The sequence below is a fragment of the Mesobacillus sp. LC4 genome, from assembly GCF_053543455.1.
The window spans coordinates 919,618-977,288 of record NZ_JBGCUB010000001.1 but is presented as its reverse complement, the minus strand read 5'-3'; the positions used below and the strand labels follow the sequence as shown (position 1 = coordinate 977,288).

Sequence of the window (57,671 nt, the reverse complement as noted above, 5' to 3'; positions counted from 1 at the left end):
AAAGACCATTCAGTAATAAGGAATTCGTCAAAGGCGCGGCGGTTATATATTTCAGTCAATCCATCAAGAGACGATAGCTTCCTCAGGAGAGAATTGCTTTCTCTTAATTGATTTTCAATGGTCCTCCTTGCCGTCACGTCTCTTGTGGCGAACATCATACCTGAAGACTTGCCTGACTTGTCCTTTACCGGTCTTGCAGTAGTCTCAGCCCATATATAACTGCCATTTTTATGACGCATCCTGTAACTGGATGTTACGATGCCACTTAATTCATTAGGGTTTCCGTATTGATCAAGCAGTTGCTGACCATCTTCTGGATGGATTTTCCCGTAAAGATTTGTTCCAATCAACTCATCGTTTTTATAGCCCAGAATCCTCTTGCTTGAGGGAGATATATAAATGATCTTTCCTTCACGTGAAAGCCTTCCGATCATATCAGATGAATTTTCAGCAATGAAGCGATACTGTTCTTCACTTTCCCGAAGAGCTCTTTCCATGCTTTTACGCTTAGTGATTTCTTTTATAACAGTCAATACAGCTTTTTCTCCCTGGTAGGTAATTAAGGAAGATGATACTTCAATATCAATATATGAGTCTTCCTTTTTAAACTGATCCTCAAAACTGATCACTGTCTTATCATTAAAATCAAGTCTGGAAACCAGATTCGGATGGTTGATGAAAAAAGACCCAACCGGTTTGCCGATTATCTCTTTCAAGTTGGACCCAAATAAGGCTTCAGTGTGCGGGTTAGCGTAAACTATTTGATCATATTGAGTCAGAATAATGGCATTAGGCGAAAGTTCTACAAGTGTCCTGTATTGTTCCTCGCGTTCTTTGAGCTGCTGGGAAAGCCTTTCCACTTCGGAAAGGTCAGTATAGACAGCGAGGTAATTTACCAGTTCTCGTTCTTCATTCAAGATCGAGAAGATGTTCACCTTCATTAAATAATGGCTGCCATCTTTTCGTTTATTCCATAACTCTCCTTCCCAACATCCCCTTGTCATAATAGAGTCCCACATTCTCTTATAAAAAATCGGTGTATAGCTGTGCGACTTCCATAACCTCGGGTTTTTACCAATCACACTTTCCTTAAGATAGCCTGTCAATCGAGTGAATGAATCACTGACAGCCCGTATCTTGCCTTCTGGTGTGGTGATGACAATGCCTTTGTTTGCACTTAGTATAAGTGAACCTGCCTCTTCCGAGTAATCTTGAGCAATGGAATTGGGTGTTATAAAGCGAAGAAAGGATTTAATAGCTGGTTCCCCATTAAAAATCGTACATTCAGAATCGACCTGGAGGTCCATTGGAATTCCGTTTATCAAGAAACTCATTATCATACCATCCAGAATTGTTCCTTCTTCTATTGCTGCGATTCTGTCAGTGATTGTTTCTTGCCTAGTATCAGCCAAAAAGGAAAATATCGATTTACCTATTAATTCACCTGGATACTTGTATCCGAGCAACTGGGTGCCGCCTTCATCTATGGAAAGAATCACGGAGTTTTTATGTATACACACAAAATAGGGTGATTGATTATTGACAGCTACTGCATCTGCGATATTAGACCCTGTCGTGCTTTCCTTTACCTTCATTTAACTTCTCCTTGCAAAATCAAAATGGATATCATCATTATTTTAATTGTGTTGATTTTTTTAATCAACAATAGAATGGAATCATGACCTGTTAGAATACAAAAATACCAGGTATTAAATTGCTAGCAGCTGATATCAATCTGTTATCAGAAACTATCACTTATGGTCGATTGGAGTCGAAAGACCTGTTATAAAGCTGTTTATGTGCTTCCCAATCTGCTGAATTGTCGATTTTCCGGATTGTGGATCTGATAGTTCATCAATTAGTACAACAATAATTGCTTCATTCTCACCATAGGCAATTATACCGCAATCATGTTCGACTCCGGGAAGTTCTCCTGTCTTATTTCCGATTTTAAGTAATGTATCATCCATATATAATGGCAGCTTTTCCTTGAATTGTTGTTGCAGTAAAAACGCATGGAAGATAGATTTTGAGTCTTGGTTGAGTAGATCTCCATTAACTCCTTCTTTCAAGCATAGCCCGATATCAGCAGCAGATGTATAATTATCGAGACCGGATTGAATAGCTGAGAAATCCAGCATTTTACGCTGCAATATAGAATGACTCATTCCTAGCCTGGATAAAGTGGCATTAATAGAGTCTTTGCCAAGCAAATCAATCATCAGGTTAGTTGCCGAGTTATCTGACACGATGATCATAAGGGACATTAAATCCACAACTGGCAGTTGTTTGACCTTCATAGCCTGAAGAACACCGGTGTCACCAATTTTGTCTCCTTCTTCAATAGGCAATTGACTTTCTTTTTGCAGCTGGCCTGTCTCCATTTGCCTCAAAGCCTCGAATAAGATCGGCAATTTTATCAAGCTGGCAGACTGGTAAACCTCATTACTGTTAAATTCAATAATTTCTCCTTCAATCTCCAAAAACAAACTCGCCCGGCCATTACACCCAGCGAGTTCTTGCAACAGTATTGTTCTTAATTCTTCTAATGTCATAGTTTTTATTCCTTACCTGATATTGACAAGCATCTCTTTTTTTCTTTTTTCGTCTAAATGCTCATCATATAGGTGACAGGCGACATAGTGATTCTTGTCGATTTCCTGCCACACAGGTTTCTTTTGAGCACAGATATCCATGGCATGCTGGCACCTTGTCCTGAAAACACAGCCGCTAGGCGGATCCATCGGACTTGGGAGTTCTCCTTGCAGGATGATTCGTTCGCGCTGATCCTCCACATCCGGATCTGGGATAGGGATGGCTGACAGTAATGCTTGAGTGTAAGGATGGAGCGGTTTATTGTATAACTGGTTACTAGCTGTAAGCTCGACGATATGGCCGAGGTACATAACTCCGATCCGGTTGCTGATTTGCTTCACCATTGAAAGATCGTGAGCAATGAATAGATAAGTCAAACCCTTTTCTTCTTGCAGTCGCTTCAGCAGGTTTACCACCTGGGCCTGAACGGATACATCAAGGGCTGAAATTGGTTCATCTGCTATGATAAAATCAGGATCCAGCGCAAGTGCCCTGGCAATGCCAATCCTTTGCCGCTGACCGCCGCTGAATTCATGGGGATAACGGTTGGCATGGTCGCGATTTAAACCGACATCCTCAAGCAGCTGATAGATCCTTTCAAGACGTTCTTTTTTGTTCGGGAACATTCCATGGACTTCCATCGGTTCTGAGATAATTTCTTTTACTGTAGAACGAGGATTCAGTGAAGCATACGGATCCTGAAAGATCATCTGCATCTGCTTATGGAACTGGAATTTTTCTATCTCTGAAAGTGAGTGCACGTCTTTGCCGTTGAAAACAACTTCTCCATCTGTCCTGTCATAGAGTCCAATCATGGTTCTTCCGGCAGTGGATTTACCGCAGCCTGATTCACCAACAAGGCCAAATGTTTCTCCTTTATATATATCAAAGGAGATGCCATCCACTGCTTTTAGGATTTCATTTTTTCCCATAGTGAAATGCTTCTTAAGATCTTTTACACTTAATAAAACTTCATTTTCCATCATTATTCCTCCGTATCAATCCAGTAGCGTCTTGCTGCACAGAGTTCTTTCTCGTAGATCGTTCCTTCCAAGGAAATGATTTCAATATTCTTTCCTGTATTCGGTGAATGAAGAAGCTTGCCATCTCCATAATAGATACCAACATGATGGATGCTTCCTTTTCCCTCCTCGTAGGCGAAGAAAAGTAAGTCCCCTGGCATGATGTATGATAGCGGAACTTGTTCACCAGCTGCCGCTTGTTCATGAGCATCCCTCGGAATGGTATAGCCATTCGCCAGGCACATATTGTAACTGAAACCAGAGCAGTCATAGCCATAGCTGCTCATTCCTCCCCAAAGGTACGGCAGACCAAGGAACTGCTCGCCCGCAGCCACGATCGCAGCACCATTACCTTTAGGAATCTTCTCCTCTGTTGGAAAAACCGCTACATCCTCAGCTCTCAAGATGCCGATACCGGTTGGTGTTTTAACGCGAATTCGATCGACTATATCCTCTACTACTGGCAATTTTGTTTGATAGCTCAATTCCAACAGCTTTTCGTTCTTTTCGGAATATAGGAGGGTTTTCTTAGCAGTAATGACAGCCACTGAACCTTTTTTGATATACCAGTCTGATTGCTGGATAAGCTGATTTTTCGGTATCCACCCAGGATAACCACGCCCATCTTTTCCTGACGGCTGGTCTGGAACAACAACATTTGCCCACTCATTTTTTTCTCCGATGATCATGACTTCCTGGCCAAATAAAACCTGTGATTGTACAAGGTTGTCATCGCATAGTTGCAATCGTGGCTCATATGTAAGCTTTTCAAGCCATTTTTCTATATTCAAGTTTCCAGAAGTTGCATCCATGTCTATTTCCCTTGCTGAATCATGGGAAGTCCACAATGTCGCTACGGGGACATTGACGAGCCAGATATTATTGCTTTCCATGGGAATTTCCTCCTTCTAAAAGGATTTCTTTTATACCGAGACCAGGTTGGTCCGGAAGGGTGATATTTCTGCCATTATACATTATTCCGCCTGAAATTACGTCATTCGCCAGCATTAATGGCGCATCAAAATCAAAACGGGTGATGTTTTTCTTGCTTGCCGCGAAATGGGCAGCAGCTGTAATTCCCAGCCTGGTTTCAATCATACTGCCAACCATACATTCAATCCCTGCGGTTTCAGCCATTTGGTTAATCATTTGAGCCTGATAAATTCCTCCTGACTTCATTAACTTTATGTTAATCAAGTCAGCGCTTCTCCTCTTGATCACCTCGAATGCCTGTTTAGGTGAAAAAACACTTTCGTCAGCCATTATTAAAGTATCGACTGAATCAGTAACCTGCTTTAAACCTTCCAGGTCATCTGCTTTAACTGGCTGTTCAACTAGCTCGATATCAAGGCCAAGATCCTCCATTTTTCGGATGGCCCTGACTGCATCCTTCGGTTTCCACCCCTGGTTCGCATCAAGACGAATCTTGATGTCATTGCCTATCCTTTTACGGATTTCATGGATCCTGGCAATGTCGGTCGAGATTTCACCTATCCCTACCTTTACCTTTAGCACATTGAATCCATTATTAACATAATGAACGGCATCTTCACCCATTTCATCAGGGCTGTTGACGCTGACGGTAAAATCAGTTTCTATCTCGTTTCTGTAACCGCCAAGGAATTGATATAACGGAAGTCTGCAATTTTGCGAGATACAGTCATAAAGTGCCATATCAATGGCTGCCTTTGCACTTGAATTATTTACAAGGGCGGTTTTTAACCCCTGAAAGATAGCTTCATAGTTAATAAGGTTCTTTTTCAACAAAATTGGCTTGATGACCTCATTTATTACTGCCTCGATACTTGCGAGACTGTCCCCTGTTATGACCAAAGTTGGCGGTGCTTCTCCCCAGCCAGTGATTCCGTTATCACAGGAAATTTTAACGAAAATCGCTTCAGCGACCGTAACTGTACGGAGTGCGGTTTTAAATGGCTTGTTCAAAGGGACAGCAATGCGCATAGTATCGACTTTTTCAATAATCATAACTCTACCTCCCTTTTAGTTCTAGTTGATTCCGCTCTCTACATAAAGCGTTTTTTCTTTCGTATTCATGGTAGCAGGCGCACCGAGCGGAACTCCAATATGCGGGGAACAATGCCCCATTTTGAAGCCTTTTAGTGCCGGCCTGCCCGCAAGTTGAATGTAATGGTCAATAACTTCTTCCAGAGATAAAGAGAGCTCTCTTTCCGGTACGCAGTTATTAAAGTCACCAATAATGATCCCGGCTGATTCCTGAAGTTTACCAGCCATATAAAGCTGGTTCAACATGCGGTCAACTGCCCTCGGTTCTTCATTTATATCTTCTATAAGCAGGATCTTTCCTTCTGTATTAATTTCAAAAGGAGTGCCCATCGAACTTGATAGAAGTGAGAGATTTCCTCCAACCAGAGGACCTTCAGCGGATCCTGGAACCAATTCTTCAATTTGGGAAATAGTAGAATCATAATTCAGCTCAGCTGGTGCAAACAATTGCTTGAAAGTATCCTTGGATATTTGATCAGCCTCTTCTTTTCCAATATCCGAAGCAAGCATCGGACCGTGAAAAGTAATCAGCCCTGTCTGCTGCCTGATGGCAGTATGCAAGAATGTAATATCGCTGTAGCCCCAGAAAATTTTCGGGTTATTTTTAATAGCATCATAGTCTAATGCGGAGGCAATCCGGGCTGTTCCATATCCTCCTCCAGCACAGATGATCGCTTTGATTTCATCATCAAGGAACATTTCATTTAAGTCGGCCAATCTCGCTTCATCATTTCCGGCAAGATAACCATATTCTGAATACAAGGATTTTCCTAATTTATAATTGAGCCCTAAATCCTCGACGAATTTTAAGCCGCGCTTCAGGTTTTCCTTGTTAGGCGGACTCGCTGGCGCAATAACAGCCACCGTATCACCTTTTTTCAAGCGTGTGGGCTTAATTGACATGTCAATCAACTCCCTTAGTGAAATTTTAGTTTTTTAAAAAAATTGAATTATTAACCTTAATTATCAGGATAAAAAATTCCCCTGCTTTTACCCATAATCTGCGCTCCGACTCTTTTCGGTAAATGCAGCGGCTCTGCTTTTACCAATAATCTGTTCTCCGACACTTTTCGGTAAATGCAACGGCTCTGCTTTTACCCAATATCTACTCTCTGGTTCTGTTCCGTAAATGCCCATGGCTTGCTTTGCGGCAAAATAAATTTCATATGTTATAAGACATTATGGAAGAGTATGTACTAGTAAAAAAGAGGTGTTCCAAGATGAACACCTCTTTCTTAGAAAAAATTACTTCTTATCTGCCCACTTTAATTCAAGATATCCAACCGGATGGCGGACAACACCGCTAACTGCTTCATTTTGCAGATATACCTGGTTATAGAAGTGGACCGTGAAGATTGGTGCTTCTTCAAACAGGATTTTTTCTGCCTGATACATCAAGTCAAAACGCTTTGCCTCGTCAGATTCATTCTTTGCTTGCTGAATCAGTTCATCATACTTAGGATTTCCCCAGCCAGTACGGTTCATGGAGTGTCCAGTCTGGAAGTTTTCCAGGAAGTTGATTGGATCAGCATAGTCAGCAAGGAATGAGCTTCGGGAAAGCTGGTGCTTCAATGCTTTCTGTTCTTCTGCGAAAACATTCCATTCCATGTTGGCAAGCTTGACTTCAACACCTAAGTTTTCTTTGAACATTTGCTGTAATGCTTCAGCAATCTTCTTGTGCACATCGCTTGTGCTGTATGTCAGAGTCACTTCAGGAAGCTCGGTGTAACCCTCTTCTTCCATTCCTTTTTCAAGTAATGCTTTCGCTTCTTCTACATCAGTCTTATTGAAATCTCCATTCACTTCACGGAAATCCTTACCTGATGGATCCTGGAATCCAGGAGATACAAAGCCATAAGCAGCTTTTTCTTTGTTCTTCGTGACATAGTCAACGATCTTCTGCTGGTCAACCGCAAGTGCAAATGCTTTACGGATGTTCACGTTCTGGAATGGTTCCTTCGTGACATTGAAACGGTAGAAATAGTCGCCAGCTTGATCGTCTACATTTACCTTTCCTTCGTCGAACAACTTTTCACTTAATTCAGCAGGAACGTCGGAAACATCCAAATCTCCAGCCTCATACATTTGATACTCAGTGTTTGTGTCGTCTACGATTGCCCATTCAACACGATCAAGTTTTACGTTTTCTGCATCCCAGTACTGGTCATTCTTTTCCATGACGAATTTTGTGTCATGCTCCCAGCTAGCAAGGTTAAATGGTCCATTGCCGACGAAAGAGTCTGCTTCAGAAAACCATTCAGGGTTTTCCTTGGCAACCTTTTCATTGATCGGGAAGAAAGCCGGATTGGCAATGACACTTAAGAAATAGGCCTGTGGACTTGTTAATGTAACTTCAAATGTCTTATCATCCACTGCTTTTACTTTTACATTGTCAGCAGAACCTTCTCCGCTATTGAATTCCTCTCCACCTTCAATGAAGTATCCAAGGAATGCCGCAGCAGAACCAGTTGCTGGATCAAGGAGGCGCTTCCAAGCGAATTCGAAATCATTTGCTGTTACAGAGTCTCCATTGGACCATTTTGCATCTTCACGAATGTGGAATGTGTATGTCTTTCCATCTTCAGATACATCCCATTTTTCTGCAGTAGCTTCTTCTGGCTGATGATCTTTACCAAGACGTGTCAGACCTTCCATCAAATTGTTCAATGCGTTCCAAGAAGCTGAATCAAAGCCGATTGGCGGGTCAAAAGATGTTGGTTCCTGGCCGTTGTTCAGGTAAAGAACCTTTTCCTCTCCTCCATCACCACTGTCTTTCCCCTCTTTTTCTTTTCCTGCGTTGTCGTTCGCGGTACATGCTGCCATCGTGAATACGAGCAGTGCCGCCATGAGTATGGTTAAAAACTTCTTCACTCTGTTTCCCCCTTATGTTGATCCAAATATATATCAAAAAGGCAAATGCCTGATTGAACGCTAGTTACTTGCGATTAATTTTTTTGCACGCTCATCCTGCAGCCAGCAGTCCACCCCGTGGCTGTTGGAAAGTTTTGTTTCTGCAGGATAGACTTTGTCACAAACCTGCATTGCATATGGGCAGCGGGCTGTAAAAGGACAACCCACTGGCGGTGAGAACAAATCAGGCGGTGTCCCGCCGATTGGGACTAACTCCGCCCCGTCAACATCCAAACGCGGAACTGAGTTCAATAACCCTTTCGTATACGGATGCTGAGGATTGTAAAAAATCTCTCTCCTTGTTCCTGTCTCAACAATCTTGCCTGCATACATGACCGCGATCCGATCTGCGACTTGTGCTACAACACCAAGATCATGGGTGATCAGGATGATGGAGACGCCAGTTTTTTTCTGGATATCACGGAACAACTCTAAAATCTGGGCTTGGATTGTCACATCCAGTGCTGTTGTCGGCTCATCGGCAATCAACACTTCCGGCTGGCAGACCAGCGCCATGGCAATGACGATCCTCTGCCTCATCCCTCCGCTGAATTGATGCGGATATTGTTTCAGCCGAGCCTGTGGACTAGGAATTCCCACTAGGTCAAGCATTTGTACTGCAACCTTCTTTGCCTGCTCCTTTGATAGCTTCATATGCTGCAGAATTCCTTCTGTCAGCTGATCACCAATTGTCAAAGTCGGATTCAGTGCAGTCATCGGATCCTGAAAGATCATTGATATATCTGATCCGCGAATTTTCCGCATTTCTGGGTCCTTCAGTTTCGTCAAATCTTTTCCTTTAAAAAGGATGGAACCGCCGTCAAACTTGCCAGGGGGTTCCGGAATCAATCTCATGATACTTTGGGAGGTCACGCTTTTCCCGCAGCCAGACTCTCCGACAATTGCTAATGTTTCGCCTTTATGCAAATCAAAAGTGACTCCGCGGACAGCTTTTACCTCTCCGCCGTATGTCTTAAATGAAACATGAAGGTCTTTTACTTCCAGTACTTTTTCCATGTTGCTTACCTCCTTAGCTTCGGGTCAAGTGCGTCCTGAAGCCCGTCACCTAAAACGTTAAACGAGAACATCGTCAATGAAATGAAGAATGCCGGGAAAAACAATCTCCACCAGTCACCGGACAAGATAACCGGCAAAGCATCACTAGCCATCGATCCCCAGCTCGCTAGCGGTGCCTGGATGCCCAAACCAAGGAAGCTAAGGAATGCTTCGGCAAAGATTGCTGATGGAACGGATAGTGTAATCTGCACAATGATTGGCCCCATCGTATTTGGAAGCAGATTTTTACGGATGATCCGTGCTGTTTTCGTTCCAAAAGTTTTCGATGCTAAAACGTATTCGTAGTTTTTGATCTGGAGGACCTGGCCGCGCACAATCCGTGCCATACCTATCCATCCAGTAACGGTCAGTGCGAATATAATCGTAGCCAGGCTTGGCCCCATTACTACACTAATTAAAATGACGACAAGCAAATATGGAAGTCCGTAAAGAACTTCGATGATTCTCATCATGAAATGATCTGTTCTTCCACCCTTATAGCCTGCAATCCCTCCATAAATCACTCCGATCAGAAAATCAATCAAAGCTGCAGCAATGCCGACGAATAAAGAAATACGGGCACCATACCACGTCCGTGTGAATACATCACGACCGAGTTCATCAGTTCCAAACCAATGTTCGCTTGATGGCGGCAGATTCTGATTGACCAAATCCTGATGGTCCACTGTGTGAGGCGAGATGATCGGACCGAAAATGGCCATGAATGTCAATACAGATAAGAAAAACAACCCAAGCATTGCCAGCTTATTCTTAAGGAGGCGTCTCCAGGCATCCTGCCAGTACGATAGACTTGGCCTGACAACAGCTTCTGCTTCTGAGTCATTTTTTTCTATTGGAACAAACCAATCGTCTGGAACGGACGAGGCTGCTTGTGGTTCCTGATGTTTGCGCAGAGCCATCATTTCCCCTCCTTTTTATGAAGCTTGATCCTTGGGTCAAGTATTCCGTAGGCGAGATCTACAAGGAAAAGCATGACGATCAATACTGTACTGTAAAAAATCGTTGTTCCCATTATGACTGGATAATCACGTTGGTTAATGCTCTCGACAAAATACTTACCCATGCCCGGAATGGCAAAAATCTTTTCGATGACGAAAGTTCCTGTAAGTATGCTGGCTGCCAATGACCCAAGAATGGTGACAACCGGCAGCAATGCATTTTTCAATGCGTGTTTAAAGACGATTTTAACTGGTGACAGCCCTTTTGCCTTTGCTGTCCGTATGTAGTCTTGCGTCAAGACCTCAAGCATGCTCGATCTCGTCAAGCGGGCGATGATGGCCATAGGTCCTGTAGCGAGTGCCAGAGTCGGCAGAATCATGTGCTTAGGACTTGTCCAGGTGGCGACCGGAAGTATTTCCCAGGTTACAGCCAACTGCTGGATTAAAAGTGTCGCCATAACAAAGTTTGGTACTGATATGCCGACAACCGCTACTGTCATCGCAAGATAATCGATCAAGCCATTATGGCGGAGAGCCGCAATGATCCCTAGAAGGATGCCGGAAAATATCGCGACAATCAAGGTGATCATTCCAAGCTCGAATGAGACAGGGAATCCCCTTCCAAGCATCTCGTTTACAGTCTGGGAGGACTTTTTAATAGAAGGTCCGAAATCAAATGTCGCGACCGACTTTAAATAAATAAAGTATTGGACGTATAAAGGTTCATCCAAATGATAGAAACTTTCAAGGTTCTTTTGGACCGCTTCGCTCGTTGCCCGTTCTTCATTAAAAGGAGAACCAGGAATAGAGTGCATCAAGAAGAAGGTCAGCGTAATGATGACCAGCAGCGTGACCGCCATCGAACCGAGTCGTTTGAGTAAATAACGGAGCATTGATTCACATCCTTATCATGTCTTAGTGTCAGTTCTTGAGGTAGTTGAGCACATTCTATGAGAATGTCGTCCTCATGGCCAGCTCTGTCATCACAAGCATAGCTTGATAGGCTTCTAGAATGTCCTTGGCCTGGAACTTTACAATAGTCGTTCCCTCTTCGATATCTGTACCAGGCATCAAATTTGCCCACTCTGCCTGGCCATAGTTGGCAAATTCAATTCTTAATACAGGATTCTCAGGCGGAGTAAGCGGTTTCACTTTTTCCAGGTTCTTGATAGCCGCCTCTGTCTTTTCAGCAAGCAGTTCACCAGCTTTGACCGGAGTCAGAGACTTTGCAGCAGACCGTGAAATAGACTGCTTGACTACAGCTGTTGTAATGCCAGGGATCAACGCCTCAGCTTCGCGTGCAGCACCATCGTCCCCTGCTACCATGATGACAGGTACTCCAAAATAACCAGCCACATAGGCATTGAATCCAAGTTCTCCTATTTGAACATCATTGATCCACATATGGCGGACACCGAAGATCATCGAATGAGACATTACACCGCTCATAGAAGCCCTTGCGTGGTAGCCGACAAAAACGGCTCCTTCAAAGCTATCATCAAGCCCTTGGACCATTGAGAAAGGCTTCACATCGCCAGTAATCAACTGTGTATCTGGATGAAGGTCCTCTATTAGGAGATTGTTCATTTTAGAGTGGCTATCATTGACGATGACTTCACGGCAGCCAGTTTCAAATGCTTTTGCAATGACATAGTTTGCTTCCTGGGTCATGATTTTTCGACCACGTTCGTAATTATGCTTAGAAGAATCCACATGGGTATGGTCGACCAGACCAGTGATTCCTTCCATGTCCACAGATATGTATAATTTCATAATTTGCCCAACTTTCTATGAATAATTATCTTAAAATTATAAATAATAAATCTACCAATCGCAACCTTTTTTGCTATTAAATTCAGCTCTTACAAGGAAATAGTAGATTTGTCACTGATTTTAATGTTGCAAAAACGTTATTGATTGAATAATATTTTTGCGTATTTTTTAAAGAAAGATGTAGGAAATGAATTTCCAAATTCTCTTTTATATACCTGCAGGAGTTTTTGAAACAGTTTTTTCAAGATAATGGTTTCCACAAAAAAAAAGAGCAGTATGAGCTCCTACTCTTTAGAATCATGGTTTTCCATCAGTTCTATAAAATGGGTCAGCACTCTGGCTGTAAGACCCCATATCACCTTTCCGTTAGCTCGATAGAAATATTCATCCATTTTCCGTGTTTGCCAATTGTAATTCTCGCCGCCGATAATCAAATCGAAAGGAAAGCCATCTTCTGGCTCCACCTGGAAATTGATTTTATAACTGTCAGGCTGGTTCTTTTTAAAAAATGACAAAGGTACTGTGAATACCTCACCCACTTCTGCTTCATTCGGAATGATTTTACTTGGATCACTGATTCTCCCGACAAAAGGATAAATGATTGTACCGAATGCCGATACCATATAATCCAGAGGAAACACATCGACAATCTCACTTTCATTTATGCCAAGCTCTTCCGAGGTTTCCCTGACCGCTGCTTTTTGAGGTCCTTCTCCCTTCTCTATCCTGCCGCCCGGAAAGCATACTTCTCCAGGCTGCCTTCTCATTGTAAGGGATCGCACCTCAAATAAAATATGGACCTCGTTATTGACTTCCACTAATGGAAGTAATACTGCGAACTTGATGAATTGTTCATTGCCCAAAATTGTAGGTGTACGCCCCAATAAAGTTTTTGTAATCTGATTAATGTTCATTATTGGACATCCACTCTCCCCGTAAAGTATGTATTGTCATTGTATTATGAAAAAGCATAGAAAATAAAGGAAATGGATTTTATTAATCAAGGTTCACATTCGGGCAAATTGAATGAACAGCGCATGCCATGCTGGTTTTCTGTATTGAGCCTCTGGTTTCAAACAACATTGCTATAAGAGCGCGATTGGTGAAGTGAACTTCCTAATATGAGAAAAACAGAGCACCAACAAGCCCGTTTGGTTACCTAAAATCCCTAAAATTTCGAAAATAGGTCACCAATAAGCCCTGTCCATCAAAAAACAATCCAACTGTATCAAAAACCAATTTAAAAGGCAGCGACTATTTGCCGCTGCCCAAACTCCTATCAACCAGAAGCCCGTCCTTTGATCGCCTTATATGCAATCAAGATAATCCCGATGACCAGGAGGATATGAATGATTCCGCCGGCGATTTCAAAAATCAGACCCAGAAGCCAAAGTACCAGCAATATTCCTGCTATTGTCCATAACATTAGCAACATCTCCTTTCCTTATTGTTTTCTTGGTTAAAGTTTACCCTTTTGTAAATTCTATTAAACAAGATCCGTCATACCACATTATTTGATAACTTCAGGGTCATTGTGTAACACTTAAACTATCCTTTTAAGTCAGGAGTATTTGCCATGGGACATTATAAGATTTTATTTTTGGATATAGACGGAACGATTTTAAGACCAGATGATACGATCGAAGACTCTACTAAGACAGCTATTAATAATATGAAGAGTCAAAACATTGAGGTGGTTTTAGCTACAGGACGTCCGCTCCATGAGATATCGGTTCTTGCAAAGGAACTTCAGATTACTTCATTTATTGGATATAACGGCGCACTGGGGATTTATGAAGGCGAAACGATTTTCGCTGAACCAATGCATCCTGATGATGTCAAATACATTTTGGATGTGGCAGCAGCAAATGGCCATGAAGTTGTTAGTTATTCACATGAAAAAAATTACTTAACCAATCCGGAATCCGAATCGGTACAAGCCTTTCTCAAACAATTTCATTTACGCCAGAATGCAGTTTTCACTGATAATACGATCGAAAAAATACTTGGCATGACGATCATCACCGCTGGAAATAATGGTGAGTCGCTTTACAGATTCAAGAATGGAATCCATTTGTCCCAGGTGAATGTCGAGGGTATGCAGCATTGCTATGATGTCATTCGTGATCGTGTAAATAAAGGGATTGGCGTCGAATTTCTTCTGAAAAAACTGGGGATTAAACGTGAAGAGTCGATTGCCTTTGGAGACGGCATGAATGACAAGGAAATGCTGGCATGTGCTGGTGAAGGATTCGCGATGGGCAATGCGCATCCTGACCTGATTCAATATGCAAAACATAAGACAACTGCTGTTACTAACTCGGGGATTTACAATGGTTTAAAATCCCTTGGGTTATTGTGAAATAAGCCAGTGACAAAAAAATGGAACCTCCGCCCCAGAGGTTCCATTTTTATTTGCTTGCTGCCCGTTTTTTTGCACTCGCCTTTAAAAATTGATCCTCAGGCTTTGCAGCTGACTTTTTAATGCTGTCTTTATAGCTCATCCAATAGATCAAAGCTACGAAGACTCCACCGCCAACTGCATTACCTAAGTAAACGGGGACAAAATTAGTGATGTACTCCCCCCAGCTATAATAGCCAGCAAAAATCGCTGCAGGGATGACGAACATGTTTGCGACCACGTGCTGGAATCCGATTGCCACAAAGCCCATGATCGGGAACCAGATGGCCAACACTTTCCCCGTCATGTCGGATGCCCCATATGAGAGCCACACCGCTAAACCAACAAGCCAGTTACAACCTATCCCTGAGAAAAAAGCAGCCCAGAAACCAGCATCCAGTTTTGCGCCTGCTACTGCGACTGTTTTTTCAAGATAAGGTCCCGTTTCTGTCAGGCCGACAATATGGCCAAAAAAATAGGCTACAAAAAGAGCACCTACAAAATTACTCAGAGTAATCCATAACCAATTTTTCAATAGCATCTTTACTGTTACCTTCTTCGCAAGGCTGGCCATTGATATGGCGGTCATATTACCCGTCAACAGTTCTCCACCAGCAAGAAGAATCAAAATCAGCCCGAGAGGAAATACCGATGCACCAAGGAATGTTCCGAAAGTTCCCCACTCGTGCGGCAGGTTCGCGATTACCCTGATGTCCAAAAGATACCCTATAGCAATGAAAGCACCGCCCAGGAATCCCAGTGCCAGCATGTTCTTTACGGGCATAGCAGCCTTGTATGTGCCGGAATCTATGGTCACTTGAGCAATTTCCTGAGGTTTACGAAATGCCAATTCAAATTCCTCCTGTTCTAAAGATGCAATTTTTAATTTGGTTATTGAAAATTTCTTTAATGGCTTAATTCCCCTTTGGCCAAATAAAAAACAGTGTATTATTTCTTTTTAGCATTTTTTCAAAATAAACATATTAAGATGACCGTTGGAAAAATAAAAAAAGGAAGCCAAAAAGATTGTACTTTTTCGGCCACCCTATTTGTAATCAATCTTTATTTAATAACTCTTCCCCTGCAATGCCCGGGTTTGTCATTTCGTATGGATTCAGGATCAAATCAAGCTCTTCTTCTGTCAGGACGTCATATGCAAGGCATAGTTCCCTTACCGACTTTCCTGTCAGGATTGCTTCTCTCGCAATCCTCGACACTGCTTCATAACCTAAGTGCGGATTGACAGCAGTGATGATGCCTACGCTCCGCTCGACATCCTTTTCGGTCTTTTCTTTATTTGCTTCAATTCCGACAAGACAATGATCTGTGAAAACTTTAAATCCATTATTCATGATGCTGATCGATTGAATCAGGTTAAATATAAGCACTGGTTCCATTACATTCAGCTCCAGCTGACCTGCTTCGGAAGCAAGGCATATCGTATGATCGTTCCCAATTACCTGGAAGGCTACCTGATTGATGACCTCAGGCATGACCGGATTCACCTTGCCAGGCATTATGGAAGAGCCCGGTTGTCTCGATGGAAGAAAAATCTCGTTAAAGCCTACCCGAGGACCGGAAGCCATCAGGCGTAAATCATTGGCTATTTTTGACATATTCATCATACAAACCTTCAAAGCAGCCGAAACTGTTGTATAGGCATCTGTATTTTGAGTGGCATCAACTAAATGGTCCGCATTTTTTAATGGATAACCACTGATTTCAGAAAGGTGCCGTACAACATTTTTGATGTACTTCGGATTGGCATTTAGCCCGGTCCCAACGGCAGTTGCTCCCATATTCACTTCAAATAAGTGGCCCCGGGTATGCTTGATTCTTTCAATATCCCTTTCGATCACCCGCGTATATGCTTCGAATTCCTGGCCGAGTCGGATTGGAACAGCATCCTGCAAGTGTGTCCTGCCCATTTTGATGACAGCATCGAATTCCCTTGCTTTTTGGGAAAAGACATCTCGCATGATTTCCATCGTATCGAGGAGCTTGTCGAGAAGCGCCAGCACGGACAGATGCATCGCTGTTGGGAATGCATCGTTTGTCGATTGCGCCATGTTTACATGGGAATTAGGACTAAGGGTGAAATAATCCCCTTTCTTCTCACCTAGCAATTCCAGAGCACGGTTGGCTATCACTTCGTTCGTATTCATATTAATGGATGTCCCTGCTCCACCTTGTATCGGATCCACAATGAACTGGTCGTGCCATTGTCCCTGGATAATTTCATCAGCTGCTTTTACGATGACCTCCCCCAGGCCACCGTATAGTCTTCCTGTTTCCATATTGGCAAGTGCTGCTGCCTTTTTCACCATGGCCATTGCCTTGATCAGCTCACTATGGATTCTGTAACCAGTAATCGGGAAGTTTTCAACCGCCCTTAAAGTTTGAATTCCATAATAAGCATCCGCTAATACTTCCTTCGTTCCCAGAAAATCCTTTTCAATTCGGACTTTTACCTCAGACATTTGTTTACCCCTCCAAAAAGCATGAAATATTCACAATGATTGTTAATTATGTATTGAGGGCCTTCCTTTACCGACAATCTTTTTGTTCCTCTTAAATCCCCCTTAGCCTGAATATCAGCCTACATGACTATTGTAAATCAAAAAGAGAAAATCATCACCACAAATGATAACTTCATGAAAGAATGTTTGCAAACACTGTATGATTTCAGATAGTTATGCTGAAACAACACTACTTTTGAGAGGTTTTGTCACCATGCAGGAAAACAGGAATGGTCTTGCTGAATTGTAATAGGACATCGATATTTTCATAAACCAAAACAGAAAGGAATGTACATGATGACTGACACTCAATTCATGAAGGCATACACAATCAAAGAGGTGTCCAAGAAAATAAATGTTCCATCTGGCACCATTAGACAATGGGAGAAGGATCTTGCCGGTTTGCTGGTTATCCCAAGAACGAAACAAGGTGCAAGATTTTATACGGATATTGAAATAGACCAATTGATGAAAATAAAACAAATGCGCGATAAGAATCTTAGCAAAGAAATGATTCGGGAGCTTTTGCAGAGACATATGGGTACTGATGTCGTGTCAGAACAAACTCCAAATGGAAACAACCTTGCTGTAAAGACGAATATGCCATCCGCACCCCAGCCAGACAGTACGAATGAATATGCCGCTTTTATGATGGCAATGGAACAATATAAGGAATCACTGCTTGAAGAGGTCAAGGCAGAGATCAGAAATGGCATTCGAAAAGAAGTTCTGGAAGATGTAAAAAAAGAAATTTCAAAAGGGACTTTTACCACAGTAAAAACCCTTTCTGATTCAATTTATAAAACAGGCGAAAAGACCAATGAACATATTATCGATCTCTCTCAAACAGTAACCAAAAGCTCACAGGAAAGTTCCGAACGTCTTGGAACCATCTCAACAGAGCTTACGAATGTTTCGAAAGGGACTTCCGAAATCAGCACGAATCTTGCGAAGGTTTCAAAAGGTACAACAGAAATGTTTGGCAAGCTAACGGACCGTGTAACGAAGGCTTCGCAAGGCACCACTGAAAAAATAGCCCAGCTATCTGAAAATATCCAGAATAGCTCCAAGGGGACAACTGATAAAATCACCAAGCTGACTGAAAGTGTTGCGAAGGTTTCAAAAGGTACTTCCGAAAAAATAAATGCCCTATCCGGAAGCATTTCGAATGTTTCGAAGGGTACTTCCGAACGGATAGCATCATTAACCTCTAATTTGACTAAAACATCGAAAGGAACAAATGAAAAAATCATTAAGCTGGAAACTTCTGTGGATAAGCTATCTTCCGGTACAAACAAGGAATTATCCCTATTGGCAAAAAGATTGAACGAGACCACTGAGACGGTTTCCGAGGAATTTAAAATACTTGCTGATTATGTTTCCAATAGCCGTGAGACAACCAATCAAGAGCTCTCCAATTTAAATCAGGTCATCAATCAGGAACGAGATTATCTTGTACAAACTCTTCAGTCTGAACGAGAGGAGTTCCGCCGTGAGATCAGGACGCGAGATGAGATGTTCAAAAATATGGTTGATAGCTTCAGGGAAACAGCAGCTTCTAAACAATCCAAACGCAACTGGTGGAAGGTTTGGAAGTAGTTTTCATGTTTCTGACTTATAACTTGCAAAGATGTAAATAATATTCTCACTTACGTACCCGCTGTTATAAAATCTCCATAATGCAATGCATCGAATACTCTTAGGAGGGAACATTGGAGATGGTTGGATATTTTCGCTGGATGGCAATCGCAGCTATGATCATTTACCTATCAGGAACAACATCAGATACTATTTTAGCGAAAACCTCCTCGGATAACGGGCAAGTCAAGGCATTCAACATTTCTCACCGAGGTGCTTCAGGCTATGTTCCTGAACATACATTTCTCGCATACGAACTTGGGAATAGCATGAATGGCGATTACATTGAAATCGACCTTCAAATGACAAAGGATGGAGAATTGATTGCGCTGCATGACGAAAGCATAGACCGGACCACTGACAAAAAGGGACTAGTCAAAAATCTTACACTTAAGGAAATAAAGAAACTGGATGCAGGTTCTTGGTTTAATGAAGCCTACCCTGAAAAAAAGAATGCCGATTATACGGGGCTCCAGATTCCTACCCTGCGTGAAGTGCTTACTGAATTCGGTTCTAGTTCAAAGTTTTTCATTGAAACCAAATCACCTGAAGTCTATCCTGGAATGGAAGAAAAGCTACTCGATATTCTGAATGAATACAATCTTACCGGTGCCCAGCCATTCGGAAATGTTATTGTTCAATCTTTCAGTGCTGAAAGCTTAAGAAAAATACATCAAATGGATGAATCGATTCCATTGGTCCAACTGTTGTCTTACTATGCCCCAGCGGTCATTACTGATCAGGAAGTAAGCAAAATCAAAGAATACGCAATTGGCGTCGGATTGCATTACACAGCCGTCAGCCCAGGCTACATCCAAAAAGTAACTAGTTCTGGTCTGATGATTTTCCCTTATACGGTCAATGAAAAGGATGATATGAAAATGCTTCTGGAATGGGGAGTTACGGGAATGTTTACTAATTACCCCGACCGACTGGACGAAGTAATCCAAGAGGAATCACTTGAGCACTCGTAAATGTTTGCATGAATGATTAAAAAGCTGCCAATTGGCAGCTTTTTAATTTGGGAATAACACGCCATCAATAAAGTCTATTTTTATATCCATCTTCCAATCTTTGCTGGATCTCATCTTCTGACCCTTTAGGCATTTTTGAGTGTGCTGCCAGTATCTCTGCACCTTTTGGCAGTGTTGATGAGTCTCCCCAGGTTCCAGGATTCCATAAACCTGACCGTTTCAATGCTTTTCCGCATTGTATATAGCATTCCTCTACTTCCACTACGATGCCAAGCAGAGGCTCCTTCCCACCGGCTTTCATCCTACCCAGCAGTTCTGGGTCACGTGTCAATCTGGCCTTTCCGTTGACTCTCAATGTCTCCAGCATCCCAGGAATTAGAAACAACAGCCCTACTCTGCCGTTTGATAAGATATTTTTCAGAGAATCCATTCTTTTATTCCCTGGCCGCTCAGGAATCACTATCCGGTTATGGTCGAGAACAAGGACAAAGCCTGCGGCATCACCCCTTGGAGAGGCATCTGTGTACCCATTTTCGTCTGAGGTGGATAAGACTAAAAATGGCGAGTGAGAGATGTAATTGGAGCAATGTTCATCCACCAAGGAAATTACCTTACATTTTGCCAACTCACTTGGCTCACCAAATAAAGTTCTCAATTCTTCAAAGCTATTGATATCGTGACCCATAAAATCATCTCCCGGAGCAATTTATAATCTCTACAATAATGAAACTTGTCCTATGTTACTTTTAACAAATACATACATTATGCTAGGATTGTCTTACCAAAATTGGTGGAGTGACAAAATCACTAGAAGGTGCAGATTTGAAAAATAACTTACGCGCAAAATCATTCATATTTTCTTTCTTGATCGCTTTAGCTGGCGGCCTGATATTTTCATCCCTCTCAATCCCTGTTTCCTGGCTCCTTGGACCAATGTCGGCAATTTTGATTGCTGATCGTTTTAAAGGATTAACCTTACACTGGCCAAGGGCTTTTAGGGATTCAGCATTGGTCCTGATTGGATATTCAATCGGTCTTTCCTTTACACGTTCATCAGTAGAGAATATCATAGTAAACCTTCCAACCATGTTGATGATGACGGTGATTCTGGTAAGTTCTGCTGCCTTGATTTCTAAAGTGATATCAAAATTGACTAAAGTTGATTATCCTACTGTGTTGACCGGCAGTATCCCAGGCGGGCTGTCACAAATGATCATTTTTGCAGAAGAAATGAAGGGCATCGATATTACAACGGTTACCTTCCTTCAGGTCTCCAGATTATTAATGATTGTTTTTGTCGTCCCTTTTATCATATTCGGCCCTGTGCTTAACATCAGCCATTCGGCGAATAATGGATTGGAAGGCGCAAACCAGTTTGTTTCAGAACCAATTAATTCTTTCTCATTTATTTTAGTATGTATCCTTGGAGTGATAATCGCTAAAAAGCTGCGGCTGCCTACTCCATTTTTACTCGGGCCAATATTAGGAACAGCCATTTTGTCTTATGCTGGATTTACTGGCCCATCCCTGCCGTCATCGGTAATGGATGCTTCACAGCTGATGATTGGCGGCTATATAGGCCTGCTTTTAAAACCTCAGAAATTAGAGAGGAAATCATTAACCATCACACTCGCATTGTTGAGTGGTTTCTTGCTTGTGATGGAATCACTTTTATTAAGTTTCTTCTTATCAGACGCTTTGAGCATCAATATAGTTACAAGCTTTCTCAGCCTGGCGCCAGGCGGAATGGATCAGATGGGCATCATTGCACATGAAGTCAATGCGGATTTATCCATAGTATCAGGTTTCCAGCTTTTTAGGTTATTCTTTATCTACTTTGCAGTCCCCCCGATTTTAAGATGGTATTTCGAAAGTAAAATAAACAATAAAATGGATTCACTATAATCTTCCGGGGTATATTACTAACATCATGGAAAATGCTTAGTTGGAGGAAATGAAATTGAACATATCTTTTAATAATTTGCTCGATAAAGCAAAGATAGGTTTGAATCAGGCATTCGGCCACGCCAAAGAAACTCTTTATTCCATCACAAGTGCATCCTCAGCAACTGTCCAGCAAATAGCCGACTATGTCAGGAATCATCCTGATACAAGAATCACAACTAAACAATACCTGGGTGTTACCATTTCATTTTATGAACTAAGTAAGGGTGAGATGAGATACTATTTAGAGACAAACAAAGGAAAAATTTTGCAGCTCGACGTCCATTCTCATAATCATTCAGTCATAGCGTACCGTTCCTATCGGGATCAATTATCGGTAAATACCCCGGTGAAATTCCCTGATTTACAAAATGCCAAATAGAAAGTATTGCCACTGGCTTCTGACTATTTCTGCTGGCAAAAGATTTTACAGTGGCGAAAAAATAAGCGGAGTAATTCTGCTTAAATTGGAACCGCCCCTTATTTAATGGAAATAAGGGGCATTTTTTCGTTTATTTAATCCAAATCGCTGGATTTTGTATTCGGAATAACTCCCTTTATTTCCGCTTCAAAAGCTTCATCTATATACAATAGACGGAAATTCTCCGCTTAGGAATTTTGATACCTTTATGCAAATCAACAATGAATGATTACATAACCATAAATCAAGGGTGTACCATGTGTATTCAAAACACGGGACACCCTTCTTCAATTTATTTCAACCCGGACAGCTGGTCCCGATCATCAGCCATTGGAGGCTCCTCAAGCCAGGAATTTTTAATCATGATATTAGCACCGTCCTCCGCATACAAAGCTATTTCGGGAATGAGGGAAGCATATTTCAACCCTATATCCTTACGCGGACTTGCGGCCATGGCAGCTCCGTAGTTACCAATCCCTGCGGCAATCATCGCCGAAATATGGAATAAGATCAGCTTGTCCGAAAAAACCTGCGTGGTACTGTCTGTTACGGCAGCATCCCAAAACATTGGAGCAGGGATATCATTTTTCTTCAGGATATCACTGAATAAGTCGACATGTTTTTGAGCAATTTTCTTCCCTCTCTGTAAATACTCTTTAACCTCTTTATCCTGTGCAACTTGCATAAATCCCATGATTAGAGCTTTCCCAATTTGATTTGTTTGTATATTCAAAAATAAATGAGTGATTTCTACCGAGGTAAGTACACGTCTCCTGCTTTTGATACCTGACAGGAACTTTTGTTTCTCAACAAAGTCAACCTTGTCTGGCACTGATATGAAAGGAGGCCGAATATAAGTCCCTTGTTCCAGCATTAACTCTCTCGTCAAATCCTGCAGCCCGACTGCGGATTTCAGCACACTTTTATGAAATGAGATCACATCAGGGCGAGTTACCAGGCCAATTGCCGCACTATTTGCTGCCATTCCCAGAATGGACATATGTCTTAGATACATCATGACAAATGTATCTGAGAAAATTCGGGGTGCGTGGATATTCACATCTTTCTTTGTGAAACCAACGGGACAGGGAAAATCTTCACGATCAAACATCTCCTTTAATAGAGATATGTTTTTTTGTGAAGCTCCGGTCGCATATTCAACGATTTCTTTTATTTTATTGTCGTCTATGTTGTTCATAAAATAACTTAATACACAGATTGAAATTGTATCATTAATATACTGCGTCCACATACTGGACATTTCTGCCGAAGTAAGGCGTATTCTAGTCTTGTCCTCCATCTACACACCCCAGTTTCCTGATGATATCATTATCTTCCCATAATCGGCCCGATTTTATTTAGGGGTGTTTTTGATTTTCCTTTTTGTGTAATAAAAAGCAACACTATTTAGTCTCAATACTAATAAAAACTGCCTATCAATTTTTGAGAAAAATAGTAAAATAGATGTAGGATTCAAATTAGGAGTGAGCAAGCTGGAGGCTATCATTTTATTAATCATTGCTGCTGTTGGGTTATCCCTGACAGCAAATTTAATCAGATTTCATGTAAGCGCTTTTCTGAATCAATTGATCTTCTCTGTTGCATCATTGATCCTTGTCGAGCTTTCTATATTTTTCTATGGAAGCAATCATTTACATTGGAGTATTCTGTTGTTTATCATTACAGCTGGGTATTCCTTTAAATTAATTGGTGGTATTGTTGCAGCCATTTTCAGCCTATTTCTTGTTTATTTACAGACAGAAGGGACCAATTTGGCACTTCTGCCTGTATATTTGCTGATTGGATCTTGTGCAGGCTATTTATCACAATATTTACTGAATAAGAAAAAAAATCACCATCGCTGGCTGAACATGCTTATGGAACAATCAAAACATCTACAAGTCTTTCGTGAAGTAAGTACAACAATGCAGCGCACTCTGCAGCAGGATTTGCTTTTGAAGGTAATCTTGACATCAGTTACCGCTGGTCATGGACTAGGTTTTAACAGAGCAATGATTTTCCTTGCTTCCAATGAGTCAAAGTCGCTAAAAGGGATAGTGGGCGTAGGCCCAATGGATGTGAAGAGAGGTTATGAAGTTTGGGAAAAGATTTCTGAAAACAGGCTTAAACTCAGCGAATTAATCGAACATAATTTTGACAGCAATTTCACCGATCCGGAATTGAATGCTCTTTTGCGTTCATTGGAAATCCCGATTGATGAACATAATGTCTTTGGATTAGCATTATCAAGCCAAAAACCAGTCATTGTCAAAGGCATCGAGAAAGATGATTCTTCACAAATCTTAATTTTTGAGTTGTTCCAAACCGAGGAGTTTGCGGTTATTCCGCTAATTAACCAAGGAAAGAATATTGGAATCCTGCTCATTGATAATATTGTAAATAAAAAACCCATTACATTGATGGATACAGAGAATATCCTACCTTTGGCTAACCAGGCGGCGATTGCACTTGATCACGCCAATCTCTATGAGCAAATTGAGGAAATGGCTTTACGGGATGGTTTGACAGGCCTTCTAAACCAACGGGCATTCCAGAACATTCTTAATGAACACTTTCCTTTTGAAGGAAGCAGAGCTGCTCCCCTTTCGCTTATCATATTTGATATTGACTTCTTTAAGGTGTTCAATGATAAAAATGGCCATCTGCTTGGAAATGAAGTATTAATGAAGTTGGCGAGAGTTATCGTGGAGTCTTTAAGACCAGGAGATTATTCCTTCCGTTTTGGCGGAGAAGAATTTGTTGTTCTTCTGCCTGGTACCAATCTGGAACAAGCAGAAATAGCAGCCGAAACAATTCGGTTAAATGTTGAAAAGACAAGCTTCCCCGGTGAAAAAACACAGCCAAATGGCACTTTAACTGTAAGTGTCGGAACAGCTTGTACAGATCATATGAACATAAACAGTAAAAATGAGTTAATAGAAGCTGCCGACCAGGCCCTTTACAAAGCTAAAAACGCAGGCAAAAATACTGTAATTTCTTTTAAGGAGTTCGTTAGCATTGATTGAACTGGCATTGATTCTCGCTGCCCTTTTCTTTTTCCTGGCTTCCGCTTTGACTAGTAGGCCAATGTACATCCTTTCGCAGAAGTATTATTCCAAACGAGTTACCAATCATTATGGGTTCAGGGTTTCAGACCTTCATTATTCCTATGATCAAATGGTCTACTTTATTTCCCTGCCCACTACTTTACCTTATATCAGGGATGCATTGAAGGAAGACTTGATTATTGAACAAGATTATTCATCTTATTTCTTCCCTCTTCTGAAAGGGATTAAAATCTCATTAAAACAAAATGGCGAGAAATTGTTCCTTGCCTACCTGCCTATTGGCAATTTTCGTTTGCCTCATCTTGATAAATTGCAGCAAGAAGGCACAATTGATGAACAAACCTATTTACGAATAAGTACAACTAAGCTGCTCCATCGCGACACCCTGCAGGAAGTGCGCGAAGAAGTTTACAAACAGCTCCAGGTGGGTCGTTACTAATTATGAAATATCGCTTCACCCCAAGAAGTCAGGTTTTAGTTGCACCTGACTTTTTGAGGTTTTTAACGACAAAGAATAGAACAAAGTGCCTCATCGACGCTGGGCCAATGTGTTACTTTATATTTCCTATAAAATTAAGTTCCTCTGCATTCGCTATACTTGAAGGATTATCAAGAATTTTTTTAACATCCGATAATGTGTCCTGGAGCTTTACATCCTCACCCTTTTTCCCAGTGAATGCTTCAGCTACATAGAAAGGCTGAGTCAGATAGGCCTCCAACTTTTCCCCCTGTTGATAGATTTGCGACTCGGAGGCTGGAAGTCGTTCGAGTCCATGGACATTGACGATTGCCCGCAACTCTCTATACCTGCGTAAAAGCTTTTGCGCTCTTTGTTGAATACTATGGTGAACAGGATCTAAATAGGACCCCTCTAAGATGGAGGATGTGGAGTAGATTGGATTGATAGCTGGGTATTTATGGCGCGCGGCAAGATCAGCATCAAATTGCCACAAAGTATCTAGCGGGCCATAAGGGAGGTCTTCATCGACAGCCTCACCCTTTAAGTCTATCAAGAAAGTCGTTACACTGCTGACTCCTTTGTTATCGAAGGATTCCTGCAAAGAGAACATCTCCCCTGAAATGACATACGAACGATCGGCTGTAAGAGCATAATCCTTATCCACACCTTCTATTTGCATGATTTTCTCTGTCTCTTCGATATTTTTTGTGACAAAATCGACGTCTTGGAGAACATCCTCAAGCTCTGGATAATCCCCTTTCGGTTTAATTAGAACAGTCACAAATCCTTCTCTTTTCAAACGATGTAACATTTCGGCCAGTACCACTAATTGCCCCATTCCAGGACGGGCAACGAGCCCAACAGTTCCTCCTTTAGAAATTGGTGCAAACAAGTCCAAGGTTTTAATGCCTGTTTGAATCATTTCCACATTCTCCCCTCTTAAAATCAACTCATCCAAACTGCAGCCAGCAAGTTCTGCGAGAGCGACAATTGTCCGCACTTCTGCCCTGCCGACCGGTATTTTACCTGTAGATAAATTTGAAACAGTAGCCGGTCTCAATCCAACAGACTTAGCTGCTGAGGTCAGATTTGGGACTTTTTTTCTAAGTAACGCAACATTCAGTCTAATATTATCCACTTCTTTCCACCTCCTTACTTTGAATAGTAATTTATATTACTTTAAAAAGCAAATTAAATTGCCTCTTAAAGTAAAAAATATCTTCCTAAGCTTGTTTTGACCATCTTATAATTGATGACAGTCATATCAAACCCTATACCTTCAGAGTTTGTGTTGATTGATTCAGGGTATATAAAAATATATTCAATTAAAGGAGGCCATAAATCATGAATGACAAACAAACAAAAGGCGCATTTGACCAGGTTAAAGGTGAAGCTAAAAAGCAATTCGGGAAGCTTACCGACAATGAATCAATGGAAGCTGAAGGCCGCCTTGATAAAGGTAAAGGAAAACTAAAAGAAACAGCCGGAGATTTGAAAGAAGATGTATCTCGTTCATTTAACGACTCTTCCAGAGATTAATAACTCCTTATGTAAAAAGCCTTTGCTATGACAGCAAAGGCTTTTTTATATGCTAATCAATATTATTTTTATTTTTTCCCTTCACAAAACGATAGGCCAAATACGCTACATACAACGGTGTGGCAATATAAATCAAGTACGGGAACTGGCTGTATGTGCCTTTCCAGATCACAAACAGCAATGAACCAAGAAATATTGTCACGATTGTTCCATACTTCGGAAGTGGCACTTCTTTAAAGCTTGGAATCCTGATCCTGCTAACCATCAGGAAGCTGAGCGCCGTAAAAACAACCGTAGTGACGATGTTGGGAATCAAGTCTCCAAATAATGTGAGGATGGCCATGATTCCGCCCGCTGCTGTTATAGGTACGCCAATAAAGTAATTAAGCGATGATTTATCTGTACTGATATTGAACCTTGCCAGGCGATAAGCGCCAAATAACGGGAAAAGCCCCGCTACCATCAAGCCCCACAATCCAAATTGATAAAAGTATGTATAATAAACGAGAAAAGAAGGTGCTACACCGAAGGTAACAATATCCGCAAGGGAATCAAGCTCCTTCCCGAGCTGGCTGTCTGCTTTCAACATCCTTGCCAGTCTTCCGTCCATACTGTCCAGCATCATACCGATCAAAATTAATATGGCTGCATTATTAAATTGGCCATTAGCCGCAAATCCGATTGATAGAAAACCACAATACAGATTCCCAAGTGTAAACATATTGGGTATCATTTTTGTAAACCGCATTAGTTGTCATCACTCTCCGAAAACTTTTTCTTATTTTGCCTATGCCTATTTTTACCCCAGCCACCACATAATCATGTTTATTTTATTAAAGAATAGCCGAAAATATAGTTTAACTATATCATTTTTTCTTCTTCTGAATAGAGGTAAGCAAAAAATTCCTAACCAAAATCGTAGAATCCATCACTTTGGAATAAATATGTCAAAAAGGCTATTCAAATGATTCATCAAATTGTATACTAATTTGGGGTTGGTGAATTATGATCAATAAAAATTTGCGCAGGTTAAAATTCCTTCTTATAAAATTATTGAGAATCAAAGAGAATGCACATAATGTGTCTTTAGGATTTACTCTTGGATTTTTAATCCACTTTATCCCATCCTTCGGCATGGGGCCAGTACTTTCGACTGTAAGTGCAAAGCTCTTTAAAGGAAATCCGGTAGCTGGTTTCATTAGTGGTGTCGCACTCATCTGGCTTTTCCCATTCTTATTTTATTTGAATGTAGTTGTTGGTGAAACCCTGTTTCCTTATGGGATCTTCCCTTCTGCAGCGGGTATGCCGTCTCATGGTTTAGACGCCGGAATCCATTTAGGGGCTGTCTTTTTCATGGGTATGATCATCAATATCATACTTTTCGGTATGTTCGTTTACTATCTCATTTATACCATCATGAGAAAATATCGTCTAAACTTCCTTGATTTAGTAAAGAAATGGGAAGTAAAAAAATAAGAATTAAATTAAATTTATATAAAAAAGGCTGCATTCGCAGCCTTTTTTCGTTGTTTAATCCTCAATCAGGTATACAATTGCTTCGTACGGCCTTAATGAAACTTCAGCACCATATCCTTCGCTTGCTTCGTAATTCGAAATCAGAATCTCACTTTTCTTTCCTTGTAATTCCAAAGGAACTCCGAAGGCCTGCTCTTCATCACTGAAATTCAAAAGAACAAGTAGCTTTTGAGACTCGAACGTTCTTGTATACACATAGATCTTCTCATCATCAGGAACCAGGATGTCGTATCTGCCATGGACAATTACCGGTTGCTCTTTTCTAAGCTGGATTAGCTTCCGATAATAGTGGTAGATGGACTTTTCATCAGCGACTGCCTGATTCGCATTGATTTCTTTATAGTTTGGATTTACCTGGATCCATGGGGTGCCTGTCGTAAATCCTCCGTGTTCGCTTTCATCCCATTGGAAAGGTGTACGGGCATTGTCCCGTCCTTTTACATAGATGGACTCCATTACCTTTTTAGGATCTTCCCCATTTTGTTTCACTTTTTCGTCATACATATTCAGTGTCTCAATATCCTTGTATTCATCAATGGAATCGAAACGGACATTTGTCATCCCGATTTCTTCGCCCTGATAAATATATGGTGTTCCTTTTAACATATGGAGGAATGTAGCCAGCATTTTGGCTGACTCTACCCGGTAGTGCTGATCATTACCGAATCTCGAAACCATACGCGGCTGATCGTGATTGTTCAGATAAAGGCTGTTCCAACCAATATCCTCAAGACCGGTTTGCCATTTTGTAAAATTATTCTTTAGATCCGTTAGCTTCAGCGGCTTCAGGTCCCATTTTCCCCCTGGGCCAGAATCCAGGTCCACATGCTCGAATTGGAAAACCATATTCACTTCATTTCTGGATTCATCAGTGTACAGCTTTCCCTGCTCAACATTCACTCCAGGCATTTCACCTACAGTCATCACGTTATAATCAGCAAGAGCTTCTCTATGCATTTCCTGAAGGAAGTCATGTATTTTCGGTCCATTCATAAAGTATTTGCTGCCAGAAACGTAGTTTTTCCCATCAGGATTTGGCGCATCAGGAAGGCCATCTACTTTTGAAATGAAATTGATGACATCCATCCTGAATCCATCAATGCCTTTGTCCAGCCAGAATTTCATCATATCGTAAACTTCACGACGAAGTTTTGGGTTTTCCCAGTTCAAATCAGGTTGTTTTTTACTAAAGATATGCAAGAAATACTCATCTGTATTTTCATCGTACTGCCAGGCAGATCCACTAAATGTAGATTGCCAGTTATTTGGTTCCTTTCCATCTTTCCCAGGTCTCCAAATATAATAGTCCCGATATGGATTATCTTTAGACTTTCTGGACTCTACAAACCATTGGTGTTCATCCGAGCTATGGTTGACAACCAGGTCCATGATCAGCTTCATTCCTCTGTCATGCATCTCTTGTAATAAAAGCTCCCAGTCTGCCATCGTTCCGAAATCATCCATGATTTCTCGATAGTCACTGATATCATATCCATTGTCATCATTAGGAGATTGATATACTGGTGAAAGCCAGATAACATCTACTCCCAATTCTTTTAGATAGTCAAGTTTCGATATAATGCCAGGGATATCTCCTATGCCGTCTCCATTGGAATCCATAAAGCTTCTAGGGTAAATCTGATAAATGACTGATTCCTTCCACCAATGCTTTTTCATTAAAACCACTCCCAAATAATTTGTTTTATAAAGGCTATCTCTGTAAAATTATCGCAGTCAGAATTTCATTCCAAATAATAGATGGATGACTTAATAATGCAACAATCCATACGCGATTTCAGCACAGTAAACGTTTACGTATTACATAGGTTTTACTTTAGTTACGCTTTCCCGCTCAATCACAGAGTGAGGCATGATTCGGCTTTCAACCCTTTTTCTGCCCTGATCCATCATCGAAAAAAGCATCTCTGCGGCAACCATACCCATTTCTTCCAGAGGCTGAGCTACGCTAGTAAGGGGCGGTATCGCCATTTCAGCGATCGGCAGGTTATCATAGCCGATAATAGAAAGTTGATCCGGTATTTTAACACCAAGTTTATATGCAGCAGATATTGCGCCCAGGGCCAAGGCATCGCTGGCAGCGAAAATCGCGGTCAAATCGGGGGACTGCTCAAGGAGTTTTGGCAGACCTGTAAAACCATCTTTAAACGAAAAACCTTGTGAATGAATGATCCTTTTCTCGTTTACCGGAAGTCCACTTTGTGCCAACGCTTGCTTATAGCCATCTATTCTCGGTTGGCCGGCTATGAGATCATCTTTGTTTCCGCTCAACATCCCAATTTTACAATGCCCCATTTTCACTAAATAATCAGTAGCGGTGAAGGCTGCGTGCTTGTCATCGACCTTCACGAAAGGCAAAGAATATTGATAGGATTCAGTCGAGATAAGGACAACTGGTATTTTCATCGAGTCAAGAGTTTTGTAATACTCCTCCGTGATCCTTTCACTGACAAACAGGATCCCGTCTACCCTTTTTTCGGACAAAAGCTGTAAATATTTCATGGTCCTGTGTCCATGTGATGCCGTATTGCAGACAATTACGCTCGAACCTAGACGGTGAGCTGCTTCTTCCACGCCCCGCAAGATCTTTGAAGAAAACTGACTCGACACTTCAGGAAATAAAATCCCAACAGTGTTGGATTTTTTACTGATTAATCCGCGGGCGATTGCGTTTGGCTGATACTCAAGCTCTTTGATCGCTTGAAGGACTTTTTCTTCAGTTGCTTTTGAATAGCCGCTCTGTCCATTCAGGACCCTTGATACAGTAGCAATCGAGACATTTGCATGTTTTGCTACATCTTTAATTGTATAACTCATTTCCAATCAAACCCTTTACGTAAACGTTTACGTTTCACACTCAATAATAGTATGCTTTTAATTTATTATCAACCCGGTTTCTTTAAAACGAAAAAACTTGAAGGCAAAAAACCTTCAAGTTCACGTTATTTATTACCTTGATGATCTTCCTTTATTTTTGCAGGCATTGGACGTACATCGTTTGTGATTCCTGTTAGTATTTCACGGTCAAACTTACTGGGGTCCTCCCCCATTCCTGGCAAAGTGTTAGCCATGGGCAGCTGTTCGAGTTCTTTTCCTCTTGGCAATGTAGACACCTCCTGCTTTTAAAGTTCCTCAATTTCGCTAGAACTAACACAAATTTTTTTAAAGGTATTTTATAGCTATTTGGTGAATTAAAGTAGGATACTCCATTGGTTAGGATGATGAATATGAAAGTTGGATTATTACGGCATTTTAAAGTGACATTAGGCTATCCAAATAAGCTTGTCACTTCTCAGGAGCTTCTAAATTGGCAAAAGGAGTATAATCAATCCCAAGTCGAGGAAGTTGAAATACATCATCAGGATGAAAAGTGGGTTAAATGTTACTCAAGTGATTTGGAAAGAGCTAAGTTAACAGCATTCAAAGCGTTTGAAGGAGAGATCATTTTTTTGGAGGACTTGCGGGAGATGACACTTTATCCTGTCATTCATACTGAAATTCGTCTTCCTCTCTGGCTTCATGTCACATTCATTCGGATTGCCTGGTTACTGGGACATAAATCACAAAAGGAAAGTAAACAAGAAGTTATCAAGAGAATCAACAGGGTTCTGGATCAAGCATTGGCTCACGGTGAAGACATTCTGATTGTTGGGCACGGAGGAATCATGATGTTCATGAGGAAGGAGTTATTAAAGAGAGGGTTTTCAGGCCCTAAATTTAATAGAGCCGAAAACGCAAGAGTGTATATCTTTAACAAACATGATGACAACAGTTAACTAAACGGCGCTCATTTTTAAACTTCTTCTTTTATGATTGCGTACATTTTCACGTCATAATGGGCGCCTTTAACATAAATGAACTTCCTTAAGATACCTTCAAAAGTCATTCCAGCCTTTTCCATTACACGCTCAGAACCTACATTGGCTACAAGGCTTTTTGCCTGGATCCTGACGAGACCCATTTCTTGCATTCCAAACCTGATCAATTCTTTAGCTGCCTCAGTAGCAATTCCTCTTCCCCAATAGTCCTTGGACAGAGCATAACCAAGTTCCGCAGTCTTATGCTGAGTCTGCCAGGAAACAAAGTCTACTGTACCAATCAGCTTGTTATCCTCTTTATAGTGAATGCCCCATGGAGCAATTTTCCCCTCTGCATAAAGAGTTAAAATCATCTTTAAATAGTCTTCCGTCGCCTCTCTTGTTTCATGTGCTCCCCAGAATACATATTTCGATACTTCAGGGTTGGAGGCATATGTATGTATATCATCAATATCCTCATATCTTATTTTCCTTAAGACCAGACGCTCCGTTTCAAGCACCGGCAAATTTCCGAAAACATCTTTTATTTCCACACCTGTCTCTCCTTACATGGGAATTTATAACTCCTATTTTACCCTATCGGTGTTTATTTACATGAATGATTTGATTCAGTAATGGAAAAAGTAACGACGAATCATTTATAACAGGAGGTATTACGAATGGAGAGTACCAACGAATTTGTTCAGAAACTTCATGATAAACAAAGGAAAGACGAACAGAATAGAAAACGTCAGGGAAAAGAAAACCCGAGTGACAAGCTTCCAAATAAGCAACATTAAACAGAAAAGTTCTAAACTCGGTAAGAAAACTGTATAAAAACAGACCGCAGATAAAATGAGCTGCGGTCTGTTTTTATTTCTGCTACCTGCTTCTGCGGCTGCTTGATCCGCCTCTTCTTGCTGTTCGGCCTCCTGGAGTGCTGGAGTTCTGTCGCTCTCTGCCCTGTCTTTCCCGGGTAGGCCTTTCACCACTACTTCTCCTTGCTTTATCATCACTCATTCTTCTTCCACCTGAACGAGAAGGGCTGGATTGCTGTCCTTCAGGATGGTTTCTAAGTTCACGCCTTGATGAGGACTGCTCCCTCTCTCTTCTGCTTGGACCATCGTATCGAGCTTCGCGTCGATCTTCCGCCCTTCTTCTCGAACCTGGATCTTTACTTATTTTTTCACCCCGATGATCCCTTTCAGGTTTATTATCATCCCGTCTTCTTGATCGAGTATTCTTTCCCTTATAATCACCCGATCTCTGTTTACTTTTTTTTCGGGCACTAACTTCATCCGCTTGGGAATCACTTCTCTTGGCATTCCCCATGTTTTTCTTTTCAATTCTTAAGTTGAGCTCTGTTTCTATTTGGTCCAACAAGGGCCTATCTTTTGGCGAATAAAATGTTAAAGCGAGTCCTTCACTTCCTGCCCTCCCAGTTCGCCCGATTCGGTGGATATAGCTCTCAGTATCCAGAGGGATGTCATAATTAAATACATGCGTTACACCTTCAACATCAAGTCCCCTTGCCGCAACATCTGTTGCGATCAGATACTGAATCTTAGCTTCACGGAACTTTTTCATCACCTGTTCCCTTTTTGCCTGTGAAAGGTCACCATGAAGCTCGTCGCAATTAAAATGGTTCGCTTTCAGAGCGTCATTCAACTTGCTAACCCTTCTTTTCGTTCTGCAAAAAATAACGCCTAAAAATGGCTGATACAATCTAAGAGATTCGATTAGGTCATTCTGTTTTGCCCTGTCAGTTGTACTGATGGCAATTTGTTTGATATTTTCAAGCGGGGCCTGGTTTTTCTCGACCTGGATATATTCTGGTTTGTACATATGTTTTTTTGCTAACCTTTTGATTTCATCCGGCATAGTCGCTGAAAAAAGTAAGGTTTGCCTTGTTTTTGGTGTCTGCTTGATGATTTCTTCGACCTCATTCAGGAAACCGATGTGAAGCATTTGGTCAGCCTCATCCAAGACAAGGAAACTTGCATTGGAGAAATCAACCGTTTCCCTGCGAATATGGTCGAGCAATCTGCCGGGAGTACCGATGACAATATGAATGTTCTTCTTAAGCTTTTTAAGCTGTGATTCAACATCCTGCCCTCCATATACAGCAAGAACATTTATTCCTTCTGTTCCCTCAATCAGTTTTTTGATTTCATGTGTGATCTGTAATGCAAGCTCTCTAGTAGGAGTTACAATCAAGGCCTGTATATAGGATTTGTTAATATCTATTTTCTCCAGTATTGGCAGCACAAAAGCAAAGGTTTTTCCTGTACCTGTCTGGGATTGTGCAATAACATCCTTGCCATCGAGCAACAATGGTATTGCTTTTTCCTGGATGGGTGTTGGGTTGGAAATTCCCTGCTGGTTAAGCGTGTCTGCAAGTAGTTCTGAGATACCTAGTGATCTAAATTGATTCAAATTTAATCCCTGCTTTCTTTATAAGGCCGAATTATACCGACCATCCCTTATCATTATTGCTTTTATTGAAGGAAAATATCAAGCCTGGATTGATTCAGGTACTTAAAGAAGTCTCTTTATCATTCCTAAAGAATTTTCGTTATCGTACACCTATGTGGACGGATTCCTCTTTATAAGGCTATCGTTCGGTCGGTATCGTACCCTTATGCGGACGGATTCCTCTTCATAAGGCTATCGTTCGGTCGGTATTGTATCCTTATGCGGACGGATTCCTCTTCATAAAGCTATCGTTCGACCGTCCGTCCGTCCGTCCGTCCAGCACATTATGCGTCAGTCTCTTTCTGATTGGGTAAAATAATATTATTATGTGGATTTTCATATTTGCCTGTGGTACGATTTACTAATTGAAGAATAGGAAGTGATTAAAAGTGATTAAAATTGAATTGCCAGCACCAGATGTAGTCATTACACGAAGCAAGCAATTAGGAGAAAAGGTAGAAGCGGTCATTAGCAGCGAATATGGGTTTACAGATTACCATCGTATTCCTAGGGATAAAGGCGGAATCATCTTGTTTTTCAACGCCGACGACGAATTGATGTTCGTAGGGAAAGCCCGGAAACTTAGACCACGCGTAAAAAAACATTTTGAGGATAATGTATCTCCTATCAAAAACCACCGTCATGAAGTGAATAAGATTGCTGTCATTACAGTGGTCGATCCGATAGACAGAGAAATTTATGAAACCTATGCCATTAATGTACTTAAGGCCAAGTATAATATTGATAAGGTATTCTACAAATAAGAAGAGCCTGATATCAGGCTCTTCTTATTATTTAAACCATCCTTTTTCCTTGGATTGAGTGATTGCTTCAATCCTGTTGGTCACTTGGAGCTTATCTAGGATTGTCGAAATATAATTTCGGACTGTACCTGTCGTAATACTCAATTCTCCTGCGATTTCTTTCGTATTCTTCCCATCGGCAACGAGCTCAAGCACTTCCATTTCCCTATCAGTCAGCGGATTTTCTTCGCTATATACATCGTCCATTAGCTCTGGTGCATAAATGCGTCTTCCCCCCATCACGCTGCGAATCGAACTTGCAAGCTCTTCAGATGGACTATCCTTTAATAAATACCCGCTCACACCAGCTTTCAATGCTCGCTGAAAATAACCAGAACGCGCAAAAGTCGTCAAAATGATCACCTTGCATCCCAAGCCTTTCAATTCTTCCGCTGCTTCCAGACCTGTTTTCCCAGGCATTTCAATATCCATGACACAAATATCCGGTTTAAGCTCTTTTGCAAGAGCAACAGCTTCCTCTCCGTTGCTCGCCTTCCCCACAACTTCCATATCATCCTCAAGACTCAACAGGGAGCCTAATGCCCCCAGAAGCATGCGCTGGTCTTCCGCAATGACAATTTTTATCATATCAGGTCCTCCCTGCCCGTTTGTTTCAATACTTTTGGAATCTTGATTAATAGAGTGGTTCCATTTTCAGAAAGAATTTCGAGTGTGCCATTCACGAATTCCAGTCTCTCGCGCATTCCCTGAAGACCGCTCCCTTTATATAGGTCTTCGTCGGCAATATTTCCCACGCCATTGTCGCTTACTTGAGCAAACAATTCCTGTTCACTTTGCTTGATTGATATGCTGCACGTTGATGCCTTACTATGCTTAACTATATTCGTCACGGCCTCTTTTAAACACATACTCAGGATGTTTTCAGACAGCAAAGAAACATTATTGAGATTGAATTCTTCTTCATTGCCGATAAACTCGATTTCAGCAGCTTTTAGCATCTGTCTTACATGAACCAGTTCATCACGAACACGGATCCCTCTCATTTCAGCAACCATTTTCCTTACTTCATTCAAAGCCGTCCTGGCAGTCTGCTGGACATCTTTCAATTCTTCTTTTGCCAGTTCAGGATCTTTATTGATCAGCTTCCTGGCTAAATCACTCTTCAGTCCGATCAAAGACAGCTTTTGGCCTAGTGTATCGTGCAAATCTCGGGCTATCCTTTGACGCTCTTCCAGTTTAACCAACTCCGAGATCCGTTTGTTGGCATCCTCAAGCTTCTCCTCAAGCTCTCCTCGTTCATTTTTGTTATGGATACTGAACGGCAGAAGGATGACACCAATCCATACAATCACGATGATTGGAAGCTGTCTGATGAAAAAATCCTCTTGCAAGACAATCTCAAAATTGATCACAATCGAAGTCCCAACTAGATGGATGAAATACAGAACCAGGAAAGGAATCCGGTCCTTAATGTTCCCAATGAAATAAGCGATAAAAAAAGCGAAATATATGTAACTGAACAAACTCGTAGACGCTATTGAAATACCTATTAAAATACAAGTCCATAGATAAACCGTCCAGCCCTTCGAAACAAAGGCTAGCCAGTATACGAGAAAGAACAAAAGTGTCAGAATGATTCCGACAACTTTCCCTACTGTCGTTGGCAGCTGCCAAAGGAAGTAAAAAGGCAATATTCCCAGAATCGTCCATATGTATGGAGAAATTCCGGTAATTCTAAGCGAATTAAAAAACTTTTTGATCATATCAAACCTCTTTTTTACGGCTATTTTCGAAAACTCAGTTGCTTCTTCCGTAATCTATCACCCATAAAAGGTTCCGACCTCTTGTTAATGGGGTAACAAGCAAATATTCAAGCAATAGTGAATGGAAAATAGCCTATTTATAAGTATCTGCTCTTATTTTAACATATGTAAAATCTGCCAGCTTAAAAAAATGACTCCCCTTATTCCAGTATCAGTCATACTCGGATTAAGGGGAGTGGTTGTTATAGTTCAGGCTTAGTCTGTGCAGTTAATTTGCTGTTGTGCTTATAGGCTTTCATTTCCTTGAAGCTGATAAACTGCTTATTCTTTTCATCCCACAAACGAAATTTCAAGGATGTCAAGCTTGTAGAAAGTGTGATCGTCGGCACATTTTGCAGAGGCTTTGTATTCTTGTGGACCTCTTCAAGCTTATAGTTTGGAACCCTAGGGCTTAAATGGTGCACGTGATGGTAGCCGATGTTACCAGTAATCCACTGAAGCACTTTTGGCAGTTGATAATAAGAGCTTCCTTCTACCGCAGCTCTCACGTATTCCCAATCCTTATCCTCTTCGAAATATGAATCTTCGAATGTATGCTGTACATAGAATAGCCAAATGCCAAACATACCTGCAATGAAGAAGATTGGACCTTCAACCATTATGAATGCCTTCCAGCCAATTGCCCATATCAAAAGAGCAGAAATTCCAAAGATCAACACATTCGTTAGATAGGTGTTCAGACGTTCCTTCATCCTGGCACCTTTACGATTGAAACGATTAGTGATCAAAACGATATAAATCGGCCCGAGCACAAACATCACAAACGGGTTACGGTATAGTCTGTACGCGAGTTTCATCCACATCGGGGCAGCCATGTATTCGTTAACAGTCAGGACCCAGATGTCCCCTGTACCCCGCTTGTCCAAGTTGCTGCTTGTTGCGTGGTGGACAGAATGTTCATGTCCCCACTGGCTATAAGGGAACAATGTTAATACTCCTGTGAGCGTACCAACCACTTTGTTTGCTGTACGGTTTTTGAAGAATGAATGGTGCGTGCAGTCATGAAAGATGATGAAAATCCTGATCATGAAACCAGCTGCGAAAACTGCGATTCCAAGTGTTAATAAATAGGAAATTTCAAGGGTTTGATAGGCGAGAAACCATAAAACCAGAAATGGAATGACCGTATTAATTATTTGAATGGTACTATCTTTAATGTTTGAGCTTTCATAAGGGGCGACCTGTTTTCTAAGTTCTTTTGCATTGTGAGTTGCCATCTTGATATAAATTCCCCTTTCGGATTTGTTAGTTAACCAAATTATAAATAAGGGAAAGGTTTCTGTGCAGTAGCAGGTGTCATATATGACATATGATAAATGTCATGTTTCTATATTTTTCGTCTTTGAAACCTTGATTTAACAACGTTTTCATTTTGTGACCAGGTAATAATATTTGTTAATATTTTTTTATTCAGCCATTTACTCGTTAAAAATTAGATGCTTAGGCAGAGTCTTTTTAAAAATTGATAACCCCCTTTTCGAAAAAAAATCACTTTTCACCTGAAAAAGTACCACATGAAATTCAAAATTAAACACCGAAATTTCATGAATAAATTATCCTTCACTCAGGCGGCCCCATTTTCAGTCCTGATTGAATATTCATCCAACCAATCAAAATAGCTGCCATTAGCCCCTGAGTTAACTAGGATGTCCTCCAAGGAAGGAGGATAAGGGTTCTCCCTGATATGCAAAGCCAGTTTCTTGAATACCAAGCTATAATCCATCAATTCACAGCTGGCCATCCACCTCTGTACCGTATCACTTTTCAATGTTACAAGCGGATATACATTTTCAATAAGATTCAAGAGCTTAAATGTGTCTAACTTCGTCATATGCATTGCTCCTTTTTAGGAAAATCCACAATATTAGATTTTTTCCATGATTGCTGGAAAGATACATTAATTCCTATTCAAATTGTCCTTTCACCTGTAATATTGGACAAAAAGAGACATAAGAAGGTGAAAAATTGTGAAAACAGCAATTGTTACAGGCTCCTCTAGCGGCTTTGGTGAATTGATTGCCATCGAATTGGCTAAATCAGGTTTCCAGGTGATTGCAACAATGCGTAACCTCAATAAAAAAGGGCACTTGCTGAAACTGGCTGAAGCTGAAAAAGTGACAGAGAAAATTAAAGTTATTCAATTGGATGTAACATTGCAACCATCGGTCGAGAAATTTAAAGAGTACGTGCTATCACTCGGTTCTGTAGATTTGCTGGTTAATAATGCGGGATATGCTCAAGGCGGATTTTCCGAGGAACTTACAGTGGATGAATATCGAAAACAATTTGAAACGAACTTCTTTGGGGTTATTGCCGTCACACAGGCAGTCCTCCCTGCTATGCGAAATCAAAGGTCAGGTAAAATCATAAATATGAGCAGCATCAGCGGAAGATTTGGATTTCCTGGATTGTCTGCATACGTTGCTTCGAAACATGCCCTTGAAGGATACAGTGAAAGCTTAAGACTTGAGCTAAAACCCTTTGGAATTGATGTAGTCCTTATTGAACCTGGTTCATACAAAACAAATATATGGCAAAGTATCGGAAATGTATCATTATCCAATGAGTCACCATATGATTTAATGAAGGACTCGATCATGAAAATACTAACTTCCGGCCAAGATTCTTATGGAAATCCGTACGATGTTGCCAAACTTGCAGCGAGGATTGCTTCAGACGAAAGTACACCAACCCTGAGATTCCCTATAGGAAAAGGTGTCAAGAACATGATCCAGTTAAAGAATTTCCTGCCTTGGAAAACAATTGAAAGAATACTTTTAAAAAAATTGAAGTTATAATGTGTAAAATGAACGGAAAAATTCCCATTAAGTTATAAACGACTCTTATTTTCTTACAAATAAGGGTCGTTTTTCCGTTTATTCCATCCAAATCATTGAATTTGGCTTTTTTATAGTTGTTAACCAAAATATCTCCGCTTATTTCTGCTTCATAATTATTTTCAGTAAACTATAAACGTAAATTCTCCGCTTATAAATGCTCATTTAACGAAAATTAACGAAGTTTGTTAACAGAATTTAAACAGAAACTGGACCTTAGAGAAATTACTCTCATAATACTGTGCTATATTTTCCAGCACTCTCAATCTGGTGCTATATAGGAGATTTGCTCAAATTGTTCCCTTGCAAAAAAAGGATTTTTTTACCACAGGAGAGAAATTAATTAAGTCTGAAAGGAGACTAACTATGAAAAATGGATTTAGGATTCTAAAGAAAGCCTTAACTAAAGTACTTTATAGTTTAGCGTTGATCGGAACTTTCTTGCTTGGTGTTGGGTCTCTACTTTCTTTTACAGCGTTATTTAACTTTAATAGAAAGAATGGCGAACATTTAGCACTCTCGATTGATGGATTCCAGGAGCGACTGCAAACTTTCCTCAATCAATTACTAGATTTCAGTTTTAAAAGTGTAATTGAATATTCCCAAAACCCAAATGTATTGGATGGATTTTTGAATTCCTATCAAGTTCTTGGCATATCACTGGCTACAATTATCATACTGGGTAGTATAATCGGGTTCCTGGTGATTCTATCGCCTATTAAGTTAAGGAAAAGATTTCATCAATTTTTGGATTATTTCGAAGGGCTTCCTGATCTTCTGTTTATATTCATCATAAATATGCTGAATATCTATTTGTTGAAGGAATTTAACTATAAGATTTTTCCTATGTATGGCTTTGGATCTTTTCAGCCCGTAGCATTTCCTGTCATCGTTACATCTTTTTTGCCTGCAATCCTTTATGCCTTATATCTAATCAAATGTATGGAAGAGGAAGAACAGGCCCATTACGTTCATTTAGGATATTCCAAAGGATTATCCAGGATTTATTTATATTTCGTTTACATCCTGCGGAATATCCTGCCTATTTTATCTCTCAAATTCCGGGTCATTCTATATATGCTACTCTCAAACCTGATTTTAGTTGAGCATATGTACCATTATGAAACAACTCTTTCAAACCAGATTCTTTATCAGGTTTTCAGGGGTGAACATGTATTGCCGCTAATTTATGGAATCAGCTTTTTAATTCTCCCGGTAATCATGTTCGAGTTTCTTTTAAAACTAGTCATTAAAGAGACTGTGATCAGGAAAAGAGGAGAATTTCAGATATGAAATTACAAACCTATCGAAGAACGAAAATCAGCCTTGGGATCTTACTGATCTTATTAATCACCAGTATTTTATACAATTTTATCGGTCCGGAAGATTATCGTTCGATGCTTGGCCAACTTTATGATAAAAACGGAAACGTCCTGGAAAATCCGCCTTATCCTCCTAGTAAAGAATATATACTGGGTACTGACCGCGATGGGCGGGATAATTTGCTGTTGATCCTGGATGGGTTAAAATATACCATCGCGGCCGTATTCATTGTTTCTTTAGCAAGAGTAGCCGTTGGTGCAGCAATGGGAATAATGACGGAAACATGGGCACCTGTCAGTAAACCATTTGTCCAGGCATTTTTCCTGCCGTTTCAATATATTCCGTTGCTGTTGCTCGCTGTGATTTTGATGGATGCTGTCATATTTACTTTTAACGAAATACCCGTTATCGTCAAAATCGAATACCAGTTGATTGTATTATTCCTTCTCGGCTTTCCATCTGTATTTTTCTTCACATCAGATTTAGTTAAGGAAATCAGCACGAAATCATATGTGACAAGTTCAGCATTGTTAGGTGCAAGTAAAGTTCATATTTTAAAGGTACAAATCCTGCCTCATTTGAAACCACATTTGGTTTTATTATTTGTGCAACAGGTTTTGCAAACATTACAGATTTTAATGGGATTAGCTCTATTCCAGCTTTTTCTCGGTGGACGTCATGAGGAAAAGATATATAATACCTTTTATCCAAAAAGCATAACCAATGAACTTGCGGGCCTTACAGGACAAAATTTCTGGACTCTGAAGACTGCTCCATGGGTAGCATTCAGTTCCCTAGGCTTGCTGCTGATTATTTTCATCCTTGTTATTGTGATTAAGAATGAAATAATCACTAATATGGAAAGCCAAACAGCAAAATTCAGCATATCTGTTCCTAAAATAAAGCCACGGGACCTCGAAAGAGACGTGGATAATATTACTCCAGCCAAATTCGTCCCAATCCAACAAAAGGTGCTCGATCAATAGATCGAGCACCTTTTGTTCTAATTTGACATTGCTTTTTGATTGAAAATGTTACTGATAGGGTTAAGGAGCATGGCGCCAATCCCCTGAATGATGGTTTTGACGATAACCTGGCCTAAAATCGCTGCGGGCACTGCTTCCCACGGAAGGAAGTTTGCTCCAATAGGGCTTAGACCAATGATGACGAAGATGATGGAATCAAGCAGTCCGCCGACCAAGCCGCTGTAGAATATTCTCCAGCTCATTGGAAGCTTAAGCCTTGTGTAAATCTCCGTATCTGTCGTCTCAGCCACAGCAAAGCTCAATGCCGAAGCAAAAACGATCCACATTGTATCTCCGAGAATATAAGAAACGGTAGCTGACAGAACTAATGCTAAAGCGATGAACATATACGTTTTGGAACGGCCGTACTTATTCTGGACAAGATCACGGAAGATGAAGGTGGCTCCGATCAATAATGTCCCCATCGGTACAATGAACATCCCAAACTGAAGTGGTGCAAGCGCTGCTGTTATCACATTCGCAGTAATAATTGAAATTAAATATAAAAAAATCCTCATAATCTTACCTCCGTCTATTAATATCTTTAACTAATATTTTTGCTGCCCAACAACCCTGAATCTATACATCAAGTAACAATGCCTTCAAGATACTCGTCAAGACCCTTTTTCCGCAACTGACAGGCAGGGCAAATCCCGCATCCATCTGCAATGATTCCGTTATAGCAAGTCAATGTTCTTGTCCGGATATATTCAAAAGCCTCCAGTTCATCAGCCAACTTCCAGGTTTGAGCTTTGTTCAGCCACATCAACGGTGTATGGATGACAAAGTTCTGGTCCATTGATAGATTAAGAGTCACATTCATCGATTTAATGAATTGATCCCTGCAATCAGGGTAGCCGCTGAAATCCGTTTCGCATACTCCTGTAATGATGTGCTTTGCATTCACTTGACTGGCTAGCACGCCTGCAAAGGATAAGAATAATAAATTTCTCCCCGGCACAAAGGTTGAAGGCAGGTTCCCGTCTTCCCCATCTTTAACTTCGATCTCCTTCCGGGTAAGTGCGTTGGGCGCAAGCTGGTTAAGCAGACTCATATCCAGAACATGATGCTCGATTCCGAGCTCGCTTGCGATTTCTTTTGCACATTCAATTTCTTTCCTGTGCCTCTGGTTGTAATCGAAAGTAACTGCCTCAACTTCTCCGAATTCCTTCATGGCCCAAAACAAGCACGTTGTACTGTCCTGTCCGCCGCTGAACACGACAACAGCTTTCTCATTTTTCATTAAAAATACTCCTTTACAACAGAAAAAACAGCACCACTAAGACAGCAGTACTGTTTTCCCTTAGTTTTTTTGAGAGGGTAGCTAGAACCTCTTCCGCATCAACGGAATATGTAATTTTGCCTTTTTCATTTTACCATACATTTTATAGATTAAAAGATATTTTTATTCCATTACTTTTTCGATTTGACAAGGTCCTGATGCCTGAAGCGGAGTGCTGACCACTTTTCGTCCAAGGATACATTGCTGACTGCTCTATAGTCTGAAAGTTCTTGAACAAGCTTGTATAATGTATCGCGATTAATATCTGTTTTCACTTTTGAGCTCTTCTTAGGGAAGGCAACCCAGAAGATCGCATCTTCCTTCAGAACCGAAAGAGCTTTTGGAAACCAAGTTTTTACTTCCTCACTGTTGTTCACGAACATGAGCAGAAATTCCATTTTGCCGTTTTCATGTTCTGTCTCTTTAATTAATGACTGAAATTCTTTCGGAGCGTTCAGTAAAATGGCGGAACCCTGTTTGTATCGCAATTTCTTCAATAATTCATCCATGACAACCATCCCATCTAACCTTTAATTCATACCGAACCTGGTAATAGCCAAAGTAAATACACCTACACCATATTATAAAATCGTTTATATGGTCAAGTTACCTAACAGGGCGTCTTGCTCATTCAAAATAATTTTTCAAGAATAAAATGAATACAAGCACCTACGTTTGTAAAAATCAAAAAGGAGGATACAGATGGATATTGATGCTTATTTTTCTAGAAGCCGTGAATTATTTGAACAGCATTCTGACGAATCCGATGATTACGATCATCTAGAATGCCAAAACCCTGACTTTCCCTTTCCCTGTGAATCAGTGGAAAATCAACAGCCGGAATCCAATTCGAATCATCATTGTCATAGCTATAAAGATGACTATGTACCTGTAATTTTTGACCGTCGCTATAATTTTGCTGACCGGGAGTTATGCAGCAGGCATTTCAGCGTTCGTCTCGGTGGGTTGCGGAGTAAGATGGCCGCAGTCTTGCGAAGATCTATCGGCTGCAATGTTATCATTGGGACGGATTGCGACAATGATTTCAAAAAGATTCATGGCAGGATTTCCTTTGTTGGAACAGATTTTGTGGAGGTGGCCGTCCATAAATACAAGCATAAACCCTCTAAAAAGAAATACAGGATGATCCCTTTCGATACAATCAACTGGTTTGAAATGGATCAAGAAGAGAACGCCTGAGCAGACCTCAGGCGTTAGGTTTTTAGATAATTTTCAGATAGCAGCACGAGGAAAAAGGTATTTCAACTTCCTGATCATTTTGGCTAATTAGATGTATCTTGCCGTTTTCACAACCCTTTAAATGTCCTGTTTCCTTTCCTGCATTTGTATAGACCGTAACTTTTTGATCTTCAAACGTCATAAGGTACATCGCTAACTTAATCCTGAAAAATATCTGTACCAATTCGGGATCTCCAGCAACTGTTTCTCCAAAATTGTAAGTCAGTTCCCTTCGAAAACACGGGTCAATTTCTGCTAGTGGAGTTTGGGGTTTTGGAGGCTGATAGGGCTTTTTAGATAAGACAAGACATGTCCTTCGGAAGGGTATAAGATACATCTTCCCATTCTTCTGGATCTGAACAAAATCATTGCCTACTAATTGTACAAATCCTTCTAGAAAATTCTTACTCAACTTTTTCTTTTTTAATCTATGCTTCCGCTTCAAGTTATTCTTCTTTGCGAGCCGTTTCTTTTTGAGCCGTTTTTTTGTCGTCGACTTCTTGTTTACTATTTCTTCGATAAATTCTGGACTATCACCTAATTGGTCCTCATCCGAATCAGAACATCTGATTTTGATTTCTACCATTTCCCCTGCCAGGCCATCAAATAAAATCCTGCGCCCGAGTTCGGACTGCTCATTTGAAAGACCTAGATCCAAAAGCATGCGATTGGCTCCGTCAATTTTTTCTTCTAGTTCGTGCAGCCTTCCTTCCGGTAAACAAGAAGTTGGTGAAGGGAATCTCGGAGTATCGATTACGTCAGGACAATCGTCCGGGAGACAAAAATCGTCTTTAGGACTGGTTCTGGATGAGGAACTGCTTTCCAATACTTCCTGGCTTGAAGACTCTTCGGCCGGAATTTCAATTTTATGCCTCTTTTTCATCGTCCCACTCCCCTTCAACTTCCTCAAGCCGCGGCAGGTTTTCCTTCGAATCCTTATGAACACGGAAGATTCCCCACATTCCCAATTCTATGTCCCAGCGGATATTGCCGGAGCGGTACAAGTAATCTCCGGGAAAATTGAATAGTCCTCCTGCTCCACCAATCAAACGCAAATCATCAGTATGGCCAGTAATCATATGACCCAAAAAAGACTGAATTCGTGAATCAAGATCCTTACTATCGAATTTCCAATAATGTCCGTGCAAGTGGAAGGTATGGGATCTTCGTCTTTCTGCTGGTGTGGTAATTCGTATTACCACTGGCTCGCCCGGATAAGCTTCAAATAAAGGGGTGGCAGGGTCCCCGAAAATTTCTGAAGAGAAGAGTTCGTGCATTACCGGGTGTTCCCTGTAACGATTGATCAGCCTCTCACTTCGATAATTAAATCCCCTTGATCCATAATCATACGTATCAACTTCTTCAAGCACCTCGGTATCTGGTATGATTCCATCAATCGGATCAATGATGACTTTACCATCTTTGTCTTCCAGCCTTACACCATCGTGCAATAAGAGGACAAATTCTCTTGTCGCCGGCAGCAAGGGATGACGAAGGATCACATTTTCGCCAGTATTTACCTTTGCCCTGCTGTGAGGATCCAAATATGTCGTAAATCTGGATTCAGCAATGAATGCTCCGAATGTTCCAAATGAACGGTGATTTCGAAGATCGGCCATATCCCACATTGAACACATTCCAAACTGTCCGTCTACAAACCATCTATACGTGATTGTCTCGCCAGGACCGACTGTCTGGTCAGGATTGTACCCAACAGTATCCCCACTCGAAGTCTTCACATCATAGTTTAGCAAGCTAGTATGAAGTGAAATCCTTAGTGAAGGAGGATAATAGGATTGTTCTTTTACAGGCGGGTACGGGTGGATGCCATCTTGAAATGGAAAGAGTTCCTTCTTCAGCTCACTTGTCAAGGTTACCTCTATAAGTTCACCGACATTCGCCCTTAGGATTAATGGCACAGGGTTCTTTTTGCCTGATCGAATGTCTTCCACATCCTCTTTTAATGCAAAAATAATTCCAAATGGGTCATGATCACCATAAGAGTTATATTTAATACATGTCTGGAATGCGACTACCTCAAACTTCTTGACTGGTGAACCTGGATAAGCGCCTGGCGGAAGACTGGCGAGTGGATTTGCTTTCTCAGGCGGTTTGCCCGTAGGCTTTGGAGTTTCGCCTGGCCCTTCTGGCGGCTCTTCACGGTCAGCCAATACGATTAAATCGTCCATTTTACCGCTGTATGCTCGGATTAACCCCCATGTCCCGAGCCATACATCTTCCTCATCCTCAAATGCCCAAAGATAATCACCTGAGGCTGGTATTTCAGTCTCGAATGTAAAGGATTCCGAAATCCCGATATGCTGCTGTGCTTTCATGGAAGAACCCAGGTCTGGCCGCTCTTCTTTCCATCTTAACCCATGGATATTGAAGCTGTGTGATTCTTCATGGGCTCCTTGCAATAGTCTGATCCTGATCGGGTCACCTTCATAGGCCCTTAGGATCGGTGTCACAGGGTCTCCGTGAACATAAGAGCTGAAGGAGTAAGCAGGATCACAATCTTTACCAAGCCTGAACTTTAGCGGTTCATTCTTATAGTTAACACCAAAGACACCTGGGTCATCCTCGGAACCTGGATAATCTGGCGGCTGGATGGGAAGACCGTTTTTATCAAATAAAAGGGCAAAATCATGGACAAAAAGGGTTTGATCACGATAATCAGGAATTAACGGGTGTTCTACTGAAATCTGTGTGCCATGATCAACCTCTTCACCTGTTCTTGAGTCAAGGAATTTCGAGAAACGCGGCTGGATCACGCCTGCACCGAAAACTCCATGCTGCTGGTGTGAGTTTGCAAATAAATGGTCATGGAAGAAAAATGCCTTTAATTCCGTTTCGGCGTACCACTCATACCGAATCGTCTGGCCAGGAAGGACAGCACTATCATAATTCCACCCTACATTTCCTCCATCGCAGGCGAGGACATCGAATTTCACAAAGTGAATGTGGAAACCATTTTCATATGTCCTCGTCACCAACTGGAAAGCATCTCCATCTAAAATATGCGGCATTCGATTTGTATAATTCATTCGTATACAAGTACCTGCAGGAACATGGAATACAAGCGGCTCAGGCTCTTTTTTCCCTGAAAGGATATCCTCCAAGTCCTCATCCATCACATAAAATCTAGCTTTCGGGTCATGCCAGCCCTGTTTGTTGTAGACTACTGGCATTTCAATTGCCGAGACATTGAATTCCACGACCACTGGATCTTGATCTATACAAGGATCAACAAAAATAGCCCCCGGGCGTGGATTTGCAATCGCTGCATTCCGCTCCAGTTCAGTCATCTCCCTGCCCCCAACAATACCCAATGGCGGTCTTGGTGCTTTGTAGCCGACTTTTCCTGGTATAAAATTAGGGAAGCCCGGTTTTACAAGAGTTGGTTTGGGAGGTGCAGGACGATCTGGTAAAGGTTTTAAAGCTTGGATACGCACACCATTCGGATAACACTGGCTACCATCCTGCAGAGTATCAAACACCCTGTTAATTCCCCACATGCCTATGCCAAAATGTGGATACAGATGGCAGTGGATGATGGAGTCACCGATGGCACCATGAAGGCTTCCAAGTCCATAAAGCGGTTGAATTGTATAGTGTGTTTGAGGGCTAATGGACTGGGCATCGATTAGTTCTGCATTAATGTTGCTGGAATCACCAAACCATTGATGGACATGGTAGTGGAAAACATGTGTTTCCTTTACACCGCCATGGATCAGCCGGATGACTGCCGGATCTCCGACATATCCCTTGAGAATCGGTGTGGCAGGATCACCAAACACCCACGAGTCATGATGGACCTCTTCTGAATCACAGTCTGGGCATACAACTCCCGCATCTATCAATTTTTTCCGGTTTGTCATAGGTTCATAGCGAAGATTCACACCATGGAACGACTCAGATTCCTGGTTTGTCATCGGATTCAATGGACGGTTTCCCGTCAGGTCCTTAATCTCCATTTCGTCATTGAAGAACCAGGCATATTCCCTGAACGATGGAAGAAATGGATGATGTATATCGGCATAGACACCACTGTTGATTGGGCCTCCAGTAACAGGATCTGTCCAGGAGGATCCCCTTTTCTGGACAAGCAGCGCTCCAAATAAGCCCTGAACGCTGGATCCTTGCTCGGTGCTCGAAATATTCCCAAGGTCTGTGAAAAAATGAATTCCTTCTTGACTTGCATTAAGCCTGTAAACGATGCTCTCGCCTGGTTCTGCTGTTGTATCCGGATTGTAGCCAGCATCCGCTCCATCAGAAGTCAAAACATTGTAATCAGCTTCTTGAAAGTGCATTCCTGCTGAAAAAGGAAGCTGGTTTTCAAAAAGGATTTCTACGACATCTCCCTCATTAGCACGAATAGCTAACGGTTGGACAAGATCGATGGGTTTGTATGGGTTCTTTCGTACAAGTTCCTTTAGCTTTGATTCATTTTCCTTCAACACATATATTCTTCCATTAGGATTGTGATCACCAAATGTATTTACTACTATTCTTGTAGAAATCCCTACAACATGATATTTTCTTATCATGGATTTCCCCCCTTCATTTAATAATCCTTTAGCTCTGGGATGGCAGGTGCACCTGGTCTTTCTATATAGAAAACCTCAATGTTATGAATATGGATGTACCATTCCCTGTTTTCTAACTGTGCAAAGTGAGTCGTTTCCACATCAATCTTGACCGTATCACCGATCAATTCCTTGATTGTGCCAACAAACATATAGGGATAGGATGGAGTAATGACCAGCGACTTGTGGCCTATTCCATTTCTAAAATGTTCTATGATGGCAGAGTCATGGATTTCATTCACATTTGTCATTTGTGAGTAATCTGCCGACATCAGAAAAATGCCTCCTTGTTCTTTGTGTTTAAACTAACGGTATTCTCATCGAGCAATCAATATCTGGTGTAAAGTGGGCGATTTTTTCAAAAGGAATGGACAAGGGAACCGGGAACTTATGGAACGGTGCATTCAGGATTTTGACTGTGACAGGAGATAATGTTAAATGGCCAGGTTCCACTTCTGCAATCTTGCCGCAAAAAATCGGTCTGAAAGTTTGCCCCAAGATATTTAATTGTGATGATTCCGTAATGACTAGAATTTGCTTGCCCATCTCTCCCTTAAAAAAGTCATATAGAGGATCATTGACTTCCCCAACACCAGAAGATGGCACTAATGATTGAAGTTGAGATTCATTCAAGTTGTTTCACCCTTTCTCGTAATAAAACTTGTTAAATTCTTATCGAAACAAACTCTTAATCATGTTCTTCCCCATTAAAAGCATCTGCGTAAAAAGGCGGACAGAACAAATATACGTAAGATCACTAATGGCAATTTCCTTTTTTGAACCATATGATTGTAATAACAAACATTCACCAGAGACTGAAGAGATTTTCCCTAAAGCTGTCTGTTCAGGTAAAACTGCCTTAATCCAAACCCCTTGATACCTCTCAAGATTCCCCTTAAGTGTCTCTTCAAAAAATTGTTGAATCAAGACCTCCCGTTTGACAACTGTTTCACCAAAATCAGTTATCAGTTTTCGTTTCAGATCATTATCATAAATGAAATTTTGATGCTCGCCTTCGTAAGTCGGCACACCGGATGGAGTGTTTGCTGATTTAATGGAATTGTATGGAATCCATATCCGCTCTTTGAGATTCGTCAATGTGACAAAATCCCTTCCGATTGCCTTAACCTTTCCGCAAATCTCCTTTACATTGGCTTTATCCTCTATATAAACTATTACTTCCTGGTTCCTTTTCATCTTAAAAAACTTCTTCAAAATCAATGGCTTTTTAAATTCAGGTACAGCATTCGCCAATGTCTGAAGATTTTTTTGTTCCAGGTATTCCGAAATGATTTTATTCTCTTCAAGCGAAGTCGCACCAGGCGGGGAGGCGATGTGATCTCCCACTTCATGGATTGGATCAATTATCCTGGCTTCATGTTTTCTTTCCTCTAATAGATTTTTCAAATAATCCGAATGACGCATACCCGTTTTCAACAAACTGCCCCCCTCTAACAAATTTTCCCATTATCTTATGAGGCAAATATCATAAGTGTCAATGTAATTGCCTAAAAATTCAAACACCTCATCATTCATTATGAATACACTGAACAGTAGAGGTGATGTGTCATGCCGGAATGGATTGTGATTTTTTACCCAATTAATTTCTTGTCCGCATATGTACTATATATATTTCTTTACAATCGAAGAAAGCGAATTGGCTATCATTTAGGAATGAACATAACCATGGTCTCCAGTGGCGGTTTGGCTCTTGGGACCGGGATTATTTTTATTAATCTATATCCTTTTTACTTTTTGGAAGCGACATTATTTTCAGTGATAATCGGTTGTCTTTCTGGGATCTTGTTTGGGAATCTCTTTGACTATCAAACTTTATTGTCTGGATTTATCACTGGCTTGATGATGGGAATCATGGCTCCTATGGTAGGGGCTGCGGCCTTGGAAGGGGTTTTGTTCTTAATCATGATTGAGATTTTCATAATCAGCTGTTTTTGCTTAGCAGCCTCCTCAGCTTACAAAACCTGAGCTAGTAAAATTGGGGGTGTGTCTATCGTATGAGCTTATTATTGATATCCGTTACATTCATTAATTTCTTCGTAGGAGCATGGCTATATTTAAGGCTTCGAAAGTCGAGACTGCTTTTTAGTGACAGGTTCGGATATACAGCTTCCTATTTTACTAGCAGCATAGTGGGACTAGTGGCTTCGCTGAACCTCACATTACTTTTTCCAGCGCAATTTGAAATTGTCGGAGTGCTTAACATATTGCTTGGTATCACGATAGGTTATTTATTTGGCTCATTGTTAAATGAACAATCCTTGATTGCAGGAATATATAACGGCGGCACAAGTGCAATCATGGGAACCATGCTTGGCGCGGTAGTGAAAAAACCGGCTATTTGCGGTCTACCTGAGAATATAGTTTCCGAGCAGGAAATGATCATCTTCTTTATCCTTTTCAGCCTCTGTATACAGGGAATAGCAGCTTTATTGCTTTTATTTTCATTCAAGGCATGAATGAGGTTAAAGTATTACTGTTACCATTTAATAAACTTAGATGGCACACAAAAAAGTGAAATTCGGCAGGAACAGATAAAGCAGCCTAGAATATACAGGCTGCTTTTGCTTACTTTACTTTATTGAAAAGCCGTCAAATAGCCTTCCCCCGAAGGGTTCTAAAATCAGTTCCGCTAATTCTGTGACCTTGTATTTATTACCAGTCTCGTAATAATGGGAAAAAGCTTCTACAAATTGTTCAGTGAATACAGGGTCAAAACGATTTAATTCCCTCACCACCCATTTTGATTTGCCGATCCATCGCTTGTTTGTCCTTAACACAAATTCATGAAGCTGTTCAGCCAGAGTACCTGCAATGAAGATTGCCTCTGCCCTGTTTTCAGATCCAATGAAATCATCAAGCGTATCAGTTATGAAATATCTTTTAAACTCGAGCTCTTTGTCCGTCCACTCCTCAGGTCCTATCTCAATGATCCTCTTTGCTTCTTCAATGATCCGGGGCAGAAAATCACTATCCCTAATCACCATTCCTTCCGCAACCATTCTCGGTAAGCTTGGTCTCGCCCTTTTAATATCACTCTCAAAGAAAAGCTTGCAGGAATTTAAACTATGGACAAACACCTCGATTGGCCAGCCATAGGCAATTAATGACTCTCTGTATGCTGATGGGACCTTCTGATCGAATATCACGATATCCAAATCAGAGGTAACAGTTGCTTCTCCCCTTGTTACACTTCCCGCTAACAACGCAGCGTCACAGTCAGGAAAATGTTCTTTAACGAACATTTCCGCTGTTACAAAGGGGGAAATTCTAGTTTTCTTGTTCATATGCAATCCCTCGTTTCCTATACATAAAGTCATTATTGACTAAACCACATCAATTGTCGACAAAATTGCGAATGTTTTATATGAATGCCAAAGTGGTATCCTAAAATATAAAAAATACGGTTCCAGGAGGATATATTATGTCGCTACCATTGAATAAATTGATTATTCCTGCCAGTTTGGCAATCATGCTCATCTCTGGCTGCAACAGCAATGAAGCAGAACAGGGAGTGAAAGAAATAGAAGAAGAAACAAAGAATGCCGCTGAGGCGACAGAAGAGAAATCAAAAGAAGTAGTCGATAAAGTGAAAGAAGAGGCACCGGGAATCATCCAGAACATGAAAGATACGTATAAAGAAAGCGAAGAAGAGGTTAAAGACAACACTCTTCAAGCCGGAGATATAGCAACTGTTCAAAAAGATGCTTACCTTGCACTAACACCGGAAGCATACGACGAGCTCTATCAATTAATTGAGATAAACGATTTAGAAGGTGTAGACAAGGTCGTACAAGAACATAAAGTGGAGGAAATCAAACAAGGCAGTGAAGCAGAAATCCTGGAAAGAGAAATTAGACGAACAAAAGTGAAAATGAAAGATTCAGGACAGGAAGGATATTTCCCGACAACTATGCTTGAACCTATTCAATAGAAAATACACAGCCATTGACCTTATGGAGACACTTTTTCGGGTGAGAACGGAAAAAAGATGCATCCATCGAGCTTATGGAGACACTTTTTCACGTGTGTTCGGTAAAATGCGGCATCCATCGTCCTTATGGAGACACTTATTCGGGTGAGAACGGAAATATGCGGTATCCATCGAGCTCATGGAGACACTTTTTCACGTGTGTTCGGTAAAATGCGGCATCCATCGTCCTTATGGAGACACTTATTCGGGTGAGAACGGAAATATACGGTATCCATCGAGCTCATGGAGACACTTTTTCACGTGTGTTCAGAAAAATGCGACATCCATTTTGCGGTCGACAAGATTATCCATAATAAAAAGGCGACTCCAAAGGCTGAATATATTCGCCTTTGGAGTCAGCCTCTTTTTTTGTCCTAATTAGATGTAAATGTATCTGGCATCACAACAGCGATGACTTCTCCTTTAGCGCACAATGTTTGCCCAGCATACACTTCTGTTTCAACTCGATATTTTTTTGGATGGATTTCATGTACGGTTCCTATTGCCTTTAATGCAGTTCCTTGAGGTGTCGGCTTCAAGAAATCGACATGCAAGGATGCTGTTACGAATCTAGGTGGTTCTGCCCCGTCACCAGGTTCAAATCCATTTTGACGGTGAAGGTATAATGCTGCTGAACCAGTGCCGTGGCAATCCACAAATGAACCAATCACTCCCCCATATACAAACCCAGGCAGTGCCATATGTTCTTTTTTAGGATTGTAGATGGATACGGTTTTCTCCCCATCCCAACCGGTCCGGAAATGGTGTCCGTGCTCATTCATCCTCCCGCATCCATAACACCACGAAAAATCCTCTGGGTATTCATCCTGGATGGCTTTCAATACTTTTTCTTCCATTGGGTTCCCCCCTTGTCAGTTGTTTGATCTATTATAATTTCTTGATTAAAGCTTGAATTCCTCTAAAACCAGCCCTTTTCCTTTGATGCTGTATATGATCATTGTATATGTGCAACATATTTTTGTTCAAAACAGTCAAATGATAAGATGGATGTAAACTATTTTAGGAGTGACGAAAGAAATGAAATACAGACGCTTAGGGAAAACAAACCTTGATATATCTGTAGTCGGAATTGGGACTTGGCAGTATGGCGGTGAGTGGGGAAAGGTTTTTGGACAATATGAAGTTGATGCCATCCTTGACAAAGCAAATGAGAAAGGTATCAACTTCCTCGATACAGCTGAATGCTATGGGAATCACTTATCAGAAAGTCTTATTGGAGATTACCTGAGCCGCGGAAAGCGAGAGAACTGGATTGTGGCAACAAAATTCGGCCATCATTTCCACGGTAATTTTGAAAGGACCCGTCACTGGAGTGCAAATGAAGTATTAAAGCAGCTCGATGCTTCACTAAAAGCACTGAAAACAGATTACATAGATTTGTATCAGGCTCACTCATGTACAGACGAAGAATTCAACAACGACGAATTATGGACAATGCTCGATAAGCAATTGGAGAAAGGAAAAATCCGCAGCCTCGGAATATCACTGAGATCAAATGAAGAAAGCTACCAAACGGACCACGCTACTGACGTAAAAGCAGGTGCCATACAGGTTGTATACAACCGCCTTGACAGGAAGCCGGAAGAACAAATCTTCCCTTCTAGCCAAGATCAAAAACTTGGGGTACTTGCCAGGGTTCCGCTGGCTAGTGGATATTTAAGCGGAAAATACAAACCAGGTGCAACCTTCAATGCTGATGATGTCCGCTCAAAACATGACAGCGAAGAAACAGGCACCCTACTCAAGCAGGTAGAAGAGATCCAACAAAACGAGGTTCCTGAAGGTGTGCCTATGGCCACGTGGGCATTATCCTGGGTCTTGAAACACCCTGCAGTAACTGCTGTCATTCCAGGATGCAAGTCCCCAGAACAGGTGGAACTCAATGCGAAAGCAGCAATGCTGGCTGATGATCAACATCCTCAGCGTGTTAAATAATTGGATTTTGCCCCGGCATTTTGCTGGGGCATCCTTATACAGATGAATTAATAGCTTTACTTATACGATTTCAATCTATAGACTAAGAACCGTTCATTCGGGTTATTTTCAGGTAAGTTCACTTCATTGATCAATTCAAATGGTGTTTGCTTCTCTAAATAAAAGATATAGTCTTCAGATGGATAATAAAGAATCAGATCTATTTCCCTTTGATATTCCTCAAAAGAGATTAGGATATTGTTTACCACTTTCATCAAAATTTGAACGGTAAAAGGATTAAAGAAATAAAACTTGTTTTCATCAGGTGAAATTTCATATTCCTCCGCCAAAACGCAATAAAAATGAATTTTATCCGCTCTGTAACGATAGTTCTTTAAGTAATTCTGTTTGTTTTCTAGGGCTTCTATATAGAACGCTTCATTCATTTCAATTCCGGCAACATGGCAATTGAAGAGATCATTCAGGTAAAAGTTCATACGTCCTTTCCCACACCCAAAGTCGACTACATGATCATCATGTGCAAATTTATAATCGTTGAAAAATTTCTCTAGCGCACTATATGGGGTGGGTTCATACCGATGGTAATGCAATGAAGTCATGAATCCTTTTTGGTCACCTGTTGTTCTTACATTCAGCAATTTATCCCATTGATGTTCATTCATAAGCTTGAGCTCCAATCTTAAAGCATCCGTGAAAAAGCTATACTTTTATTTTCTTTAAATCCCCCTGTTACCTTAAATTAAAGATCTTTGTTTTTCCGCCCTCTAACTTCTTGCATTTTTTCATAAAAGCTGTCTTCCAAATCTATATCAAAGTAGTTATAAAATTTCAATAGATACGCGAGGCAATCAGCCAGCTCCTTACCAACATCCTTTTTGATGCTCTCTTTCGCAGCGGCGAACGCCTCTTCTTCCCCCATTCCCTCCTTCACCTTCATTTGTGTGAGATTAAAAGCATTCCTCAACTCCTCCGCAACTTCTGCTACCTCAGTAGTCAGAAGTAAATAGTTATTCAATAAAGACTCTCTGCTTTTAGCATAGTTTTCTTTATTGATTTCCCAGCCCATTTCTTTTTGATATTCCTTTGTATATGCTTGTAACTCTTTCAATTCGACACCTCTTCCGGTAAAATTATCCTGTTGTCGCTTTCGGCATTCTTACTATCATTTTAACTTAATATATCAACATGAGGGGAATTGGCGCAAAAGATGAACTCGGAAAAAATGAAAAGAAATAGAGCAGTAGTAGCAGGAGGCAGCATTACGGGCATGCTTGCTGCAAGGGTCCTGTCTGAGTTTTTCAATGAAGTAATAGTAATAGAAAAAGATAAAAGCGCTGAACAGGTCATGTACAGGAAAGGGGTTCCGCAGAGTGCCCATGGCCACGTCCTATTGAAAAGTGGGGAAGAGATCCTTGAGGAGTTTTTCCCTGGAATCATTGAGGAATTGTCCCAAAAGGGAGCCAAAAAAACTGATTTTGCAAGAGATCTCGTTTGGTCACACCACGGAAGGCATAAGATTCGATTTACTTCAAATGTATTCATTAGCCAGCAAAGTCGTCCATTACTTGAAAGACAGATTCAGAATAAAATGGAAATGATATCAAACATTCATTTTCGATTCGGCTGCAAAGTTAAGAGTCTACTATTTAATAGAAACGAAATGGATAGAGTGGTATTCGAGGATGAAGAAGGATTAATAACGGAACTCTCAG

61 protein-coding genes and 1 riboswitch (2 of these 62 only partly in view) are annotated in these 57,671 nt (G+C 41.0%); of the genes, 21 read left to right on the top strand and 40 right to left on the bottom strand.

The features are described 5' to 3' along the window. From AB5I83_RS05075 to AB5I83_RS05015, 13 genes are all read right to left on the bottom strand, one after another. Positions 1 to 1,595, bottom strand: the 5' portion of a protein-coding gene (locus tag AB5I83_RS05075) for a PAS domain S-box protein (RefSeq protein ID WP_448973316.1). 445 nt of this gene lie to the left of the window's left edge; only the first 1,595 of its 2,040 coding nucleotides appear in the window; the start codon lies at positions 1,593 to 1,595; the stop codon falls past the left edge of the window. A gap of 156 nt (positions 1,596 to 1,751) precedes the next feature. Further along, positions 1,752 to 2,555, bottom strand: a complete 804-nt coding sequence (locus AB5I83_RS05070) for a serine hydrolase (RefSeq protein ID WP_448973314.1) — start codon at positions 2,553 to 2,555, stop codon at positions 1,752 to 1,754. A 12-nt stretch (positions 2,556 to 2,567) separates the two neighbouring features. Further along, positions 2,568 to 3,578, bottom strand: a complete 1,011-nt coding sequence (locus AB5I83_RS05065) for an ABC transporter ATP-binding protein (RefSeq protein ID WP_448973926.1) — start codon at positions 3,576 to 3,578, stop codon at positions 2,568 to 2,570. A gap of 2 nt (positions 3,579 to 3,580) precedes the next feature. Next, a complete protein-coding gene (locus tag AB5I83_RS05060; RefSeq protein ID WP_448973312.1) occupies positions 3,581 to 4,510 on the bottom strand; it encodes a C40 family peptidase in 930 nt (309 codons plus the stop codon). Further along, positions 4,497 to 5,603 (bottom strand): mandelate racemase/muconate lactonizing enzyme family protein, encoded by a 1,107-nt coding sequence (locus AB5I83_RS05055; protein ID WP_448973310.1) that lies wholly within the window; start codon positions 5,601 to 5,603, stop codon positions 4,497 to 4,499. The genes AB5I83_RS05060 and AB5I83_RS05055 overlap by 14 nt, the downstream gene beginning before the upstream one ends. Positions 5,604 to 5,624: 21 nt before the next feature. Further along, a complete protein-coding gene (locus tag AB5I83_RS05050; RefSeq protein WP_448973308.1) occupies positions 5,625 to 6,545 on the bottom strand; it encodes a S66 peptidase family protein in 921 nt (306 codons plus the stop codon). Positions 6,546 to 6,887: 342 nt separating this feature from the next. After that, entirely contained in the window at positions 6,888 to 8,513 is a 1,626-nt protein-coding gene (locus AB5I83_RS05045; protein WP_448973306.1) for a peptide ABC transporter substrate-binding protein, read from the bottom strand. Between the two features lie 60 nt (positions 8,514 to 8,573). Continuing rightward, positions 8,574 to 9,569: an ABC transporter ATP-binding protein gene (locus AB5I83_RS05040; RefSeq protein ID WP_448973304.1), complete on the bottom strand. Its 996-nt coding sequence runs from the start codon at positions 9,567 to 9,569 to the stop codon at positions 8,574 to 8,576. Between the two features lie 5 nt (positions 9,570 to 9,574). After that, complete coding sequence (locus AB5I83_RS05035) at positions 9,575 to 10,528, bottom strand: ABC transporter permease (protein WP_448973924.1); 954 nt, start codon at positions 10,526 to 10,528, stop codon at positions 9,575 to 9,577. Beyond that, the gene (locus tag AB5I83_RS05030) at positions 10,528 to 11,460 is read right to left on the bottom strand and encodes an ABC transporter permease (protein WP_226641838.1); all 933 of its coding nucleotides are present in this window, start codon (positions 11,458 to 11,460) and stop codon (positions 10,528 to 10,530) included. Before AB5I83_RS05030 ends, AB5I83_RS05035 begins: the two co-directional genes overlap by 1 nt. 55 nt (positions 11,461 to 11,515) lie before the next feature. Continuing rightward, a complete protein-coding gene (locus tag AB5I83_RS05025) occupies positions 11,516 to 12,340 on the bottom strand; it encodes a M55 family metallopeptidase (protein WP_448973301.1) in 825 nt (274 codons plus the stop codon). Between the two features lie 284 nt (positions 12,341 to 12,624). Further along, positions 12,625 to 13,254 (bottom strand): NUDIX hydrolase, encoded by a 630-nt coding sequence (locus tag AB5I83_RS05020; RefSeq protein WP_448973299.1) that lies wholly within the window; start codon positions 13,252 to 13,254, stop codon positions 12,625 to 12,627. Between the two features lie 365 nt (positions 13,255 to 13,619). Further along, positions 13,620 to 13,766, bottom strand: a complete 147-nt coding sequence (locus tag AB5I83_RS05015) for a lmo0937 family membrane protein (protein WP_167830891.1) — start codon at positions 13,764 to 13,766, stop codon at positions 13,620 to 13,622. Positions 13,767 to 13,916: 150 nt separating this feature from the next. Here AB5I83_RS05015 and AB5I83_RS05010 point away from each other — a divergent pair, with 150 nt between their 5' ends. Next, on the top strand, positions 13,917 to 14,702 hold the full coding sequence (locus AB5I83_RS05010) for an HAD family hydrolase (RefSeq protein ID WP_448973297.1): 786 nt from the start codon (positions 13,917 to 13,919) through the stop codon (positions 14,700 to 14,702). A 49-nt stretch (positions 14,703 to 14,751) separates the two neighbouring features. Here the strand turns inward: AB5I83_RS05010 and AB5I83_RS05005 are convergent, their stop codons facing one another. Together AB5I83_RS05005 and aspA are read right to left on the bottom strand one after the other, a co-directional pair. Further along, positions 14,752 to 15,591 (bottom strand): formate/nitrite transporter family protein, encoded by an 840-nt coding sequence (locus AB5I83_RS05005; RefSeq protein WP_448973295.1) that lies wholly within the window; start codon positions 15,589 to 15,591, stop codon positions 14,752 to 14,754. A gap of 205 nt (positions 15,592 to 15,796) precedes the next feature. Then, the gene (gene aspA, locus AB5I83_RS05000) at positions 15,797 to 17,221 is read right to left on the bottom strand and encodes an aspartate ammonia-lyase (protein WP_448973293.1); all 1,425 of its coding nucleotides are present in this window, start codon (positions 17,219 to 17,221) and stop codon (positions 15,797 to 15,799) included. A gap of 333 nt (positions 17,222 to 17,554) precedes the next feature. Between aspA and AB5I83_RS04995 the strand changes: the two genes are divergently transcribed. Further along, entirely contained in the window at positions 17,555 to 18,859 is a 1,305-nt protein-coding gene (locus AB5I83_RS04995) for a MerR family transcriptional regulator (RefSeq protein WP_448973291.1), read from the top strand. Between the two features lie 119 nt (positions 18,860 to 18,978). After that, entirely contained in the window at positions 18,979 to 19,872 is an 894-nt protein-coding gene (locus tag AB5I83_RS04990) for a glycerophosphodiester phosphodiesterase (RefSeq protein WP_448973922.1), read from the top strand. A gap of 64 nt (positions 19,873 to 19,936) precedes the next feature. On the opposite strand, the gene AB5I83_RS04985 is transcribed toward AB5I83_RS04990, so the two are convergent. Beyond that, on the bottom strand, positions 19,937 to 20,557 hold the full coding sequence (locus AB5I83_RS04985) for a pyridoxamine 5'-phosphate oxidase family protein (RefSeq protein ID WP_448973289.1): 621 nt from the start codon (positions 20,555 to 20,557) through the stop codon (positions 19,937 to 19,939). A gap of 137 nt (positions 20,558 to 20,694) precedes the next feature. On the opposite strand from AB5I83_RS04985, the gene AB5I83_RS04980 reads away from it, so the two are divergent. After that, positions 20,695 to 21,777, top strand: a complete 1,083-nt coding sequence (locus AB5I83_RS04980) for an AbrB family transcriptional regulator (protein WP_448973287.1) — start codon at positions 20,695 to 20,697, stop codon at positions 21,775 to 21,777. Positions 21,778 to 21,832: 55 nt separating this feature from the next. Then, positions 21,833 to 22,198: a hypothetical protein gene (locus tag AB5I83_RS04975; protein ID WP_448973285.1), complete on the top strand. Its 366-nt coding sequence runs from the start codon at positions 21,833 to 21,835 to the stop codon at positions 22,196 to 22,198. A gap of 331 nt (positions 22,199 to 22,529) precedes the next feature. Here the strand turns inward: AB5I83_RS04975 and AB5I83_RS04970 are convergent, their stop codons facing one another. Further along, positions 22,530 to 23,537: a DUF3231 family protein gene (locus AB5I83_RS04970; protein ID WP_448973283.1), complete on the bottom strand. Its 1,008-nt coding sequence runs from the start codon at positions 23,535 to 23,537 to the stop codon at positions 22,530 to 22,532. A gap of 184 nt (positions 23,538 to 23,721) precedes the next feature. Here AB5I83_RS04970 and AB5I83_RS04965 point away from each other — a divergent pair, with 184 nt between their 5' ends. Beyond that, positions 23,722 to 25,263, top strand: a complete 1,542-nt coding sequence (locus AB5I83_RS04965) for a GGDEF domain-containing protein (RefSeq protein WP_448973281.1) — start codon at positions 23,722 to 23,724, stop codon at positions 25,261 to 25,263. Beyond that, on the top strand, positions 25,256 to 25,744 hold the full coding sequence (locus tag AB5I83_RS04960; protein WP_448973279.1) for a hypothetical protein: 489 nt from the start codon (positions 25,256 to 25,258) through the stop codon (positions 25,742 to 25,744). The genes AB5I83_RS04965 and AB5I83_RS04960 overlap by 8 nt, the downstream gene beginning before the upstream one ends. Before the next feature lie 112 nt (positions 25,745 to 25,856). Here the strand turns inward: AB5I83_RS04960 and AB5I83_RS04955 are convergent, their stop codons facing one another. Next, positions 25,857 to 26,903 (bottom strand): ATP synthase beta subunit C-terminal domain-containing protein, encoded by a 1,047-nt coding sequence (locus AB5I83_RS04955; RefSeq protein WP_448973277.1) that lies wholly within the window; start codon positions 26,901 to 26,903, stop codon positions 25,857 to 25,859. 206 nt (positions 26,904 to 27,109) lie between these two features. Here AB5I83_RS04955 and AB5I83_RS04950 point away from each other — a divergent pair, with 206 nt between their 5' ends. Next, a complete protein-coding gene (locus tag AB5I83_RS04950) occupies positions 27,110 to 27,304 on the top strand; it encodes a CsbD family protein (protein ID WP_226641853.1) in 195 nt (64 codons plus the stop codon). Positions 27,305 to 27,356: 52 nt separating this feature from the next. On the opposite strand, the gene pssA is transcribed toward AB5I83_RS04950, so the two are convergent. Next, positions 27,357 to 28,052, bottom strand: a complete 696-nt coding sequence (pssA, locus tag AB5I83_RS04945; protein WP_102262929.1) for a CDP-diacylglycerol--serine O-phosphatidyltransferase — start codon at positions 28,050 to 28,052, stop codon at positions 27,357 to 27,359. A 257-nt stretch (positions 28,053 to 28,309) separates the two neighbouring features. Here pssA and AB5I83_RS04940 point away from each other — a divergent pair, with 257 nt between their 5' ends. After that, positions 28,310 to 28,780: a DUF2062 domain-containing protein gene (locus tag AB5I83_RS04940; RefSeq protein ID WP_448973274.1), complete on the top strand. Its 471-nt coding sequence runs from the start codon at positions 28,310 to 28,312 to the stop codon at positions 28,778 to 28,780. A 54-nt stretch (positions 28,781 to 28,834) separates the two neighbouring features. Here the strand turns inward: AB5I83_RS04940 and AB5I83_RS04935 are convergent, their stop codons facing one another. The 3 genes from AB5I83_RS04935 to AB5I83_RS04925 all read right to left on the bottom strand — a co-directional run bounded on the left by AB5I83_RS04935 (position 28,835) and on the right by AB5I83_RS04925 (position 31,962). Further along, the gene (locus tag AB5I83_RS04935; protein ID WP_448973272.1) at positions 28,835 to 30,517 is read right to left on the bottom strand and encodes a glycoside hydrolase family 13 protein; all 1,683 of its coding nucleotides are present in this window, start codon (positions 30,515 to 30,517) and stop codon (positions 28,835 to 28,837) included. A 141-nt stretch (positions 30,518 to 30,658) separates the two neighbouring features. Then, on the bottom strand, positions 30,659 to 31,675 hold the full coding sequence (locus tag AB5I83_RS04930) for a LacI family DNA-binding transcriptional regulator (RefSeq protein WP_448973270.1): 1,017 nt from the start codon (positions 31,673 to 31,675) through the stop codon (positions 30,659 to 30,661). 125 nt (positions 31,676 to 31,800) lie between these two features. Then, positions 31,801 to 31,962, bottom strand: a complete 162-nt coding sequence (locus AB5I83_RS04925) for a hypothetical protein (RefSeq protein WP_448973268.1) — start codon at positions 31,960 to 31,962, stop codon at positions 31,801 to 31,803. A 123-nt stretch (positions 31,963 to 32,085) separates the two neighbouring features. Between AB5I83_RS04925 and AB5I83_RS04920 the strand changes: the two genes are divergently transcribed. After that, positions 32,086 to 32,634 carry a histidine phosphatase family protein gene (locus tag AB5I83_RS04920; RefSeq protein ID WP_448973266.1) on the top strand — a complete coding sequence of 183 codons (549 nt, stop codon included), beginning with the start codon at positions 32,086 to 32,088 and terminating at the stop codon, positions 32,632 to 32,634. 17 nt (positions 32,635 to 32,651) lie between these two features. Here the strand turns inward: AB5I83_RS04920 and AB5I83_RS04915 are convergent, their stop codons facing one another. After that, a complete protein-coding gene (locus tag AB5I83_RS04915) occupies positions 32,652 to 33,209 on the bottom strand; it encodes a GNAT family N-acetyltransferase (RefSeq protein WP_448973264.1) in 558 nt (185 codons plus the stop codon). A 126-nt stretch (positions 33,210 to 33,335) separates the two neighbouring features. Here AB5I83_RS04915 and AB5I83_RS04910 point away from each other — a divergent pair, with 126 nt between their 5' ends. Continuing rightward, positions 33,336 to 33,455 carry a DUF4023 domain-containing protein gene (locus AB5I83_RS04910; RefSeq protein ID WP_167830912.1) on the top strand — a complete coding sequence of 40 codons (120 nt, stop codon included), beginning with the start codon at positions 33,336 to 33,338 and terminating at the stop codon, positions 33,453 to 33,455. An 82-nt stretch (positions 33,456 to 33,537) separates the two neighbouring features. On the opposite strand, the gene AB5I83_RS04905 is transcribed toward AB5I83_RS04910, so the two are convergent. Next, positions 33,538 to 35,091 (bottom strand): DEAD/DEAH box helicase, encoded by a 1,554-nt coding sequence (locus AB5I83_RS04905; RefSeq protein ID WP_448973262.1) that lies wholly within the window; start codon positions 35,089 to 35,091, stop codon positions 33,538 to 33,540. Positions 35,092 to 35,519: 428 nt separating this feature from the next. On the opposite strand from AB5I83_RS04905, the gene AB5I83_RS04900 reads away from it, so the two are divergent. Next, positions 35,520 to 35,894, top strand: a complete 375-nt coding sequence (locus AB5I83_RS04900) for a nucleotide excision repair endonuclease (protein WP_167832660.1) — start codon at positions 35,520 to 35,522, stop codon at positions 35,892 to 35,894. 27 nt (positions 35,895 to 35,921) lie between these two features. Here AB5I83_RS04900 and AB5I83_RS04895 read toward each other — a convergent pair whose 3' ends face one another. From AB5I83_RS04895 to AB5I83_RS04880, 4 genes are all read right to left on the bottom strand, one after another. Continuing rightward, positions 35,922 to 36,521 (bottom strand): response regulator, encoded by a 600-nt coding sequence (locus AB5I83_RS04895; protein WP_448973259.1) that lies wholly within the window; start codon positions 36,519 to 36,521, stop codon positions 35,922 to 35,924. Beyond that, positions 36,518 to 37,657 (bottom strand): histidine kinase, encoded by a 1,140-nt coding sequence (locus tag AB5I83_RS04890; protein WP_448973257.1) that lies wholly within the window; start codon positions 37,655 to 37,657, stop codon positions 36,518 to 36,520. The genes AB5I83_RS04895 and AB5I83_RS04890 overlap by 4 nt, the downstream gene beginning before the upstream one ends. 242 nt (positions 37,658 to 37,899) lie before the next feature. After that, a complete protein-coding gene (locus tag AB5I83_RS04885; RefSeq protein ID WP_448973255.1) occupies positions 37,900 to 38,934 on the bottom strand; it encodes a fatty acid desaturase in 1,035 nt (344 codons plus the stop codon). 347 nt (positions 38,935 to 39,281) lie between these two features. Next, positions 39,282 to 39,548: a hypothetical protein gene (locus AB5I83_RS04880; protein WP_448973253.1), complete on the bottom strand. Its 267-nt coding sequence runs from the start codon at positions 39,546 to 39,548 to the stop codon at positions 39,282 to 39,284. A 136-nt stretch (positions 39,549 to 39,684) separates the two neighbouring features. On the opposite strand from AB5I83_RS04880, the gene AB5I83_RS04875 reads away from it, so the two are divergent. From AB5I83_RS04875 to AB5I83_RS04865, 3 genes are all read left to right on the top strand, one after another. Further along, positions 39,685 to 40,515, top strand: coding sequence for an SDR family oxidoreductase (locus AB5I83_RS04875; RefSeq protein ID WP_448973251.1), 831 nt, complete (start codon positions 39,685 to 39,687; stop codon positions 40,513 to 40,515). A gap of 405 nt (positions 40,516 to 40,920) precedes the next feature. After that, entirely contained in the window at positions 40,921 to 41,847 is a 927-nt protein-coding gene (locus AB5I83_RS04870; RefSeq protein WP_448973250.1) for an ABC transporter permease subunit, read from the top strand. Further along, entirely contained in the window at positions 41,844 to 42,863 is a 1,020-nt protein-coding gene (locus AB5I83_RS04865) for a hypothetical protein (RefSeq protein WP_448973248.1), read from the top strand. Before AB5I83_RS04870 ends, AB5I83_RS04865 begins: the two co-directional genes overlap by 4 nt. Positions 42,864 to 42,880: 17 nt before the next feature. Here the strand turns inward: AB5I83_RS04865 and AB5I83_RS04860 are convergent, their stop codons facing one another. The 3 genes from AB5I83_RS04860 to AB5I83_RS04850 all read right to left on the bottom strand — a co-directional run bounded on the left by AB5I83_RS04860 (position 42,881) and on the right by AB5I83_RS04850 (position 44,693). Further along, positions 42,881 to 43,420, bottom strand: coding sequence for a VUT family protein (locus AB5I83_RS04860; RefSeq protein WP_448973246.1), 540 nt, complete (start codon positions 43,418 to 43,420; stop codon positions 42,881 to 42,883). 68 nt (positions 43,421 to 43,488) lie between these two features. Next, a complete protein-coding gene (queC, locus tag AB5I83_RS04855; RefSeq protein ID WP_448973244.1) occupies positions 43,489 to 44,145 on the bottom strand; it encodes a 7-cyano-7-deazaguanine synthase QueC in 657 nt (218 codons plus the stop codon). A 54-nt stretch (positions 44,146 to 44,199) separates the two neighbouring features. Further along, positions 44,200 to 44,242, bottom strand: a riboswitch (PreQ1 riboswitch). Between the two features lie 73 nt (positions 44,243 to 44,315). Then, positions 44,316 to 44,693, bottom strand: coding sequence for a hypothetical protein (locus AB5I83_RS04850; RefSeq protein ID WP_448973243.1), 378 nt, complete (start codon positions 44,691 to 44,693; stop codon positions 44,316 to 44,318). Positions 44,694 to 44,886: 193 nt separating this feature from the next. Between AB5I83_RS04850 and AB5I83_RS04845 the strand changes: the two genes are divergently transcribed. Then, positions 44,887 to 45,384 (top strand): hypothetical protein, encoded by a 498-nt coding sequence (locus AB5I83_RS04845; RefSeq protein WP_448973241.1) that lies wholly within the window; start codon positions 44,887 to 44,889, stop codon positions 45,382 to 45,384. Positions 45,385 to 45,406: 22 nt separating this feature from the next. Here the strand turns inward: AB5I83_RS04845 and AB5I83_RS04840 are convergent, their stop codons facing one another. From AB5I83_RS04840 to AB5I83_RS04820, 5 genes are read right to left on the bottom strand one after another with little or no spacing between them, the layout of a single operon-like run. After that, a complete protein-coding gene (locus tag AB5I83_RS04840; RefSeq protein WP_448973239.1) occupies positions 45,407 to 46,306 on the bottom strand; it encodes a hypothetical protein in 900 nt (299 codons plus the stop codon). Then, positions 46,290 to 49,973 carry a multicopper oxidase domain-containing protein gene (locus tag AB5I83_RS04835; protein WP_448973237.1) on the bottom strand — a complete coding sequence of 1,228 codons (3,684 nt, stop codon included), beginning with the start codon at positions 49,971 to 49,973 and terminating at the stop codon, positions 46,290 to 46,292. Before AB5I83_RS04835 ends, AB5I83_RS04840 begins: the two co-directional genes overlap by 17 nt. Before the next feature lie 17 nt (positions 49,974 to 49,990). Beyond that, positions 49,991 to 50,284, bottom strand: a complete 294-nt coding sequence (locus AB5I83_RS04830) for a hypothetical protein (RefSeq protein WP_448973235.1) — start codon at positions 50,282 to 50,284, stop codon at positions 49,991 to 49,993. A gap of 28 nt (positions 50,285 to 50,312) precedes the next feature. After that, entirely contained in the window at positions 50,313 to 50,645 is a 333-nt protein-coding gene (locus tag AB5I83_RS04825; protein WP_448973233.1) for a hypothetical protein, read from the bottom strand. A gap of 39 nt (positions 50,646 to 50,684) precedes the next feature. Beyond that, positions 50,685 to 51,449: a hypothetical protein gene (locus AB5I83_RS04820; protein ID WP_448973231.1), complete on the bottom strand. Its 765-nt coding sequence runs from the start codon at positions 51,447 to 51,449 to the stop codon at positions 50,685 to 50,687. Between the two features lie 132 nt (positions 51,450 to 51,581). Between AB5I83_RS04820 and AB5I83_RS04815 the strand changes: the two genes are divergently transcribed. After that, positions 51,582 to 51,998, top strand: coding sequence for a hypothetical protein (locus tag AB5I83_RS04815; protein ID WP_448973230.1), 417 nt, complete (start codon positions 51,582 to 51,584; stop codon positions 51,996 to 51,998). 29 nt (positions 51,999 to 52,027) lie between these two features. Beyond that, complete coding sequence (locus AB5I83_RS04810; RefSeq protein ID WP_448973228.1) at positions 52,028 to 52,489, top strand: hypothetical protein; 462 nt, start codon at positions 52,028 to 52,030, stop codon at positions 52,487 to 52,489. 114 nt (positions 52,490 to 52,603) lie between these two features. Here AB5I83_RS04810 and AB5I83_RS04805 read toward each other — a convergent pair whose 3' ends face one another. After that, positions 52,604 to 53,317 carry a nucleotidyltransferase domain-containing protein gene (locus AB5I83_RS04805; RefSeq protein ID WP_448973226.1) on the bottom strand — a complete coding sequence of 238 codons (714 nt, stop codon included), beginning with the start codon at positions 53,315 to 53,317 and terminating at the stop codon, positions 52,604 to 52,606. 137 nt (positions 53,318 to 53,454) lie between these two features. Here AB5I83_RS04805 and AB5I83_RS04800 point away from each other — a divergent pair, with 137 nt between their 5' ends. After that, entirely contained in the window at positions 53,455 to 53,964 is a 510-nt protein-coding gene (locus tag AB5I83_RS04800) for a hypothetical protein (protein WP_448973224.1), read from the top strand. Between the two features lie 413 nt (positions 53,965 to 54,377). On the opposite strand, the gene AB5I83_RS04795 is transcribed toward AB5I83_RS04800, so the two are convergent. Beyond that, entirely contained in the window at positions 54,378 to 54,860 is a 483-nt protein-coding gene (locus AB5I83_RS04795) for a PaaI family thioesterase (RefSeq protein WP_448973222.1), read from the bottom strand. A 181-nt stretch (positions 54,861 to 55,041) separates the two neighbouring features. Here AB5I83_RS04795 and AB5I83_RS04790 point away from each other — a divergent pair, with 181 nt between their 5' ends. Further along, a complete protein-coding gene (locus tag AB5I83_RS04790; protein ID WP_448973220.1) occupies positions 55,042 to 55,959 on the top strand; it encodes an aldo/keto reductase in 918 nt (305 codons plus the stop codon). A 56-nt stretch (positions 55,960 to 56,015) separates the two neighbouring features. Here the strand turns inward: AB5I83_RS04790 and AB5I83_RS04785 are convergent, their stop codons facing one another. Then, positions 56,016 to 56,621, bottom strand: a complete 606-nt coding sequence (locus tag AB5I83_RS04785; RefSeq protein ID WP_448973218.1) for a methyltransferase — start codon at positions 56,619 to 56,621, stop codon at positions 56,016 to 56,018. 77 nt (positions 56,622 to 56,698) lie between these two features. Then, positions 56,699 to 57,067, bottom strand: coding sequence for a MazG nucleotide pyrophosphohydrolase domain-containing protein (locus tag AB5I83_RS04780; RefSeq protein WP_448973216.1), 369 nt, complete (start codon positions 57,065 to 57,067; stop codon positions 56,699 to 56,701). A gap of 99 nt (positions 57,068 to 57,166) precedes the next feature. Here AB5I83_RS04780 and AB5I83_RS04775 point away from each other — a divergent pair, with 99 nt between their 5' ends. Beyond that, positions 57,167 to 57,671, top strand: partial view of an FAD-dependent oxidoreductase gene (locus tag AB5I83_RS04775; protein ID WP_448973214.1) — the 5' end (the start) only. The gene runs 827 nt beyond the window's last position; only the first 505 of its 1,332 coding nucleotides appear in the window; its start codon is at positions 57,167 to 57,169; the stop codon falls past the right edge of the window.

Bases quoted from the DNA above. Each gene is read 5' to 3' on its own strand.
- AB5I83_RS04990 (WP_448973922.1), top strand. From the start codon at position 18,979: ATGGTTGGATATTTTCGCTGGATGGCAATCGCAGCTATGATCATTTAC.
- AB5I83_RS04935 (WP_448973272.1), bottom strand. From the start codon at position 30,517: ATGAAAAAGCATTGGTGGAAGGAATCAGTCATTTATCAGATTTACCCT.
- AB5I83_RS05010 (WP_448973297.1), top strand. From the start codon at position 13,917: ATGGGACATTATAAGATTTTATTTTTGGATATAGACGGAACGATTTTA.
- AB5I83_RS04810 (WP_448973228.1), top strand. From the start codon at position 52,028: ATGAGCTTATTATTGATATCCGTTACATTCATTAATTTCTTCGTAGGA.
- AB5I83_RS04785 (WP_448973218.1), bottom strand. From the start codon at position 56,621: ATGAATGAACATCAATGGGATAAATTGCTGAATGTAAGAACAACAGGT.
- AB5I83_RS04850 (WP_448973243.1), bottom strand. From the start codon at position 44,693: ATGGATGAATTATTGAAGAAATTGCGATACAAACAGGGTTCCGCCATT.
- AB5I83_RS04795 (WP_448973222.1), bottom strand. From the start codon at position 54,860: ATGGAAGAAAAAGTATTGAAAGCCATCCAGGATGAATACCCAGAGGAT.
- pssA (WP_102262929.1), bottom strand. From the start codon at position 28,052: ATGCGGTTTACAAAAATGATACCCAATATGTTTACACTTGGGAATCTG.
- AB5I83_RS04930 (WP_448973270.1), bottom strand. From the start codon at position 31,675: ATGAGTTATACAATTAAAGATGTAGCAAAACATGCAAATGTCTCGATT.
- AB5I83_RS05065 (WP_448973926.1), bottom strand. From the start codon at position 3,578: ATGGAAAATGAAGTTTTATTAAGTGTAAAAGATCTTAAGAAGCATTTC.
- AB5I83_RS04910 (WP_167830912.1), top strand. From the start codon at position 33,336: ATGGAGAGTACCAACGAATTTGTTCAGAAACTTCATGATAAACAAAGG.
- AB5I83_RS04790 (WP_448973220.1), top strand. From the start codon at position 55,042: ATGAAATACAGACGCTTAGGGAAAACAAACCTTGATATATCTGTAGTC.
- AB5I83_RS04830 (WP_448973235.1), bottom strand. From the start codon at position 50,284: ATGTCGGCAGATTACTCACAAATGACAAATGTGAATGAAATCCATGAC.
- AB5I83_RS04985 (WP_448973289.1), bottom strand. From the start codon at position 20,557: ATGGGTCACGATATCAATAGCTTTGAAGAATTGAGAACTTTATTTGGT.
- AB5I83_RS05055 (WP_448973310.1), bottom strand. From the start codon at position 5,603: ATGATTATTGAAAAAGTCGATACTATGCGCATTGCTGTCCCTTTGAAC.
- AB5I83_RS05040 (WP_448973304.1), bottom strand. From the start codon at position 9,569: ATGGAAAAAGTACTGGAAGTAAAAGACCTTCATGTTTCATTTAAGACA.
- AB5I83_RS05015 (WP_167830891.1), bottom strand. From the start codon at position 13,766: ATGTTATGGACAATAGCAGGAATATTGCTGGTACTTTGGCTTCTGGGT.
- AB5I83_RS04860 (WP_448973246.1), bottom strand. From the start codon at position 43,420: ATGAGGATTTTTTTATATTTAATTTCAATTATTACTGCGAATGTGATA.
- AB5I83_RS04800 (WP_448973224.1), top strand. From the start codon at position 53,455: ATGTCGCTACCATTGAATAAATTGATTATTCCTGCCAGTTTGGCAATC.
- AB5I83_RS04840 (WP_448973239.1), bottom strand. From the start codon at position 46,306: ATGAAAAAGAGGCATAAAATTGAAATTCCGGCCGAAGAGTCTTCAAGC.
- AB5I83_RS04815 (WP_448973230.1), top strand. From the start codon at position 51,582: ATGCCGGAATGGATTGTGATTTTTTACCCAATTAATTTCTTGTCCGCA.
- AB5I83_RS05030 (WP_226641838.1), bottom strand. From the start codon at position 11,460: ATGCTCCGTTATTTACTCAAACGACTCGGTTCGATGGCGGTCACGCTG.
- AB5I83_RS05070 (WP_448973314.1), bottom strand. From the start codon at position 2,555: ATGACATTAGAAGAATTAAGAACAATACTGTTGCAAGAACTCGCTGGG.
- AB5I83_RS04865 (WP_448973248.1), top strand. From the start codon at position 41,844: ATGAAATTACAAACCTATCGAAGAACGAAAATCAGCCTTGGGATCTTA.
- queC (WP_448973244.1), bottom strand. From the start codon at position 44,145: ATGAAAAATGAGAAAGCTGTTGTCGTGTTCAGCGGCGGACAGGACAGT.
- AB5I83_RS05020 (WP_448973299.1), bottom strand. From the start codon at position 13,254: ATGAACATTAATCAGATTACAAAAACTTTATTGGGGCGTACACCTACA.
- AB5I83_RS04995 (WP_448973291.1), top strand. From the start codon at position 17,555: ATGATGACTGACACTCAATTCATGAAGGCATACACAATCAAAGAGGTG.
- AB5I83_RS04885 (WP_448973255.1), bottom strand. From the start codon at position 38,934: ATGGCAACTCACAATGCAAAAGAACTTAGAAAACAGGTCGCCCCTTAT.
- AB5I83_RS04950 (WP_226641853.1), top strand. From the start codon at position 27,110: ATGAATGACAAACAAACAAAAGGCGCATTTGACCAGGTTAAAGGTGAA.
- AB5I83_RS04880 (WP_448973253.1), bottom strand. From the start codon at position 39,548: ATGACGAAGTTAGACACATTTAAGCTCTTGAATCTTATTGAAAATGTA.
- AB5I83_RS04805 (WP_448973226.1), bottom strand. From the start codon at position 53,317: ATGAACAAGAAAACTAGAATTTCCCCCTTTGTAACAGCGGAAATGTTC.
- AB5I83_RS05035 (WP_448973924.1), bottom strand. From the start codon at position 10,528: ATGGCTCTGCGCAAACATCAGGAACCACAAGCAGCCTCGTCCGTTCCA.
- AB5I83_RS05025 (WP_448973301.1), bottom strand. From the start codon at position 12,340: ATGAAATTATACATATCTGTGGACATGGAAGGAATCACTGGTCTGGTC.
- AB5I83_RS04940 (WP_448973274.1), top strand. From the start codon at position 28,310: ATGATCAATAAAAATTTGCGCAGGTTAAAATTCCTTCTTATAAAATTA.
- AB5I83_RS04835 (WP_448973237.1), bottom strand. From the start codon at position 49,973: ATGATAAGAAAATATCATGTTGTAGGGATTTCTACAAGAATAGTAGTA.
- AB5I83_RS04845 (WP_448973241.1), top strand. From the start codon at position 44,887: ATGGATATTGATGCTTATTTTTCTAGAAGCCGTGAATTATTTGAACAG.
- aspA (WP_448973293.1), bottom strand. From the start codon at position 17,221: ATGTCTGAGGTAAAAGTCCGAATTGAAAAGGATTTTCTGGGAACGAAG.
- AB5I83_RS05060 (WP_448973312.1), bottom strand. From the start codon at position 4,510: ATGGAAAGCAATAATATCTGGCTCGTCAATGTCCCCGTAGCGACATTG.
- AB5I83_RS04920 (WP_448973266.1), top strand. From the start codon at position 32,086: ATGAAAGTTGGATTATTACGGCATTTTAAAGTGACATTAGGCTATCCA.
- AB5I83_RS04895 (WP_448973259.1), bottom strand. From the start codon at position 36,521: ATGATAAAAATTGTCATTGCGGAAGACCAGCGCATGCTTCTGGGGGCA.
- AB5I83_RS04890 (WP_448973257.1), bottom strand. From the start codon at position 37,657: ATGATCAAAAAGTTTTTTAATTCGCTTAGAATTACCGGAATTTCTCCA.
- AB5I83_RS05050 (WP_448973308.1), bottom strand. From the start codon at position 6,545: ATGTCAATTAAGCCCACACGCTTGAAAAAAGGTGATACGGTGGCTGTT.
- AB5I83_RS04870 (WP_448973250.1), top strand. From the start codon at position 40,921: ATGAAAAATGGATTTAGGATTCTAAAGAAAGCCTTAACTAAAGTACTT.
- AB5I83_RS04970 (WP_448973283.1), bottom strand. From the start codon at position 23,537: ATGGAGGACAAGACTAGAATACGCCTTACTTCGGCAGAAATGTCCAGT.